This window comes from Rathayibacter sp. CAU 1779, assembly GCF_054551755.1.
Map to the genome: position 1 here is coordinate 284,819 of NZ_JBTOLK010000001.1, position 57,136 is coordinate 341,954.

Below are 57,136 nucleotides of genomic sequence, written 5' to 3' on the forward strand. Positions count from 1 at the left end.
TGCGCACTGCCGCGCCAGCCTCGACGGCGCAATAGTGCGCAAATGGCGCGGTTGCGGATGGTGTGGGTGGGGGTGCGCTGGCGCGGTTGAGGTCGGTACAGGTACCCCTAGCTGCCGTTGGAGCAGGTCTGGGTCGCTGCGGTCTGACCGTGCACGTTGTCACCCAGTTGAACGGGCGTCGACGTGTCGGTCGGGGTCGCGGAGCTCGACGCGCTCGACCCGGAACTCTTGCTCTTACCCGACTTCTTCGCGTCGGCTGATGGCGTGGAGCTCGGCTGCTGCGCCGGCTGGTCCGTTGAGGTGACGGATCCGTCGCCCGTTCCGCCCGTGATCGCGAGTGGTTGGTCGTTGCTCAGCGCGTCCATCAGGGTCTGGGCCGAGTCCTCGTCCGGGACGACGCGGTTGCTGTCGTCAGGATCGTCGACCACCGGGTACTGGATGAAGCTGATGTTGCCCCAGCTGAGGCTCTTCATCGCCAGGGCGATCTGGTAGAGCGTCGTGACGTTGTTGAGGCTGTCGGAGAGCTGGATGTTGCTCGTCGCAGCCTTCGCCAGCCCCCACAGCTTCACCGGATTGGTGATCGTGCCGTCGCTCATCACCGTGCGCACCAGCGACGACAGGAAGACCTGCTGGTTGCTGATGCGGGACAGATCGGATCCGTCCCCGACGCCGTGGCGCGTTCGCAGGAACTGCGTGGCCTCGACTCCCTGCAGCGTCACGTTGCCTGCCGGCAGGTCGAGCTCGGTGTCGGGATCGTGGATGCCGTCCCCGCCGATGCACACCTGCACGCCTCCGACGGCGTTCGACATGGCCACAACGCCGTCGAACGAGATGAGTCCGGCGAACGGGATCTTCAGCCCGGTCAGCTGCTCGATGACGAGAACGGTGCAGGCGAGACCGCCGTCGGACAGCGACGAGTTGAGCTGCGCCTTCGACATGGCGCTGTTCCAACCGCCGTTGCCGTCAGGGCACTTGGGGAACTGGAGCATGAGGTCGCGCGGGAAGCTGATCACCTCGGCGTGCGTGTGGTCCTGCGAGAGGTGCAGCAGCATCGTCACGTCGTTGAGTCCGGCACCCTCGCTGTCATCCGTGGTGCCGTACTGTCCGCCCTGGCCGGAGCGGGTATCCGTCGCGGCGATGAGGATGTTCACGCCGCCGTCGATCGCGCCGATGTCGGGAACCTCGCCCGCCTTCTCGCCCACGAGGTGCACCGACTTCTTCGAGTCGGTGACCAGGTTCGCGGCGGCGACGCCCGCGATGCCGAGCACGCTGACGACGGCGACCACTGCGACGGATGCGACCACCTTGCCGAACGTCGCCCACGGACGCGAGCGCAGGCGTCCGTGACGGGCGATGCCGCCCGTCGATCGCTCGGCGCGCGCGGCAGCGCGGCTGTTTCGGGTGCCGTGATCCGTCATGCGCACCGCCTCTCATTTCGTCCGTGGCCATCGGGCCGAACCCGAGAAGGGCTCGTTGCCGCGCGTTCTGCGGCCTGTGAATGTGGTCTCTGGTTGGGGCGACGGGCCGGAGAAGTGCTGTGGCCCTCTTACGAGGCTAACCACCGTAGTTCGGTGAAAGCCTGCGAAAGCTGGACGAATGGTGTGAGCGAGATCCTATGCTCGCGGCTCGTCGCCCCTCGGTGCCGCCCCTCATCGGCGTCCACGCCGTCAGCGTCCCGTGGCGTCCAGCAGCCAGTCGAGTGCGACGGGCAGGGCGTTCAGGACCGCGACATGGCCGTCGTTCGGGCGCAGCCAGAACTGCGCCGGGGGAAGGTGCTCCACCAGCCACTCGCCCTGCGGACGCGGGATCACGCGGTCGCGACCGCCCTGCACGACGAGAGTGGGGCATCCGATCTCGGAGAGCTCGAAGCCCCACGGAGTGGTGAAGGCGACGTCGTCGTCGATCTCGCCCCATGGCATCCCACCGTCGGCGGTCGCCAGCTGCGATGCGAGGTTGGCGTCTGCGCCGAGTGATGCCCAGTCGCTCTCGAGAGCCGCCCAGTCGACGTCGACGAAGATCGATTCGTCGAACTCGGCGGTCTCACCGTGCCTCCTGCGGGCGTCGCGTCCGCCGGAGAGCGCAGAGGAGAGTCCGCCAGGCGAGGCCATGCCATCGAACCAGGGATAGTCGTCGACGAACGGCGCGATGCCTGCGAAGGAGACGACGCCGACCACGTGATCGGGATCGAGGGCCGCGCACGCGAGCGCGTGCGGACCGCCGCCCGACGCACCCAGCGCCGCGTACGTCTCCAGGCCGAGCACGGAGGCGACCGCGACGACGTCGGATGCGGCATCCGCGACCGTCCTGCCCGGCCAGACGGTGGTTCCCGGATACCCGGCCCGAGCGCACGAGACCACCCGGATGCCGCGTGCGGCCGCCGCATCGGCGATCGGCGGCAGGATGCTTCCGGTCTGCGGCGTTCCGTGGTGCCAGACGATGGTGAGCCGGTCGGCATTCGGACCCGTGTCGAACGTCCTGACGACTCTGCCGCTCGGCAGTTCGATGTCTCGCTCGATGGACATGTGCTCCCCCATCCGGTCCACGTTATCGGCCGCCTGCGATCAGCGCTCCGCCGGTAGCCTTAAGGGTCGGATCGATCGGCGCCGGAGCACGGAGTCGAAGCGGCGTGCGTCGGGTCCATGTCGGTGGGATCCAGTGGAATCTGTGTCGGTGGAGGGAGCAGCCGTGGCGTGGTTCGATCGCTGGCGCAAGCGGCGCATCCTCAAGCCCTACGACGACGACGCGATCGTCGTGCAGCCGCAGGCGACAGTCGAACAGTCGGTGCTCGAGGGTGTGATGATCGCGGAATACGCGGTGCGGCTCCGGCTGAAGAACGCCATCGCCGTGGATGCGGTGGTGTCGCCACGCGCGTACGACGAGAAGGCATATCTGCCGTTGGCATCCGAAGCATTCGAGGAGCTCGCCGACGAATCGCAGGCCGTCTCAGACCGACTCACCGAGGAATTGGCGTACTCGATCGGCCGCCCCGGCAGAGCCGAGCACGTGCACGACTACCGTCGCGGCGACGAGGACAACGTGCGGCATCGGCTCATGGTGGCCACCGACGCGGCCAGCGCCTATCGCCAGAAGGCCCGCGAAGAGGATTTCCTGCTCGGGCTCATCGAACAGGCGCGACGGGATGCCTGGCACGAGGTCAGCAGCTCACTCGTCGACCACGCCCTGCAGTACACCCCGGATGCCGTGCCGCAGCTCGACCCGATCGATCGCGACATCGAGATCGCGAGTCTCCGCGCCGAGTTGGAGGCGCTGACAGAGGAGTGAGCGCTGGAATCCCCGTGCCCGGGGCACCTGTGTTGGGGGTGGCCTGAGGCACAGGGTGGGCTGCCCGGCTGGATACGGTGAGTCCATGGCAAAGCTTCTGCGTGGCTCAGTCGTGGTCGGAGCCGCGCTCGCGCTGAGCATCGCCCTCGCTGCATGCTCGGGCGGCAGCGGATCCACCGCGTCGGGAAGCCCGGAAGCGGACTCGTTCAAGCGCACGACCACCCCCACCCCGGCCCCGACACTCGTGAGCTTGGACGGCGACTGGAAGCAGAGCAACTCCAACTCGACCGACTCGTGGCAGGCCGCCACGATCACCGGCGACACGATCGTGGTCTCCTGGGTCACCGGCGGCGGCACCACCACCTCGCTGTACTGGGCGGGATCAGTCACCCCTCCCGACACCGCAACGAACACCTTCACGTGGACGTCGAACAACGACACGTCCAAGACCGAGAACTCGCTGCTGGCCTCCTCGGACCCCACCAAGGTCTTCACCTATGACAACGGAGTGATCCGTTATCCGGTCGCTGCGCTCGACACCACCACGACCGTGAGGCTCACTCGCGAGAAGTAGAGCGGGTCGACTCTACGAGTGCCGCCGCGGGCGGAGGCCGTCCATCAGCAGGTCGAGCAGCCGGCCGACGCGCTCCGTGTCCTTGGCGTCGCCCGTGGCGACGAAGACGCCGACGAGCATGTCCGTCGCGTCGGAGGCCTCGACGTCGGGGCGGATGCTGCCGTCCGCGGCTCCGGCGGCGAGCATCCGGCCGACCGTGGCGCTGATGCGTTCGCGCGTCTCGTTCATCCGCAGGGCGCCCGACGACCATGCCGCCCGGAGCGCGTTCGTCATGCCCTGCTTCGTGGCGACGAAGCGCGTGTAGCGGTCCATCCACAGCCGGAGCGCCTCGAATGCGGTGCGACCGGCGAGGAGGTCGTCGGCGCTGGCGACCACGTCATCCAGCTCGCTGCGGTAGAGGGCCTCGACGAGCGACTCGCGGGTCGGGAAGTTGCGGTACAGCGTGCCTATGCCGACTCCGGCGGATCGGGCGATGGCCTCGAGCGAGACGCTGGTGTCGTCATCCGTTTCGTCGAAGGCGTCGCGCGCGGCGGCGAGGAGCAGGGCGCGGTTGCGTGCTGCGTCGGCCCGCAGCCTCACGGGCTTCTGCGCTGCGGATGCCTCAGGCGCGGGCGCTGCGGATGCCTCGTTGGGGCGTGCCGGAGTGCGCGTTGCGCGGTTGACACTGGACATCCGGAGGACCCTCCGTTACGCTCGTTGTTGTAATCGGAGACTCCTCCGCTTCGTCTCCCATCCTATGGCAGGGCGCAACGTACGGCCATCGCCGCACGTTGCCGCCGACCAGTCGATTCATCGTTCACCGCCTTCGGAGGCATCATGTCCGTCGCTTCTTCGTCATCCGTTCCTTCTTCCTCGTCATCCGACTCCGCCCGGTCTGCCGCTCCCACCCCGTCTGCTCAGCCCGTGCCGGGCGGCGCGTATCGCCTCGCCGGCAGAGACGTCGCGCGCGTGGGATACGGCGCCATGCAGCTCGAGCGGCATTCCGCACGGCCGGAGGTGGCGGCATCCGTCTTGCGTCACGCTCTCGACCTCGGTGTGAACCACCTCGATACGGCCGACTTCTACGGCGCATCCTTCGTGAACGACGTCATCCGGCAGGTCGTGGGGAGCCTGGATGCCGACGGTCGCGACCGCGTGATCGTCGCCACGAAGGTGGGTGCAGAGAGCAACCCGCAGGGTCCGATTCCGCTTCGGCCGGCGCAACGGCCGGAGCAGCTGCGCGCGAACGTCGAGGACAACCTGCGCACACTGGGCGTCGACCACCTCGACCTCGTGTATCTGCGCCGGCTCGAGGTGCGTCCCGGCATCCAGCCGGAGGGCGACCAGGATGTGCCGCTCGACGACCAGCTGGAGACCATGGTCGCGCTGCGCGATGAGGGCGTCATCCGCTCCATCGGCATCAGCGCCGTCATGATCGACACCCTGCGACGCGCGATTCCCGCCGGAATCGCGGCCGTGCAGAACGCGCACAGCGTGGTCGACCGCACCTTCGAGGACATGATGCGCCTCACGGCGGAGCACGGGATCGCCTGGGTTCCGTTCTTCCCGCTCGGCAGCGGCTTTCCAGGGCACGCCAAGGTGGTCGAGCAGCCAGCCGTGCAGACGGCGGCTCGGAGACTCGGTGCGACACCGTCGCAGGTCGGCCTGGCCTGGCTGCTGCAGCGCACGCCGAACGCGCTGATCATCCCCGGGACCTCGGATGCCGCCCATCTCGAGGAGAACGTCGCCGCCGGCGACCTCGTGCTCGACCCGGACACCGTGGCCGAGCTCGACGCACTCCAGGTCGTCGGCGGCGGCGAGATCCGGTGGGAGACCACCGCAGCGTGACCGCGATCGCCGCGCTCGCTCGAGGATGATGACCATGCGGGCATGATGACTTCGGGGAGGGTTCGCCATGAGGATCGTGGTCATCGGTGCGACGGGACACGTCGGCGGCTATCTCGTGCCTCGTCTGGTGCGGGCAGGCCACGAGGTGGTCGCGCTGTCGCGCGGCCTGCGCGAGCCGTATCGCGAGGACGCAGCCTGGGCGTCCGTCGAGCGGGTGGAGTTCGACCGAAGTGCCGAGGATGCCGCGGGAACGACCGGTGATCGCATCGCAGCGCTCGAGCCCGACGCGGTCATCGACATGATCTGCTTCACGCGGTCATCGGCCGAGCAGCTGGTCGACGCCGTCCGCGGACGCATCGGCTTGCTCGTCAGCTGCGGATCCATCTGGTCGCGCGGCACGCTCACCGAGGTACCGGGCACGGAGGAGTCCCCGCTCGACGGCTGGGGCGAGTACGGATCCGGCAAGGCACAGCTCGAGGCGTATCTTCTCGACCAGTCGTCTCGCCCCGGGGGCGTTCCGGCCGTGGTGATCGATCCCGGCCACATCTCCGGACCCGGATGGCACGTCATCAATCCGGCGGGCAATCTGGATCCTGCGGTGTGGGAGAGCCTCGCGTTCGGGGAGGTCCTCGTGCTCCCGGATCAGGGACTCGGCATCCTCCATCATGTTCATGCCGACGACGTCGCCCAGCTGTTCCAGCTCGCGGTGGAGCAGCCGGATGCCGCGGCTGGGCAGGCGTTCTTCGCCGTGTCTCCGCGCGCACTCACGCTGCGCGGTTTCGCGCGAGCTGCCGCGGGATGGTTCGGACGCGACGCAGAGCTCGAGTACATGCCGTTGGCGGAATATGCCAGCGCGGTCGGGCCCGAGAACGCGTTGACGACCACCGAGCACGTCTCCCGAAGTCAGGCGATGAGCGACGGAAAGGCCAGGCGGATGCTCGGGTACACTCCCGCGTACACCTCGCTCGCCGCCACACGCGAGGCCGTGGAATGGCTCGACACGAACGACCGATTCGGGCGACGGCTTCCGTTCAGCTGACCGGCGGCGCGTGACGGCGCGGTCTCATCCTGCGTCGGATCCGTCGGCCACCGAGAGGCGCGAGCACGACGGCGCCCGCCCCTCCTGCGGACAACAGGAGCCGAGCTGTCATTCCCCGCTCTCTCGTACGAAGAGGAGCGATTCCGGAAGGCTGGTCGCGAAGTAGTCGGTGGATCCGTCCTGCCGCACAGCCGCCGGTGCCGTCACCTCGGGCCGAGCCTCGCCGAGGCTCGCCGGCGGCACGCCGACCGGCATCCCCAGGGCAGCGCGAGCGCTGTCCCAGGCGGCGAGCGCCTTGCCCTCGCCCCCTTCCCACGGCTGGAAGGTTCTGCCTTCCATCAGGCTCACTGGGTCCACGCTCACACCGCTGTGACGAACCCCACCTCGAGCGCGAACTCACCCGTGACACGCCCACCGCCGTCGACCACGACGGGTCCGAGCCGGTCGTCCTCCGGCCAGTAGGGACGCGACGCAGGCTCGAGCGCGATGGTGTTCACGGTGCGCCACCAGGGGAATCCGTCCGTGGCGTGGTGCTCCTGCCACACGTGCAGGTGCGGCAGGAGGGCAACGTCCCACGTGAGGCGCGCGAAGGCGCCCGTGTCGGGATCGGTGACCTCGGCATCACCGGCGCCCGCGACGTGGATGCTGCGGAATCCGCCCACTCCGCCTTCGTCGCGCGGGAACTGCACGCCGACGTCCTCCCCGCACACCGTGACGCGCGACCGAGGCCCGACGACCGCAGGGCCGAGCGCCGGATGCTCCGTCCACGTGAACGAGACCGCTTCCGGCGACAGGTTGGTCACCGTCTGCGTCACGCGTACCGTTCCGCCGTCGATCCGCACGCTGCGCCGCACGCGCAGCGGCACCGTGCGCAGCACGACCTCGTGCGTGCACGACGACGGATCGGCATCCACCAGACGCCAGGTGCGCCACGATGCCTCGCCGTGGAACGGATGCTCCATCCCGCCCACCGTGCGCTCGTCGCCCGAGTGCGGCACGAGTGTGTGCCATCCGCCTGGGTACCGGCGATGCCACTCCACGCTGGATCCCTGCGACAGCGGCACCGGATCCCACACCTCGTCGGCCCACGGGGTGACGAGGAGGAACTCGGTCGACGTGCGTCGGTCGACGATGGAGCCGATGCGTGCGCCCAGCGGGTCGACGCGCACGGCGAGCGCGTCCGATCCGATGGTCAGGAGGTCCTGTTCAGGTGCATCCGCCGGCGCAGTTGCGGGGGCGGTGTGAGTCATAGGGCCATCGACCTCTGCATGCGGCCCATGCGCGGGGCGAACGTGTTGTGGAAGATGGAGGACGCCGCGCCGAGGGCGCCCGCCTCGCCTTGGAGCACGGAGCGCTCGACGCGCACCTTGCGCGCGGAGTGAGCGGTGGGCACGGCGTTGACCTCGCGCGAGATCTCGGACACCACGAGCTCCTGGAGCTCGGGTTCGAACACCGGCCCGCCGATGACCATGAGCGGCAGGTCGAGCAGGTCGATGAGAGCAACGGCGCCCTGCGCGATCACGGACGCGATCTGCTCCGCCGCCGCCACCGCGTGCTCTTCTCCCTTTCCCACCTCTTCGCACAGCTCCCGGTAGGTGGTCGCCTGCCCCGCGTATCCGAGCTCCTTCGCGATCTCCGGCAGTGCCGCGGTCGGATTGCATTCGCGCACCAGCACGGGACGCCCCGCGTCGTCGGTGCGCCCGACCCGGATGGCGCACAGCTGGCCGAACTCGCCGGCGTTCGAGCTGATGCCGCGGTAGACGTCGCCGTTGAGCACGAGCCCGGATCCGATGCCCGTGCCGAAGTACAGGAACACGAAGTCGCCGGAGCGCTTCGTGCGACCGACCCAGCGCTCGCCCACCGCTGCCGCCTCGCCGTCCTTCTGCACGATCACGGGGCACCCGAGCCGCGTTTCGAGCATGTCGCGCAGTGGCACATTGCGCCAGGAGCGCGACAGCGGCAGCTCGAGCAGCGACCCGTCGGGCGTGATCGGGCCCGGCGTCGCCACGCCGACGCCGAGGAACGACTCGGGCTCGATGCCCGAGGCATCCACCATGTCGTCGATGCTGTCGCCGATGAGGGCGACCAGCTCGTCGGGAGAGACGTCGGCGCCGAGGTCGAGCACCCGGTGGTCGACCAACCCGCCGTCGAGGTCGGAAAGCACGAAGGTCAGCGACGTGGGGTCGACGAGCACGCCGGCGGCGTGTGCGGCTTCGGCGCGAAGTCGCACCGTCGTGCGCGGCTTGCCCACCTGCTCGGTGCGCACCTGCTCGCCCTCCACGACGAGGCCGCGGTCGAGCAGCACCCTGAGGATGCGCGACACCGACTGCTGTGTGAGTCCCGTACGCTCCGCGACCTCGGTGCGGCTGATGACGCCCGCCTGCCTGATGGTCTCGATGATCGTCGCCTCGTTGAAGGATCCGAGGTCGTATTGGTTCGCACCGCTTTGCACCCGCCGATCGGCCTTGCGCGGTCTCACCAACGGCGACGTCGGGCGGTGCCCGGCGACGGGCCCGTCGCTCACGTGTGTCATGGGGCCTCCAGCGCGCCATCCGGTCGGCGCACCCCCGCCGCCCAGGCGTCGTGCCCCGAGAGTTCGGCCGGGAAACGGGCCGCCGCAGTCTCGTCGATGTCGATACCCCACCCCGGTGCATCGTTGGGCGTCAGCCAGCCGTCCTCGATACGAAGAGTACCCGGGAACACCTCGTGCGTTGCCTCGTTGTAGACGTGCCCCTCCTGGATGCCGAACGCCGGCGACACCACGTCGAGCGCCACATTCGCTGCCGCGCCGATCGGCGACGTGTCCCCTGGGCCGTGCCAGGCGGTGCGGATGCCGTTCGCTTCGGCGAGATCCGCCAGCTTTCGTCCTGCGGTGAGCCCGCCGATGTCGGAGACGTGGCAGCGGATGAGGTCCACGCCCTTGTTCTGGATGAGCCGCGCGGCGTCCTGGAACGAGGTCGTGAGCTCACCGACCGCTATCGGCACAGGGCTGGCGGCACGCACCTCCGGCAGCCGGTCCCAGTGCTCGGGCGGCAGAACGTCCTCGAGGAAGAAGAGGCGATACGGCTCGAGTGCGCGGGCGAGCCACACGGCATCCTTCGGCGTGAGCCGCGAGTGCACGTCGTGCAGCAGCTCGATGCTGTCCGGCAGCCGGTCGCGTGCCGCCTCGAACAGGGCCGGGGTGCGGCGCAGGTAGTCGCGGGCGCTCCAGCCGTTGCGGTAGGGGGCATCCGGATACTCGGTCGGGATCGCAGGGGCTCCGTACCCGCCGCCGCCCGGCGTCGACATCTGCAGCCGCACGTACCGTTGCCCGCGCTCGATCAGGCGCTCGGCCGACTCGAGCGCTTCGTCGATCGTGCGTCCGTCCGCATGGAGATACGTGTCGGCTGCGGCGCGCACCTTGCCGCCGAGCAGCTCGTGCACTGGCATGCCTGCGCGCTTGCCCGCGATGTCCCACAGCGCCTGGTCCACACCCGAGATGGCGTTGTTCGTGACGGGACCGCCGCGCCAGTATCCGGTGAATCCGATGAGACGGGTCAGATCGCCGATGTCGCCGGGATACCGCCCGATGAGCAGCCGGGCGACGTGATCGTCGATGAACGAGCGCACCGCCATCCAGCGCTGCGTGAAGGTGGCACAGCCGAGGCCGTACAGACCGGGCTCGTTCGTGTCGATCCGCACGACCACGAGGGCCGTGCCCTCCGGCGCGGTGACGATCGCCCGAACGGACGTGATGCGCAGGTCGGTGCGCGGACGCCAGGGGTTGTCGAAGGTGTTCATGGGTGCTTTCTCGTGTTGTGGCGTTCGTTCTCGCGCCCGATGGGCGTGCCTGGGATTCGGCGGATGCGTTCAGCCGGCGAGCATCGGCAGCTCCCGCGGCTCCAGGTCGAGCGTGTGCTCGGCGCGGAATCCGATGATGCGTTCCGCGTCGGTGAGGTCCATCGGCACCTCGCGCTCGACGAAGCGCTTGTGCCGGGGCACGCCAGGTGCGAGCGCATCCAGCACGTCCTCGGTGCGGTACGGGATGCTCGTGGTTGGTGCGGCGAGGTAGAACGCGTTCGCGCCGCCGGCATCCGTCCTCAGGCCGAGCTCGATGGCGCGCGCGGCGTCCCTCACGTCGAGATACGCCCACGCTTCAGTGACGCCGGGCCGCGGATCGGCCGCGAGCGAGTCGGATTGGTCACGGATGGCCGCCATCGTGTTCACGTGCGGGAACCGCAGCGTGACGATGTCGACACCCCAGCGCCGCCACACCATGCGGGACGTGTTCTCGTCGTTGAGCTTCGACAACGAGTACCAATCGGAGACGTCGGCAGGGATGTCCGTGTCGATCGGGAAGTACGCGGGCCGCGCATCGGGATCGATGCCCTGCGGCAGGCCGTACCGGTTGATGCTGCCCGCGACGACGGCCCTGCGGACACCCCGCTTCGCCGCCTGCGTGAGCACGTTGAACGTGGACACCACGTTCGTCGTGTACACGTCGTACGGTGTTCCGGCGTCCCTGTGCGCGAGTGCCGCGAGGTGCACGACGAGCTCGACCCCATCGAGGGCGGCAGCGACGTCCTCCTCGGATCGGGTGTCGCCGTACACCACGCGGTCGACGCCGTCGACCTGCTGTCCGGGCTGGCACAACGCGGTGACGAGCGCCCCACGCTCAGCCAAGTGCGCTGTCGCCACACGCCCGATCCGGCCGGCGGCACCCGTGACGAGGATCCGCTTACCGTCGATCGTCGTCATCCCTTGAGTCCCCCCGCCGAACTGACCCCGCGCAGGAACTGCTTCTGGAAGATGACGAACAGCACCACGGGAATGATGATCGTCAGGAACACGGCAGCCATCTGCACCGCGAACGGCAGTGTCGTGCCGTTGCCGAAGTTGCCCAGCGTCACCGACACCGGCTGCAGATTCGGATTCGTCAGCACCAGCATCGGCCAGAGGTAGTCCTTCCACGACGCGATGATCGTGAGCAGCGTCACCACGCCGAGGATCGGCCGCGACAGCGGGATCACCACCGTCGTGAACACGCGGATGGCGCTCGCACCGTCGATCCGCGCCGCCTCGATCAGCTCGCGCGGGATCGAGTCGAAGAACCGCTTCAGCACAACCACATTGAACGCACTCGCGCCCGCCGGAAGCCAGACCCCCCAAAAGGTGTTGAGGAGACTCACGTTCAGCACCGGCATGTTGAGGATGGTCAGGTACAGCGGCACCAGGCTGATCACGCCGGGCAGGAACAGCGTGGCGAGGATCGCCCCGGAGAGGATCGGGCTCCACTTCGGGCGCAGCACGCTGAGCAGGTAGGCGGCCGTCGCGCTGACGAACAGCGTCGCGACCGTGCAGCCCACCGCGACCACTACCGTGTTGCCGAGGGATGCGCCGATCTGCGCGCCGTTCCACGCCAGCGGAATGTTGCTCCACTGCAGCGGTGTCGTCCAGATGCCCATCGGGTTGCTGATGATGGCCTGGCTGTTCGAAACGGATGCCCGCGCGGACCACGCGATCGGCCCCAGTCCCGCGACGAGCAGGCCGATGAACATCACGATCTGCAGGATCCACATGCTCACGATCACGACCGGACGCTTGCGGTCGGCGGACGAGATGGCCCCGCGTTCCTTGACCTCCTGCTGCCGACGGCGGCGCCTGCGCGGCGCATCCGCTTCGATCGTCTCCAGTTCGGCCGGCGCGATGACGATGCTCTGACCTGCTGCACTCATGACGGGCTCCAACGCTTGGTGATGAAGTGGTAGACGATCGAGAGCACGCACAGGAAGAGCGCGAGGATCACGCTGAGGGCTGTGGCCGCGCCGTAGTCGCCGTTGACGAACGCGTAGTTGTAGATCTTGAGCATGATCGTCTGCGTGGCGTTGTTCGGTCCGCCCCCTGTGAAGAGGAACGGCTCGGTGAACAGCTGGAACGTGCCGATCAGCTGCAGCAGCATCATGATGAAGATCACGCCGCGCAGCTGCGGAATCGTGATGTGCCACAAGCGCGACCAGATGCCGGCGCCGTCGATCTCGGCGGCTTCGTACAGTTCGGAGCTGATGCCGCCGATCGCCGCGATGTAGATGATGGCGGTCGCTCCGGCGCCGGCCCACGTCGTGTAGAGCACCAGCGACGGCATGGCCATGGCCTCGGAGTTCAGCCACGGATACGGCCCGAGGCCGACCCATCCGAGCATGCTGTTGAAGATGCCGTCGCTCGACGGGTCGTAGAAGAACTTCCAGAGCAGGATGCCGGCCACCGGCGGCACGACCGCCGGCAGGTAGGCGAGCAGGTTGTACATCCATCCGAAGCGCCGCAGCTCATTGACGAACACGGCGATCAGGATGGGCACCGGGAAGCCGAAGACCAGCCCGAGCAGGGCGTAGTACGCGGTGTTGAGCGCGGCCTGCGGCAGGCCTGGATCGGTGAGCACATACGTGAAGTTGTTCAGCCCGACCCAGAGCGCCGGCCCGACGAGGTTGGTCTTCTCCACGCTCATGAGCACGCCGCGCACGACGGGGCCCCAGCTGAAGTACAGGAAGATCAGCACCACCGGGATCGCGAAGAGCACGGCGGTCAGCCCGCCTGAGCGGTACCAGCGCATGACTCCGCGGCCGCGTTGCGGCTTGAGCCGCGGGACAGTGACAGGGACAGTTCGAGACATTGTTTCGTCCGTAACCGTGCGGGTGGGCGGGCCGGTGCGACCGGGCCCGCCCACCCGCACTGGCTCAGCGCTGCTGCGCGAGCGTCCGGTTGATGGTCGTGGCGGCGGTGGAGACCAGCGACTTGATGTCGGCGTTCTGGTCCGTCAGCACCTTCTGCACCACGGGATCGAGCGTTGCGTAGGTGTCTTGCGCGTCCGCCGGCTCGGGGATGAGCGGAAGCGTCGATGCGGTGTATCCCTTGAACTGGTCGAGCGGCACGTTGATCTGGTCCTTGATCCAGCCCATGTACCGGTCGTAGACCTTCTGGGTCACCGGCGGCAGTCCCGGCGTTCCGACGGCGGAGCCGTCTGCCCCCGACGCCTTGGCGTTCGCGATGGCCAGGTCCTTGTCGAAGTACTGCTGGAAGTTCATGAACTTCACCCACTTGGCGGCGGCGAGCAGCTGGTTCGGGGTGGCCTTCGCGTTGAACATGGCGATCGTGCCGCCCGTGAGGGTTCCGTTGGTGCCGTTGGCCTGCGGAAGTGCGCCCTGGCCGAAGTCATCCGGATTCATGCCGTAGAGGTGGACGGCCTGGTTGTAGATGTCCGGCGCCTGAAGCACCATGCCGATCTTGCCGGCCGAGAACGCCTTGCGGATGTCGTCCTGGTTGTACAGGAACTGGCTGCCCATCGAGTCGTCGGTCCAGCGCATGTCGTGCAGCGCCTGAAGGGCTTCCTCGGTCTGCGCACCCATCGTCGACTTCTTGCCGGCCTTGTCCGTGACGGTTCCGCCCATGCTGTAGGTCATGGTGGTGAGCATCCAGCCGCCCGTGTTGTTGGTCGTCAACTGGGCGTAACCGGCGACGTTCGGCACCTTGTCGTGGATGGCCTTGGCATCCTGACGCACCTCGTCCCACGTCGTCGGCGGCTTGTTCGGATCGAGACCCGCCTCGGTGAAGATCTTGCGGTTGTAGGCGATCCCGACCGAGAACAGGCCGTACGGAATCGTGTAGACGTCGCCCTTCGAGTCCTGCACGTTCTTCAGCGCGAGCGGGTTGAGATCCTGCAGCAGACCGATCTGCTTCAGGTACGGCGTCATGTTGGGCAGCTGTCCGTTGGCGATGAGCTGCTTGCTGTAGGTAAGCGACACGTTCATCGTGTCGGGAAGCGTTCCGCCGGCGAGCTTCGCCTGGAACGACTGCGCCTGCCAGTACTCCGTGGTCGGCTTGACCGTGATGTTCGGATACATCTTCTCGAACTGGTCGACCTGCTTCAGGAAGTTGGCACGATCGGCCTTCTTGTCCGCCGTCGGCTCGTCGCCGACGGTGATGGTGACCTTCGCCTTGGGGTCTGCCTTGCTCTGATCCGCCGCGTTGCCGGTGCCCGAATTCGTGCATCCGGTCAGCGCAGCGATCGTGCTGATGGAGGCGATCAGCACAGCGACCTTGACTGCTCGTTTCTTCATTGAAACTCCTGGGTTGTGGGATGTGGTGCGTTGCATGGTCCGCCGGGGAGGGGTCGCATTCCGGCGTTGTCGAAAATATAAAACCAAGAGTGTTACTAAATCAAGGGGCTGTTTTCGTCCCGCGGATGACGGCTGCCGGTCGACACGGAAGAGCCGGCCACCGATGGCTCGGTGACCGGCTCTCGACGGGCAGGGACTAGAGTCGGCTGCTCCCCTGGTGGTGACCCATCTGGTGACCCTGGTGGTCCTGATCGCCGTGGCCGCCATTGCCTGCGGCATTCTTATCGGCGACGACGTAGTTCTTCCCCGCAACGACCGGGAACTGGATGGCTCCGGTCCTCTTGTCCACGGTGAACGGAACCGGCTTGCCCTTGCCGTCGACGCGCACGACGATCGACTTGGCATCCCACTTCGTGTTCGCGGCGGTGATCGTGGAGGTCGTCGATCCGTCCGCGGCGGTGTAGGCGTACTTCGCGCCGCGGGACGCCACCGGGAACACCTGTGCAGACACGGACGTCCGTTTCGCCGACGAGGCAGAGTCCGCAGCCGTGGTGTGCACCAGGATGCCCGTCCCGCCCACGAATGCCGGAACCTTCCCGAACGGCTGCGCGTAGTCGTGCAGGGTGGTCGGACCGATGAAACGCTCCCCGGTCTCGATGTCCATCCACTGACCGGCCGGCAGGTACACGTCACGCGACATGGCGGTGCCGGTGTCGCTGCCGTACAGCGGGGCGACGAGGAGCGAAGGACCCATCATCCACTCATACTGCTTCGCGTTGTAGGACACGAGATCGTACGTGTTCGTGTCGTTCGGATAGGCGATGGGCAGCGGCGTCGCTGTCGACGGATAGCCCGTCCTCCACGAGTCGACGGCGGCCGAGTAGATGTACGGCTGGTACTCGGCGTGCCATTGAGCCGCCTTGACGGTGGCGGCCTGCAGGGTCTCGTCGCTCATCCGCCACGGCTCGTTGCCGAACGACATCGCGGGCGACACTGCGGCCATCATCGCGTTGCGAGTGAGGTACTTCTGCTTGTCCGTGTTGGTCTCCAGATCGCTCATCGGCCGTCCGCCGACGATGTCCGGATAGAAGTTCGCCTCACCGCTGGCCGCGAAGGCCAGGCCGTTGACGACGGTGCGGTCCCGATCCTTCGCACCCTGGTTGTAGTCGGTGTCGTTCTCTCTCAGGATCGAACCCGGCACGGAGTATGCGCTGTTGCGCACCATGACCTGTTCGCCCGCCTTCACGAGTGCCTCATCGATGGCGTTGACGAGAGCGTTGTCGGCGAAGTCGTTCGCCGTCGCGTCGAACATGTGGTCTTCCTTGAAGCCCTGGGCTCCCCACAGCTTCTCGTTCTGCACGAACCAGTCGACGGCCGCTGCGTTGTCGGGATCGACGAGATACACCCGGCCACTCGGGAATGAGATGGTCGAGAACGTGCGCGGGGTGCCATCCGCGTTCTTGATGAAGTAGCCCTTGTCGAGGCCCTCCTGCACCCACGGGCCGTCCTTCGCCGGGTCGTAGGTGCCGCCCGCTGACGGGAGCGCGGGGAACGACTGCCGCAGCCCGAGGATGAGGTTGATGCCACGGTCGGAGAAGAAGGCCTTGTAGGCATTCGGATCCGGATACTTCGATCCCCACATGCCGAAGCTCGACGTCGTGCCCTGGGCGTCGCCGACGTACGGCCAGAAACCGGATCCGGTGACCGCCCAGCTGATCGGATAGCCCTCGTCGAGATACTTCTGCACTGATGCCTCGATGGTCTGCTGGTTCGTGTTGTACGCGAGCGCCCCGTACGACTCGTAGCCGACGCCGAAGAAGTCGTAGTCAGGTTTCGCGTCCGGGTAGCCGGCAGCGTGGCGGGCATCCGAATAGGCCTTGTAGACGGTGTTCATGTCACCGAAGAAATAGTCGAGATTCGCCATCGACGTTCCGGTGACCCCGAGGAGAGTCGCCGAGTCATCGATCTGCACGGCGAGATGGCCGTCATCGAACGCGACCTGGCCGAATCCGCGGTCCGGGAAGACCGTGAAGTTGGAGACGAACCGCATGCTCGTCGTCGCCGACGAAGTCTGGGCGTAGAAGTCGAGGTTCTTGATCCCGTAGACGTTGAGGTCGCTGTTCGTTCCCCCCAGATCGCCGAGTCCGTAGGCCGGGTCCATCCCTCCGGCGAGCTGTGCGCGGATGACGCTGGACTGACCGTCGTCGGGCGTGACCGAGAGCCTGGCGGTGTTCGTCTCGGCTGCGATGTGCACAGTCGCCGTGCGACCGTTCGAGAACAGCACCGACAGGGTCACGCCTTTGGTGTCGGCGGACTTCACGGCCGCCGACACGGCACTGCACAGCTCCGTCGTGTTGAGGCCGAGCACGAGCCCCGTGGTGGCGTTGGCCGCCGCGATCTGCTTGCCCTTGCGCTCGAAGGAGTAGCGGAAGCCGTCACGATCGATGTTCACCGCCCAGTTCGCTGTCTCGATGCCGGCAGTGGTGCCGCTCTGTTTGAGGGTGTACCCGTGGAATCGCTGCACGGATGCCCGCACCGGCGCCGCCGGAGTGGTGACAGTGTCGCAGGCGGGGCCTGTCGGCGTCAGACGCAGGGCGTCAGCGCGCGTGATCGCGCCGAGAGCCGGATTCGTGACAGCCTGACCCGCGCTGGCCGTGACGGTGAACGCGAAGGTCTCCCCCGCGGTGATCTGCACGGTGCCGAGCGTCGTCCACGCGGCTCCTCCCTGGCTCTGGTCGAAGTCGAGCGCTTCCCCGGTCTGGCCGGTCCAGGAGTAGCCCACGTGCTTGCCGTTGTCCGTGGAGCTCTGGTAGTAGACCGCGACGATGTAGCGGCCGGCGGTGGGCACGCTCGTGGTCCAGGTCGCCGTGTCACCTGCCGTCCTGCTGTAGCGGGGCTGGATGCCGCCGTAGCTCGCGTCGCGCGCGGTCGCCCACGTGCCGCTTTCCGTGTAGCCGCTCGACTGTGTGGTGAGGACGAGGGCATCGTCGGACGCCGCAGCCGCCGGCGCGGCCGAGAGGGCGATCGCCGGCACTGCGGCCAGCACGCCGGCGATCAGGAGGGCGAGGCGCGTGCGCCGCCCGCGCGAAGTGCGGTGTTTCATGGTGCTCCTTACTCGTCGTTGCGTATGAGCGCTCTGCCCGGTGGTGCTCGAAGTGCGCGGAGTCCGCGCGGTGAGGTCAGTAGCAGCGGAGCGAGACGACTCTGGCCTGGTGGGCGCCGTTCGTCGCGAGGATGCGCACCCGCAGCGCCCGCGTGCTCACCGGCCCGATCCCGTGGCGACGATGCCGACGACGGTTGTCGCGCACGGTGACAACCTCGCGCCAGTTGCCGCCGTCCAGCACGTCGATCGCGTAGTCGCGGGCGAGCTCCGGGAAGATCCGGTCGGGCGTGCGATGGTGGTGCAACGTGTTGAGCTCGACATCCACGTCGTCGTCGAACACGAGGTCGATGGTCTCGATGCGCTGCGCCTCGTCCCAGTCCAGCCGCAACCACTCCGGCTCGCTGAAGTCGGCGGGCTGAGAGACCCACAGCTGCGGACCGCCGTAGGGCCGCTGGTATCCGCCGACCGCCTTCTCGGGCGCGAACGCCTCCGTCGGAGGACTCAGACGAACGCGGGCGCTCGTTCCGCGCAGGGGCCTCGCCGGCCACGCCACGACCGGCTCGGCGTGTTCGACCGCCACGTTCGCGTCGCCGTCGGCACCCGGTCGGTGCGGCAGCGCCAGCACGCCGGGAACCTGGGTGAGCTGTGCGTGCAGCTCGACACCGTCCGCAGCGCCGAGCACCAGCACCAGGTTTCCCGGGCAGGCCGGCCGCCACTCCACAGGGATACGCACCCACTGAGGCGCATCCGCTCCTGCCAGCTGCACGGTGAGCTCCCGCTCCAGCACGACCGGCACCCAGTTCTGCGGTTTGCCCGTCGTCCACAACCCCGCGCGGAGCGTGACGTCGAGCGGTGCGCTGACGAGCACCTGGACGGTCTCGATCACCGGGTCCGCGGGAACCACGAGGGCGAGATCGACGTCGAGCGGGATCGTGGTGGTCTCACCGTCGGGCTCCGCTGCGGCCGGATCGACATCCCGCAGCGTGCTCGACGCCGTCACCGTTGCCGCACGCGCCTTGTCGAGCGGGTCGGAGTTCTGCACCCCGAAGACCGACGCATCCTGCTTCAGCAGCAACTGCCTCAGCTCCTCGGCGTGCGAGCGAGCAAGCTCCCGCGGGCTCACACCGAGGTCGAGCGCGAGCGCGCCGGCGGTCCCGATGGCCTCGCCGCCCACGGCGCACGTCGCCATGACCCGGCTGGATCCGAACGCGACGTGCGACGCGGAGATGTCCCGCCCGGCGAACATCAAGTTCGCGACGGTGCGCGAATAGTAGCTGCGGAACGGGATGCCGTAGATGCCGTCCGAATAGCGCTGATGGGCGCCCGCCTCCTTCGCGTACATCCCCTCGACCGGATGAAGGTCGATGGACCATCCACCGAAGCCCACCGCGTCGGGAAATTCGGTCTGGTCGAGGATGTCGTTCTGCGTGAGCACGTGATCGCCGAGGAACCGACGGTACTCTCGCTTGCCCGGCATGGATCCCACCCACTCGAGATCGAGGGTGTCCGCATCGAACTCACCGGAGTTCTTGATGTAGTCCCAGACGCCGAAGATGACCGAGCGCAGCTCGTCCCTGATCCGTTCGTTGTCGTGCACGATGTCGAGCTCGCCGCCCCACTCGATCCACCAGTAGTGGGCGCCGGTGTCGCCGCTGCGGATCACACGGGACACCGGGATGGGGGTCTGCGTGATGTCCTTGGTCGACTCCGGCGGCACGAACTCCACAGGATGCCCGGCATCCTTCGTGTAGAAGAGCAGCGTCGACCCGAGGAACTCTCGGTCGGCCGTCTCGGGCGCCCACTCTTCGCCGTATTCATCGCGCGCCTCGCGGCCGAGCCGGTACTCGGCACCTGCGAGATGTCCGATCAATCCGTCGCCCGTGCAGTCGAAGAAGAGCGGACTTCGGAAGGTGGTCTCGATCTCGGAGCCCATGGTCCAGCCACGGGCGCTGAGAACGACCGGTTGACCATCCGCCTCGCCCATGACGATGTCGCGCACATCCGTGTTCAGGAACAGGCGGATGTTCGGCTCGGCACGTACGGCATCGAGCACGACCTCGTCCCAGTGGATGGGGTTGCCGTCCGGGTTGCGGTACTGGTTCTCGACGTAGAGCTCACCGATCACGCCCGTCTCGCGCGCGAACCGCTGCACTCCGTGGGCTGTCGCTCCGACGACCCACACACGCACCTCGGACGACGAGTTGCCGCCGAGAACCGGGCGGTTCCCGACGAGTGCGACGGACTTGCCCAGGCGTGCGGCGCTGATCGCCGCGCTGACACCCGCCAATCCGCCGCCGATGATGGTGATGTCGTGCTCTACGGTCTGCTGGTACATGACTTCCTGATCGAGGATCGCGATGGGATGCGGCGGCCGGCGTTCCGACGCCGCCTGCTGAGACGGGGCGGTCGGGTGGTGCCGCGGAGACGTGCCGCGACACCACCCCTCTGGTGGGCCTAGGCGGACATGAGCTGCTGCACCGCCTGACCGGCCTGCTTCATGGCATCCTTCGGCGACGCGCTGCCGATGAGGACCGCCTGCACCTGGTTGGCGATCTCGGTCTCCATCTGCGCGTACTGCGGGAACTTCCAGAGCGGCTCGGCCGATGCGTTGACCGTGACCCGCTTCGTGAAATCGCTGATGAACGTGTCCTTCGCGATCTCACCGGAGCCCAGCGCCGCTTTGGTCGTCGGCGGAAGGCCGAGCTTCGCGAAGTAGTCGAGCGTCTGTGTCTTGTCGCTGGTCAGCCACTGCGCGAACTGCCCTGCGGTGTCGGCGCCGTCGCCGTCCACGACGGTCACCAGGTGACCCCACAGCACCTCGACCGGGGTGTCGCCCTTGGCGAGCACCGGCCGTGCCATGGAGGACATCTTGCCGGCGAGGTCCTTGTCAGGGGATGACGCGACGACACCCGCCTTCCCCACAGGAGCGTCGTCGTAGATCGCGGTCTTGCCCTGTGCGAAGAGCGTGCGTGCGGCGGCACGATCCACATCGGGCGCGATGAGGCCGTCGTCGTAGAGCTTCTTGTACCAGGTGACCGCCTTCACGGATGCCGCGTCGCCGATCGTGCACTCCTTGCCGTCGATGAGCGGCGAGCCGAAGGTCTGCATCCACACGAGGATGTCCTTCAGCTGCGCCGCCTTCGTCGATGCCGCATAAGGGATGAGGCCGCCGCCGAGCGCCTTCAGCGACCGCAGCTGATCCTCGAAAGCGTCGATGGTCGTCGCCGGAGTGGTGATGCCCGCCTTCTGCAGCAGCTCGGTGTTGGTGATCAGCCCGATCGCGGCGATGGTCCATGGGAGGCCGATCTGCTTTCCGCCGACCTGGCCCGCCTTGAGCGCTGCATCCGTGTAGCCGCGGCCGGTCGCAAGGTCGGACAGGTCGCGCAGCTTGCCGAGTGCCGCGAATCCGGATGCCCACGCGACGTCGAGCTGGGCTGCACCGGCGAACTGTCCGCCGCGCACCTGGAGGGTGAGCTGGTTCAGGTAGTCGTTGTAGTCGTAGCTCGGCGTCTTGACCGTGACGCCCTTCTTCTGGCCGAACGAATCGACCGCCGCGCCGAGGGTCGGCTTCGTGGCCGCCTCCGACATCCCCCACGAGGCGAACGAGAAGTCCGTCGCCTTGCCCGCGCTCGCCGAGCTGCCTGCGGAGGCACCGTTGCCGTCCGAACTGCAGCCGGCCACCGTGCCCGCGAGCGCAAGGCCGCCGAGGCCGACGGCAGCGAAGCGGAAGACGTCACGTCTGCTGATGTCTCTGGTCATGATTCTCCTTCGAATGGAATGTGGTGCTGGTGTTTCTCTGGTGGTCCCGCGAGGTCGGGATGCGCCTCGAGACGGATGTCAGCCCTTGACCGCTCCGGCGGTGACCCCGCCGACGAGGAAGCGCTGAAGGGCGATGAACGCCACGCTGACGGGCACGGAGACGAGCAGGGATGCCGCCATCAGCGCCGGCCAGGCGGTGCTCGACTCGGTGATGAACATGTTCACGAGGCCGGGTGGAAGGGTCTGCTTGTCCGGTCCCGCCAAGGTGAGCGCGAACATGAAGTCGTTCCAGCCGCGCACGAAGGCGAACAGCCCGGATGCCACGAGACCGGGCGCGGCGAGCGGCAGGATCACGGAGTGGAACGTGCGCCACGGCCCGGCGCCGTCGATCTTCGCCGCCTCGATCAGATCGTCTGGCAGGGCGTCGAAGAATCCCTTCAGCATCCATACGCAGAGCGGAAGCGTGAAGGTCGTGAACGAGAGGATGAGCGCGAAGTACGTGTTCAGAAGGTGGAACTGAGCGAACACCACGTACAGCGTCACCAGCAGCAGCGCCTGCGGGAACATCTGGCTCGAGAGCACGAAGTACATCAGCGACTTGCGGCCGCGGAACCGGAATTTCGAGAACGCGTAGCCCATGTACATCGAGATGCCCACCGACAGCACGGCCGTGATGACCGAGACGATCACGCTGTTCTGCAGGTAACGGAAGATCGCCGGGGTCCGGAAGATCGTGACGTAGTTGTCGAACGTGATCTGGGTGGGGAACAGCCGTGGCGGATAGCTGAACGCCTGCGTGCTCGGCGTGAGCGAGGTCACGACGAGCCAGTACAGAGGGAGAAACGCGAACAGCACCAGCACGGCGAGCGCGATCCAGGTGCCCCAGCGCGGGCGTCGCCGCTGACGGCGGCGTCCCTCCCTGGTCGCGTGCGCGGCGTCCACGCCGGTCGCCTCCACGTCGAGCGCCGTCATCGTGCCTTCTCCTTCTTCTCGCCGCGCTCGCTGAACGTCACATAGACGACGACAAGCACCATGAGCAGCACCATCCACAGCAGGCCGAGCGCGCCGGCGTGACCGAGGTCGTATCCCTTGAACGCGGTGTCGTACACCTGGGTCGCGAAGGTCTGGGTGGTTCCCGCGGGTCCGCCGCCGGTGAGCACGAAGATCGTGTCGAAGTGCTGGAAGTTCCAGATGAACTCCAGCAGCACGACGAGGCCGGCCACCCCGCTGATGTGCGGCCAGGTGACGGTGAAGAACCGGCGGACGGTTCCCGCGCCGTCCATGGCGGCTGCCTCGTGGAGCTCGCCGGGAACGGTCTGCAGGCCGGCAAGGATCATGACCATCATCCAGGGGAACGAGTTCCACGACTTCGCGATGATCAGGGCACCACGCGCCGATCCGGTGTTGAACAACCAGGCGATCGGGTGGTCGATGATGTGCAGCTCCTGGAGGATGCCGTTCAGAACCCCGTAGTTGGCGTCGAAGATCCACATCCAGAGGAACGAGACGACGACGCCCGGAACCAGCCACGGGATGAGGAACGCGCCGCGCAAGACGGTGCGACCGCGGAAGCGCTGGTTGAGCACCAGGGCCAGGGCCATGCCGAGCAGGAACGACAACAGTGTCGATCCGACGGTGAAGATGAGCGTCTGTCCGAGCAGCTGGCCGAAGTCGTCCTTCAGCACGTCGACGATGTTCGCGAAACCGACGAACGTCGCTCCCGGAAACACGAGGCTCTCCTTGAAGAAGGCCGAGACCAGCGACCGCACGAGCGGATAGAGCACCACAGCGAGCAGAAGCACGACCCCTGGCAGCAGCAGGAGGAAGACGAAGCTCTTCTCGCCGAGCCGCTTCCCGCGTCCGCCGTGCGGGTCGGCTGGCGGTCGCGTCGGCTGCGTTCGCTGCCTCAAGTCGGTCGTCGTCATGGGGCTCCTCATACGCCGTCGTGTGCTGCGGGCCAACGTACCATCAAGCAGGCATCAATTACCACTCACCGGTAATCACACATCGATGAGCGGCACTCAATGCCCTCTTCGTGGCCACATGACGGCGATGGGCGGGTATCCTGTGCATCGGTGCACGGCGTGGATGCCGTCCAGAAGTCGGCGAAAGCGAGCAGCGGTGAGCACGGAGATACACCAGAGCATTCAGCGTGCGGCCTCGGTGCTCGACGCACTCGGGGCGTCCGAGACCGGGCAGCTGCGGGCATCCGACATCGGACGCACCATCGGCCTCGGTCCTTCGACCACAGCCCGGCTGCTCACCACGCTGGAAGAACTCGGCTACGTGCGCAAAGAGCCCGACGGTCAGCTGTACTCGATCGGAACGGCCATCTTCGCGCTCGCCACGCACGGGCTGAACCAGATCCCGGTACACCGCGAATCGCGCGCCGCCGCTCAGGAGCTCGCGCACAAGGTGGGACTGAGCGTCAACGTCGGCGTGCGCGACGGCACCTCCGTGATGTACCTCTGCCACTTCGAGGGTGCCAAGGCCTCCAAGTCGCACACGATGGTCGGCCTTCGGCAGCCGCTGCACGCCTCAGCGCTCGGCAAGTGTCTTCTCCTCGATCTCTTCGAGGAGGAGCGCATCGAGCTTCTCGGCACGGAGCTGCCGCGCTACACCGCCAACACGATCACCGATCACGGTGCCCTGACGAAGGAGCTCGCCCGCTCCGCCGACCGGGGAACGTGCCTCGAGGATCAGGAGCTCGCGTTGGGCCGGCTGTGCATCGCGGCACCGATCCGCAACGCCAGCGGCAAGGTGGTCGCCGCTCTCTCCATCTCCGGCCGCATGACGGTGATGCGCGACAGCGACCTCGATTCGCTGTCCGAGGAGGCCATCGAGACCGCCGACCGCATCAGCGTCGGCCTTGGTCTCATCTCCGCGATTCCGGCATAGGGCCGACAGCCCCTGCTCGCGTGCACCGGCGCACGAGCAGGCACAGGAGCAGACACCGGCACCGGCACAGGCGCGCGCGATGATTCAATGACTCAGATGCCCAGCGCGAGATATCTGTCGGTCGCCGTGCCGCTGCGCCTTGCCAGCGCCGGCACCGCCGCCGCGCTTCCCGTGCTCGCGGTGCAGCAAATGCACAGCGTTGCGATCGGCGGCGGCCTGGTCGCGGCATCCCTGGCACCCAGCGTGCTCGCCGCTCCGTTCGCCGGTGTGCTTCTCGACCGCAGTCGCCACCCCACCCGTCTCATGGTGCTGTCCGGGCTCGTCACCGCCGTTGCGTTCGCCCTCGCGGCCTTCCTCGGGCAGGTTCCGACGCCTCTCGTGGTGGTCGTCCTCATCGTCGCCGGCGCCGTCACCCCGTTCTTCATGGGCGGCATGTCGAGCTTCGTCACGGATGCCATCCCCGGTCCGGCCGAGCGTGCATTCGGCGCCGACGCCCTCGCGTACAACATCGGCAGCGTCGCGGGTCCTGCCATCGCGGCCGCCGCGATCACACTCGGCTCCGGCCGGATCGCGATGCTCGTCCTCGCCGCGATCGCCGCCGTCGGCACCCTCGCATGCCTTCTGCTGGAGCTGCCGCCGCACCCCGAGCATCCGGATCGGTCCAGCGTGCTCCGCGAGATCGCGCGGGGATCCCGCTTCATCGCCACCCATCGTCCGCTCGCGGTCGTGACCGCGTCGGGCACGCTCAATCAGCTCGGCCAAGGGGCGCTGCCCATCGCCGCCATCGGGATCGCTCTCACGACGACGCGGCACGAGAGCGACGCGGCATGGGTCGTCACGTCGTTCGCGATCGGTGCGCTCGTGGGCTCGCTTGCGGTGACCGTTCGGCCGATCCGCCGCATCCCTGCCGCCGTCGTCATGGCTGCAGCCGCCGTCGTGACGGGGCTCTTGACCATCGCCGCCGGGCTCGTCCCAGGCCTGCCGGCCGCCATCGTGCTCGTCGGACTCTCCGGCATCGCCACCGGACCAGGGGTCGCCGCCATGCTCCTGCTGCGCACCCGGCACAGCCCCCGACAGCTGCGCTCTCAGGTCTTCACCGTCGCGGCCGGACTGCGCGCGACCGCCGCAGCGGTCGGCGCCGGTCTCGCCGGCCTTCTCCCGAGCGGCACCGCGGGCATGCTCCTGGCTCTGATCGGAATCTGCTGGCTCGCATCCGCTGGCATCCTCGCCCCCTACCCGCGACGACCGGCGCCCGTCGACGACTCCGTCACGCCCACCGCCGATCCGGCCGAGTGACGTCGCCACCGTCCAAACCAGGAGAGCGGATGTTCGGCAACCGTCCAAGGGATCGGTCGGCTTTCGGCGAGACTGACGCCATGGAATCCCCGGAGATCCCGCTCGAGGGAGGCAATGCCTCGTCCTTCGTCGTCCGGACGGGCGAAACCGTACGCAAGCCGTGGACGACGTCGACGGAGAGCGTCCAGCGGTTGCTGGAACATCTGCACGCGCGGGTCGGCGAGCTCGTCCCGGAGCCTCTTGGCAAGGACGCTCAAGGGCGGCAGGTTCTCGAGTTCATTCCCGGCACCGAGGCGATGGACGAACTGCCGCTCGACGCGGCGGACGTGGAACGCGTCGGAGCGAGCATCCGCAGGCTCCACGAGGCGGCGTCGTCCTTCCCCCGACGCGACACCGACAGGTGGACGACGGCGATGCGACGTCCCGGCGACGAACTCGTCTGCCACAACGACCTCGCGCCGTGGAACCTGATTCGAAGCCCTGAGCGCTGGACCTTCATCGACTGGGACGGCGCAGGCCCGACGACCGCCATCGCAGACCTCGCGTATGCGGCACGCGCGTTCGCCCAGCTCGACCAGGATCACGATCTGCACCACTCGATCCCGCTGCTCCGGGCGTTCCTCGACGGATACGGAGCATCAGCCGACGATCGCGCCAAGCTTCTGCCCTCGATGATCGAACGCGCCGAAGCGATGCGCGATCTGCTCATCGACAGCATCGACACAGGCGTCGAACCGTGGACGAGCATGGCCGTCAGCGGGCACGGCGACTACTGGACACGGGCCGCCGCGTACCTCCGTGGGAATGCTGCGGCCATCCAGAACGGAATCCGCTTCACGAGCGGATAGCCCGAACGCACACGATCCGCCGCACAGAACCGTGGCTTCGTACGGCGGATCGTGTCAAAGGGCTACGCGGTCTGCGCCTCACGCTTCGGCAGGCGCCAGTTGGGGCGCACCCAGTGGCAGGTGTACCCCTCCGGGTACTTCTGCAGATAGTCCTGGTGCTCCTCCTCGGCCTCCCAGAACTCGCCTGCCGGCACGACCTCGGTGACGACCTTGCCGGGCCAGAGACCGGAGGCATCGACATCCGCGATGGTGTCACGCGCGACCTGCTCCTGCTCCGGTGTCAGGTAGAAGATGGCCGAACGGTAACTGCGGCCGATGTCGTTGCCCTGACGGTTCCTGGTCGACGGGTCGTGGATCTGGAAGAAGAACTCCAGCAGCTCGCGATAGCTGATCACGTCAGGGTCGAAGACGATCTCCACCGACTCGGCGTGATCACCGTGATGGCGATACGTCGCGTTGGGCGTGTTCGGGTCGCCGGAATAACCCGTGCGAGTCGAGATGACGCCCGGCTTCTGACGCAGCAGCTCCTGGGCGCCCCAGAAACAACCGCCGGCGAGAATGGCTCGCTCAGTACTCATGACGTTCTTCTCCTACTTCTCGTTCTTCTCATTGTCGTCGCGGATGCCTGTGCCTGACCGAACCGCGTCATCCTGCATTCCGAAGAGGGCCGCGAACTCGCCGTAGCCCTCGCGCTCGAGGTCGGCAACCGGCACGAAGCGCAGCGCCGCCGAGTTGATGCAGTAGCGCATCCCGCCCTTGTCGATCGGACCGTCGTCGAACAGGTGACCGAGGTGGCTGTCGCCGTGCTTCGAGCGCACCTCCGTTCGCACCATGCCGAAGGTGCGGTCCTGCTTCAGCACCACGTTCTCCTGGTCGATCGGAACGGTGAAGCTCGGCCATCCGGATCCGCTGTCGTACTTGTCGGTCGAGGCGAACAGCGGCTCGCCGGAGACGACGTCGACGTAGAGGCCGGGCTCGTGGTTGTCCCAGAACTCGCCGGTGAACGCGCGCTCCGTCGCGCCGTGCTGGGTGACGTCGAACTGCTTGCGATTCAGCTGCGAGATCGCAGCCTCGTCCTTGCGGTAGTTGCTCATTGTGAACTCCTTACGAGAGGAAGAACACGGGGTTCGGGCGCGAAGTTCCCGCAGGCGCCGTCCTGGGCTGTGAGTTCGCTGTGACCGCCTTATCGCTGGTTGAGCTTGTCGAAACCAGAGGTCCGAACCGCCGGTCGAGCCTGTCGAGACCAGCTCAGCGTAGGCGGGCTTCGAGAAGTCACGGGCGGTGCGACGACGGAGAAATCGTTCCGTCTTCAGGAGAAGTCGTTCCGCGTTCAGGAGAGGAGAGGGTTCGATCGCATATCGCGGCCTGAGTGCCTCTGCTCCTGAAGACGGCGCGGGTGGCCGCGCGGGTGGACGGGGCGGGTGGACGGGGCGGGTGGGCCCGCATACACGCCACTGGCGCCACCCGTGTACAACGCGGGGCAGGCCGTATAGAACGGAACACGGAACGCGAATCGAGGGGATCACATGGGAACGCTCATCTTGAGGGTCGTCGTCGGCCTGCTGTTCATCGGCCATGGGCTGCAGAAGCTCGCGGGCCTGTTCGGCGGCGGAGGCCTCGAACAGACCGAGAAGACGATGGATGCCCTCGGCATGCATCCCGCGAAGCTTCAGGCACGTGCTGCCGGGCTGGCCGAGACGGCAGGAGGCGCCGCGCTGGCGCTGGGCGTTGCGACACCGTTCGCCTCCGCGGGACTCATCGCGACGATGATCACGGCGATCCGCAAGGTGCACGCGAAGAACGGCATCTGGAACTCGAACGGCGGCGCCGAGTTCAACGTCGTGATGATCGCGGCGGCGGCGCTGCTCGCGGAACGGCCGGGCAAGGCATCCGTCGACGGGGCGTTCGGACGCTCCAAGTGGGGGACCGGCTGGGCGATCTTCGCTCTCGTCGCCGGCGCACTCGGATCCGTGCTCGCCATCGAGGCGGGCAAGCGTCTCGCACCGCGTGACGACCTCGCGTCGCAGGACGGCCCGAGCCAGGACCTCGCCGAAGCGGCGGACTCCCCCGACGCGGACACCGAGTCCGCGGCATCGGAGGATGCCGGATCCGACGCATCCGACAGCGCCGGCGCCTGAGGAGTCGACGACTGATCCCGTCGCTGCGCGCGACTCCCTTTGTCAGTGGTCGGTGAGGAGCGGCACGTCGCCATCGGGATCCGACGCAGTGACGAAGAGGCACGTGGCGGCATCCCTTGAAGTCCGCGGCCTCGACTCCTGCGGACTCCGCGTCGGTCTAAGCCCGGAACGCCATCGCCGCCCGCGGCACCGGATGCCGCAGCTCGCCGAATCGGGCGAAATGCTCGGCGTCGCGCACCGCGGCTTCACCCAGCCGTCGCACCTCGTTGCCGAGCGACCCGGCGATGTGCGGGGTGAGCACGACGTTCGGAAGGTCGTACAGCACAGAGTCGGCGGGGAGGATCTCCGGCTCGGTCGTGTCCAGCACGGCGTTCAGACGCCCGGAGACGAGTTCCCGTTCCAGTGCGGCCGCATCGACGACACCGCCCCTCGCCGTGTTCACGAGGGTTCCGCCGTCTCTCAGGAGCGCAAGCATCCGGCCGTCGATCCCACCTCGCGTCGAAGGAAGCAGGGGCTGATGCAGCGTGACGACGTCGCTTCCCGCGAAAAGATCCGCAAGCCCGACGAGCCGCACCCCGAGCGCCTCCGCATCCGAGGGCCCGAGGTAGGGGTCGTGCAGCAGGATCTCGACATCGTGCTTGCCCAGCAGGTCGATGACGCGCCTGCCGACCATCGACGCACCGACCACGCCGACGGTGCGTCGGAAGTTCCCGACGTCGTCGCCCAGATCGTGCACGTACATCTGTCCGCGCACCTGCCGATAGCGCTCCCGCAGCGGGAGCACCTGCTTGCCGACGAGCAGGATCATCGCCACGACGAACTCGGCGACGGGGATGGCGTTGACATCCGCAGCGGAGCTGAACTGGACACCGCGATCCCATGCCGCCTCCGTCGCGAAACCACGGAGAGACCCGGCCGTGTGGATCACGGCGCGCAACGACGGCAGGAGGTCGAGCATCCGCTCATCGATCGCGGGACTCGCCCACCCCGTGATGGCCAGTTCGACTCGTTCGAGCCGGTCGATGGGCATCGTCGGCGGACGCGAGTCACCGACGGAGACGACCTCGACGGCCGCGTTCAGGCGGTCGTAGGCCTCCGGCGCGAAGAGACGCCTCCTCAGGCGATCCGAGATGAGACCGATCGCCTGAGGACGGATCCCGCTCACTTCACGCTTCCGGCGGTGAGGCCGGCCTTCCAGAATCGCTGCAGGCTCACGAACGCGATCACGAGGGGGATGATCGCCAGCAGGGAGCCGATCATCACCACGTTCACGAGCGACGGATTCTGCACCGTCGCCTGCGTGTTCCACGTGTAGAGTCCGAGGCTCACCGGGAACAGCCGATTGTCCGTCAGCATCACCAGCGGCAGCAGGAAACCGTTCCAGATCGCGGAGAACTGGAAGAGGGTGATGGTCGCGAATCCGGGAGAGAGCAGGCGAAGCCCGATCCGTCGGAAGATCTGCAGCTCGGATGCGCCGTCGACCCGCGCAGCCTCGATCACCTCGTTGGGGATGTAGCTGGCGGAGAACACCCGTGCGAGATACACGCCGAACGGGTTGACCAGCGATGGGATGAACACGGCGAGATACGTGTTCGCCAGCCCGACCTTCGATGCCAGCAGGTAGAGCGGAAGCGTTGTCGCGGCTGCCGGGACGAGCACGCCGACGAGCACCAGCCCGAAGAGCTTCTCCTTGCCCCGGAAGTGGTACTTGTCGAACGCGTATCCCGCCGCGACGCAGACGAGCGCGCAGGCCAGCGAGCCGACGCCCGCATAGAGGATCGAGTTGAGGTACCAGCGTGCGTAGATCCCGCCGTCCTGGCTGAAGAGGTCCGCGAAGTTGCCCGCCACCCGGAAGTGCGAGAACGAGAACACGTCTCCCGCGCTGATCGCAGAGGCGTTCTCGAGACCCGCGAAGAGCATCCAGAGAAGGGGGAGGAACGTGTACGCGGCCGCCAGGAACAGCACGACATTGACGGGGATGGCGGAGAACGAGAAGCGCCGCGCCGGACGGGACGACCTCGCAGATCGTCGCCGCAACGGCGTCTCCGCCACGACAGTGTTCGCGGTCATTGCGAGCTCCAGGGTTTGGCGAAACGGGTGACGAGGAATGAGAGCAGCGCGGAGAACACGGCGAGGAGCAGTGACGCGCACGCGGCGAGCGGGTAGTTGTGGCCACCGCCGAACGCCTGGGTGTAGGCATACAGATTCGGCGACCATCCGCTGGAGACGAGACCGGACGAGTACTGGTGCAGGATGAGCGGCTCCGTGAACACCTGCAGCGCGCCGACCGCGCTGAACAGCATGGCCAACCCGACGGATCCCCTGATCAGCGGAAGCTTCACGCTCACCGCAACACGGAACCCACTCGCGCCGTCGATGCGTGCGGCCTCGGTGAGCTCCTGCGGGATCGCCTGCAGCGCCGCGTAGAAGATCACCATGTTGTAGCCGAGCCCGGCCCACACACCGATGTTGGCGATGGCCGGGAACACACCGCCGGGGGTGAGGATGTTCCCCTCGACCCCCACGCTGCTCAGCGCCTTCGCGAACGGGCTGATCTGCGGAATGTACAGGTACAGCCACAGGAGGGACGCGATGATCCCCGGCACGAGATGCGGAACGAAGAGGGAGAACTGGAGGGTGCGCTTGAGCTTCGCGACGGCCGAATCCAGGAACAGCGCGACGGCCATGGCGCCGATCATGAGGACCGGCACGTAGATGAGCACGTAGATGACGATGTTCAGGTAGCCGGTGACGTACTGCGGATCGGAGAGGACCTGACCGAAGTTCGCGAGGCCGACGAAGACCTGGGTCGTGCCGCCCCCGCCGTAGAGCCCGTTCTGCTTCTCCTGGAAGAGGCTCAGATAGAAGGAGTACAGGATCGGCAGGATCGTGACGAGCGTGAAGAGCACGAAGAAGGGAAGGATCAGCACGAGGGCCGCCCTGCCGAGTCCTCGCGATCCCGGCACCCCGGGGGTGCGCGCGTGGGAGACCTTCTCCGCGGCGCGCACCTCCTGAGTCAATCGGACTGATGTCATGTCAGCCCTGCGTCACCTTCACGCCGCGGGACTTCAGCGCGTCGACCGTTGCGGTCTGCCCCGCCTCGAGACCCTTGAGGACGGATCCGCCCTTGCCGACGTTTCCGAGCGCGTCGTTCATCGCGTTGAACGCATCCGTCATGGTCGGCCCCCACGTCCACGACTTGAGCCCGTGGCCCTGCGTGTCGAACACCTTGTAGTAGTCCTGACCCTTGTAGTAGTCGGTCTTCACGTACTGCTGCGCGATCTTGTTCATCGCGGCGACCGACAGGTACGGAGACGACTGGCCGCTGCTCACGCGAGCGCGAACGGCATCCGCATTCGTGCTCATCCACGTCGCGAGCTCCGCCGACGCCGCGACGGACTTGCTGGACTTCGAGATGGCCCAGGCCGAGCCGCCGTTCATGCCGCTCGCCGGGGAACCGTTCCACGACGGAAGCGGAGCGATCTTCCACTGGCCGGACTGCGAGGGGAAGTTGGCGAGCATGTGCGCGGCGTTCCACGACGCACTGATCTGACTGATGATCGTTCCGTTAGCGATGGCCGCGTTGATGGCCTGAGTGTTGTTCGGCGTCGGCGACACGAGACCATCGGCGATCATGTTCTGCCAGAACCCGGCCACCTTCTTCGTCGGGGCGTCACCGACGTTCACGTGCCAGGAGTCTCCCTTGGTGCTGAACCACTTCGCACCCGCCTGCCAGCTGAGCGCCGACATCGTGACGCCGTCGTCGGCGACGGTGGGCGAGAGGAAGACGTTCGGATCCGCCGCCTTCAGCTTCTCCGCGTCGGCCCGGTACTCGTCCCAGGTCTTCGGCACGGTCAGCCCGTACTTGTCGAACAGGTCGGCGCGGTAGAAGAGCACCTGCACACCGAGGTCGTAGGGGATCCCGTAGGTGTGACCCCCGAGCGTTGTGAGCTGGAGGGACTGCGGGAGGAACTTCTTCTTCAGATCGGGCGTGACGTACTTGGTCACGTCCGCGATGTCGCCCTGGCTGACGAAGTCGGGCAGGAACGGATACTCCACGTTGAAGACATCCGGCCCGCTGCCGGCCTTGAAGGCGTTGAACAGCTTGGTGTAGCCGCCGTTCGTTCCGGCCGGGATCTCCGTGAACGTGACGTGGATGTCCTTGTGGGTCTTGTTGAACTCATCGATCGCCTGCTGGCTGCCGGTCGTGAACGACCAGTAGCTCAGCTCGGTCGGCTTGCCGTCGACCAGGAAGCTGGTGGGCTTGGCGCTCGAGCTCGGCGTCTCGTTCGCGCCTGCGCCGGAGCCGGAGCAGGCGGCGAGGAGCAGCGTGGCGGCGGTCGCCGCGGCCACAACGAGCGAACGGCGCAGCCGAGGGCGTCGTGCCCGACTGCCGCTTCGTTGATTCGACATTGAAACTCCGATCAGTTGACAGCCGCCAACTGCGGCGACCTCGAAACATCTTCCGAGGTCGGATGATAAATGTCAAGAACGATTGATCACGAAATGATCAACTGATCAATAATGACGACGCGCGAACGTTCAACGCCGGCAGGAGCTGAGCGTGCATCGGCGGACGCACATGATCCTCGGCGCCACCCTGCTGCGCCAACCGCTCCACCATGAGTTCGGCGGCCAGACGACCGACGGCGTACTTCGGTGGGGCGACGGCGGTCAGCGGGACGTCCGCGAGGTCAGCCGTCTCGTCGTCGTACGCCACGAAGCCGATGTCCTCGGGGATCCGCACTCCCCTGCCCTGCAGACGTTGCATGATCATCATCGCGTTCAGGTCGTTGTGCACGAGGGCCGCGAACGGGCCAGATGCGCGCAGCCGCGCCTCGAGGGCCGACGCGATCTGCTCGCCGGCTGCTGGATCCTTTTCCGGCGGCACCGACTGGATGATCGCCGTCGGATCCAGGGTGAGCCCGAGCTGAGCCACGGCCGCTTCATAGCCGACTCGGAGCTGCACCGACGTCGGCGTCGGCTGCATGACGAGCGCCATGTCGCGCCATCCCTGCTCGTGCAGATGGGTGATCGCCAGGCGTGCGCCGTAGGCGTGATCGGAGCGCACGTGATCGAACCTCTCAACGCGGCTGCCGATCTTGCCGAAACGCTCCACCAGCACGATGGGAACCTTCAGCGCCAGGAGCTCCGCGGCGGCCACGTCGTCCGCGCTCCCGTCGGGCCAGTTGGGAGTGGCGATGATCCCGTTGACCTTGGCATCCAGCAGCGATCGCAGCTGCGGCGGATCCTCTTCCGCCCGGTCGTTCGACACTCCGAGCACGACTCGACCGCCGGCACGCGCGACCACGGCGCCGATGGCTCTGATGACGTCGCCGTAGTAGTACGCCGTCCTCGGCACGAGGACCCCGACCGCGAACGCGGGCGGCGAGGGATGCGAGTCATCCCGCGCCTGCAGCGCCGCACTGGCGCCCTTGAGCGACATCACGCGGCCGTGGGCCCTTGCGATGCGCCCTTCGACGGCGAGCTCCGCGACGTCCCTGCGGACCGTGACGGGCGAGATGTCGAGCTCCTCCGCGAGGTCTGCCGTGCGCATCGCGCCGCGCTGCTCGAGCAACGCGACGATGCGGTCATGGCGGCTCGTTACGTCGATGCGCATGGGTCCTCCCGATCCGTGCCGCTAGCATCCTCCCACTCGGCCGAGCGGGGGCTCCCGCACGCCGAAAAGGCGGATGGAGATCGACACGGGCCCCGATCGAGCATATATTGATCATTCGTTCATTTCGATCGAAATTCGATCTGTGCCGTTGATCCGTCTACGCGACCGTGCTCTCAGGGTCCGCGCGCGATGGATCTGGCTCCACGGATCCCTCTTCACGTAAGGAGTCCCATGCGCCGTCCGACTGCCTTCCTGGCGATGAGCCGCGACCGTTACGAGGATGTCTGCTCCCCCGCCGATCACGAAGCTCTGCGCGAACGGTTCTCCCTGATCGGGCCGTTCGAGACCACGCCGACAATCGAGGAGATCCGGGAGGGCATCGGCGACTCCACCGTGCTCTTCACCAGCTGGGGAACCCCGTCGATCGATCGCGAGACGCTCGAGCGCGCCCCGGAACTCCGCGCCATCGCGCACGCGGCCGGCAGCGTGAAGCACCTCGTACCGCCGGAGGTCTTCGACCGCGGAATCGGCGTGTTCTCCGCGGGCATCAGGATCGCCGACTCGGTCGCCGAGTACTGCCTTGCCGCCATGCTGACGCTCGCACGGCGGCTGCCGGCGCTCGACGCCCGAATGCGCGCGGGCTCGTGGGGCTCGAACGGGGAGCGCGGACGCGAGCTCCGCGGCTCCACCATCGGTATCGTCGGGGCCAGCTCCACGGCGCGGTCGCTGATCTCCCTCCTCAAGCCGTTCGATGCGCGCATCCGGGTCTTCGACCCCTACCTCGCCCCGTCTCGAGCAGAGGCGCTCGGCGTCGAACTCGCCGGCCTCGAGTCGGTCATGCAGGCCGAATTCGTGTCCCTTCACGTTCCGTCCACGCCCGAGACGGAGGGCATGGTCACTGCGGATCTGCTCGACGGGCTTCCCCAAGGCGGCGTGTTGGTCAACTCGTCACGCGGAACCGTCGTCGACCAGGACGCCCTGCTCGAGCGCATCGCCGATGGCCGCATCCGTGCCGCGCTCGACGTGTTCGAACAGGAGCCGTTCGGGCTCCCGCACGAGCTCGTCGACATCCGATCATCGATCTTCACCCCGCATGTCGCCGGCGACACCTACGACGGCCACCGGGCGCTCCTCGGTGTCGTGGCAGCGGATGCCGCCGAGTGGCTCGCGTCCGGCGCCTCGGTGCGGACCCTGGTGGACGCGCAGCGCTGGGCGGTCAGCGCATGAGCGAGCGGATCTCGCGGGTCGAGGTCTTCCACGCGAACGTTCCGTTCCGGCACGATTTCACGCTGGGCAGCGGAACGGTCGGGAGCGGATCAGAGCCCGGCGACGTCGTCTTCGTGCGAATCGAGACCAACTCCGGTGCCGTGGGCTGGGGCGAGCAGCGCGCCCTGCCGATCTGGAGCTACGAGACCGCCGAGACGATCGTCTCCGTCATCGAGAACAACCTGGCGCCGCTCGTGATCGGAACCGATCCGTTCGACGTCGAGCGGTTCCACGCCGCGGCGGATCGGGTGCTCAAGCCGTCCGTCTCCAACGGATTCCCGTTCGCCAGGGCCGCTGTCGACATCGCCCTGCACGACCTGGCCGGGATCATCGCGGGCGTACCGGTGCACAGGCTGCTCGGCGGGGCGATCGTCGAAAGGCTGCCGCTCTGCTCGGCGATCGGCGCGGCATCCCCCGACCACATGGCGGCACGCGCGACCGAGAGCGGCGCGTATCCGGCCTACAAGCTGAAGATCACCGGCGATCCCGGGCTCGACGCGCAGCGGATCCGCCGTGTCGTCGAGGTCACCGGCGACAAGCCGATCTGGCTCGACGCGAACCAGGCGTATCGCCCCATGGCGTACCGACGTCTCGTGTCCGCCCTCGCCGATCTGCCGACGATCGTGGTCGCTGAGCAGCCCGTGCCGAGCCCCGACTGGTTCGGGCTGCGGGCGGCACGGGAGAGCACCGCCCTGCCTCTGGCGGTCGACGAGGGATGTTTCACGGCGACCGATCTGGCGAAGCTCGGCGCTCTCGCCCGACCGGATGCCGTCGTGCTCAAGGTGTGCAAGTCCGGCGGCCTGCGGCGCCTGCTCTCCACGGCATCCGTGGCCAAGGCGAACGGGATCGAGCTTCTCGGCAGCGGTCTGACCGATTGCGGGATCGCCTTCGCGGCCGGCGTCCACGTGCTGTCGACTCTCGAGCTGTCGCTTCCCGCCGAGCTCAACGGCCCCGAGCTTCTCGACGAGCTGTTCGTCGACGGACTCGACCTCCGGGACGGCAGCGTTGCCGTGCCCTCCGCGCCCGGGCTGGGCGTGACGGTCGACGAAGACGCGATCCGGGAGGCGTCCCGTGCCCGCTGACGCGGACGGCCACCTCGACGACCGACACCGCGAGCCCGACTGGAATCCCGCGTGGCTCGTCTTCACCAAGCCATGGCCGCGCCTTGACGGCGCACAGCTCGGGTCGCTCGTGGCGTCCTTGGGATTCGACGCGATCGAGCTGCCGGTGCGCGACGGATTCCAGGTCGAGCCGGCGAGCGTGGCGTCGCTGTCCGGATTCGGCGGGATCCTCGCCGACTCGGGTGTGGGCATCCGCAGCGTTGCGGCGGAGCCGACGCGTGGTGTCGTCGAAGCGTGCGCGGAGGCCGGCGTCGGCATGATCCGCATCATGGGCGAGATCGGGCCGTCCGGTTATGCGGCGGGAGAAGACCGTCTGCGCGCCCTACTGGACGGCATCCTTCCTGCGCTGGAGGAATTCGATGTGGCGATCGGCATCCAGCCTCATCACGGCAGGTACATCTCTACCGCCGCCGGGTTGCGTCGTGTCATCGAGGACTACCCGCCGAACAGAGTGACGGCGGTCTGGGACGCCGCCCACAACGCGCTCTCGGGCGAAGACGTCGACCTCTCGCTGGAGCAGCTCGACGGCCGCCTCGGCCTGATCAACCTCAAGGATGCGACCTACGACTCCGTCCCGGCTCCTTCCGGGTCGGGCCGCAACCAGGTCACGCGCACACGTTTCGTACCGGGCGGGCAGGGAATGGCCGATTGGCCGGCGACCTTCTCCGCGCTGGAACGTCTCGGGTATCGCGGTGATGTCTGCCTCACCGCGCAGTACGACGACCTCGATCGTCCGCTCGCAGACGTGCTGAGGGAGGACCTGCGGCGCGCTCGCAGCGCCGTTGCCGCGCAGACTGCCAACTGAGCCGGACGTCGGAATCCGCGAAGGTCGGACTCCGACGCTCAGAGCGAACCGGTACGTCAGTTGGTTGCCTGAGGCAACCAACTGACGTACCGTTGAGGCATGACCCCACACGACACGACGGCCGAGCCCGAGCACGAGCTGCTCGCGGCGCTGACGCTGCTCGTCGCCAACTGGGCATCCGTCGCCGTGCAGGATGCCATCGCCCACCGTGCAGGGGTCGCCGTCGATCCCGCAGACGTGCAGCCGCTCTACACGCTCGGCCAGACCGGTCCGCAGCGCGCCAGCACGCTCGCCGCGACGCTTCGCCTGAGCCGGCCGACCATGAGCAAGCAACTGCGGCGGTTGACGGACGCCGGGTTCGTCATCCGCTCGGCCGACTCCGACGACGGTCGGGCCTCGATCGTCGCGCTGTCGCCTTCGGGAGCGGATGCCTACGACCGGCTCGTGCGCGAAGGCATCGCGATCGTGCGGCGAGCGCTCGCCGAGTGGGACGCAGCCGGAACGGATTCGTTCGCCCGCGACCTGTCCCGCTTCGTCGCGGCGCTCGCGGTCGACGACGCCGACGACGAACAAGGGTGATGGCACCACCGCGGCGCCCGATGCACCCGAACGCCGGTCTGCACACGGGTGCACAGGATCGTCCGGGTGCATCCGGGGCGATCCGGCTTCGCGAGGGGAGACTTCGGCGGCATCCGCCGCAGTGAGAAGAGGAAGAGGTAACACATGGCTCGCACATACGTGGTCACGGGTTCCGCATCCGGAATCGGTGCGACGACGGCGCGCATCCTGGTCGAGCGGGGCGAACGCGTGATCGGCGTCGATCTGAAGAACGCCGACGTGGAGGCCGACCTGTCGACGGCTGAAGGGCGAGCGGATGCTGCTGCCCGCGCCATCGAGGCGGCCGGCGGCACCATCGACGCCGTCATCGCCTGCGCCGGCATCTCGGCGCCGATCCCGAAGACGATCTCGGTGAACTTCTTCGGGGTCACGGAATTCATCACGGCTCTGCTCCCCGCGCTGCAGAAGTCGGACGCGCCACGCGCCGCCGTCGTCTCGTCGATGGCATCGCTGCAGCCGAACTCGAAGGAGATGGTGGAGGCCGCGCTGGCCGGGGACGAGGCATCCGCTCTCGCCATCGCTGAGACTCTGACGGCGCAGGGACCCGAGGTCGGATACCTGGTGTATCCGTCGTCGAAGCGCGCGCTCGCCAGGTGGGTGCGCAGGGAGTCCATCACCTCTGCGTGGGCCGGGGCGGGCATCCCGCTGAACGCCGTCGCGCCCGGAACCGTCGTCACGCCGATGACCGCCGACCTGCTCGCCACGCCGGAGGGTGCCGCGATGGTCGATGCCGCCGTGCCGATGCCGCTGAACCACCACCAGCTTCCGGAGTCGATCGCGAACCTCCTGATCTGGCTCGCGAGCCCGGAGAATACGCACATGGCCGGCCAGGTGATCTACGACGACGGCGGAGCGGATGCCACTCTGCGCGGCGACGACATCTGGTCGTGGGCCGACCAGGCGTGAGCTTCCGCCCATCCCCGCCCACATCCGCGTAGTACCTCGTAGTGCCGCGCCACCTTTTCGCTATCGCGCCACCTTTCTGGCGCGATAGCGAGAACCTGGCGCGGTTGCGGGTGCGCCCGCTCGGCACTCTGTGCGGACTCGCAGCCGTTCGCGGCTTGTCGCCGCTATCTCTCGACGAGGCGCCGGTGAGACTGACGGAATGTCTGCCCATCGGCTCCGCCCCTCACCGCTCGTCTCCGTTCCGCGCGGTGCGCTCGTGATCGCCCTCGTGCTGTGGGCTGCCACGTTCGCACTCGGCTTCGCCGCGAAGGCTGCGAGCGGATGGCTGACGTCCCAGCTCGTGGTGGATCGCGCCCTGAACGATGCGCACGCCCCGGCCCTGGACGCCATCGCCAAGGCGTTGGATCACCTGGACTCGGTCACCGTCGTCGCCGTGTGCCTGGTGATCGCCGCCGTGCTCGTCGGGCTCTTCGTGTCGTGGGCTCGGGCGCTCGCGGCAGTCGTCATCGCCGGTGGCGGATGGGTGCTGTGCCTCATCCCGAAGGCCGTCGTCGGCGAGCCCCGTCCACCGCTGGATGCCGTCGCCCACCTTCTGCACGTCTCCCCCGCGACCCTGAGCTATCCGAGCGGGCACACCGTGTTCGCCGTCACGCTCTCGGCGGCGGTTCTCATGGTGTGCCGCGGACGCTTGACGCGGATCATCGTGCTCGTGGTCGGCATCGTGTTCGTCGCGGTGACCGCATGGTCGCGCCTCTACGTCGGCGCCCACTACCCCACCGACATCCTTGGGGCTCTGCTCGCCGGAGCCGGCGGCGCACTGCTCGTGGCCTGGCTCTGGAATCTCGTGGTCGGGCGCATACTCGCCCGGCGCCGCCCGGATCCCGCGGGCTCCGGCACCGCCGACACCGTCGCCGCCCAGGCCTGACGGTGCGCGCATGCGGCGCGGGATGCAAGACTCTTCCCAGAGCGCGGTCGCGTGCCGGACGCCAGGCACCGCATTCGGCGCCTTCGAAGCGTTCGCTGTCGATTGCCCGAATGTGACCTGAACGGGGACTTGCGCATCGGCGCAATTCGAGTTTGTGACCGCGCGCCGTCCCACGCTAGCGTCGTCGTGGATCAACTCGGCACGGCAGCGGATGGGACACGCACAGGTGGATACGGTTGCGCTCAAGCGGACCTGGAGTCAGGTAGCAGCTCACGGCGACGCCGTCCCCGGATTCTTCTACGCACACCTCTTCCTCGCGCATCCCGAGGTTCGGGATCTGTTCCCCGTGACCATGGCGACGCAACGGGATCGGCTCGTGAAGGCCCTCGGCCGCATGGTGAGCAACGTCGACAACATCGGCGAGGTCGTCGGATACATCCAGGATCTGGGCCGCGACCACCGCAAGTTCGGAACGATCGCCGGCCACTATCCCGCGGTCGGCGCCTCCCTCCTGGCGACGCTGAAGCACTTCCTGGGTGACGCGTGGACGCCGGAGCTGGCATCCGACTGGGCGGAGGCGTACGGGCTCATCGCGGCGACCATGATCGACGCCGCAGAGGGGGCCGAGTCGATGCCGGCCACCTGGTCGGGAGAGGTGATCGCGACCGAGCGACGCGGAATGGATGTCGGGAGGGTGACGATCCGCACCCACGAGCCTTACCCGTACCGTGCCGGGCAGTCGGTGGCCATCGAGATCCCGCAGCGCCCGCGCCAGTGGCGCTATCTCTCGCCGACGCACGCACCGCGTGACGACTCCACCATCGACTTCCACGTACAGCTCGTGCCAGGCGGCCAGGTCAGCGGTGCACTGCTCAGGGATGTCAAGGCCGGCGATCCGGTTCGACTCGGCCCCCCGATCGGAGACTTCCTGACTCTGCTGTCCGACGGCGACTGGCCGGACCTGCTCCTCGTCGGGGGCGGGACGGGCCTCGCCCCGCTGCTGGCCGTGCTCGACCAGGTTGCGGAACGTCACCGCACCACCGGCACCGGACCGCGGGTCGCGCTGTATCACGGGGTGCGGCATCCGTGGGGCTTCTACGCGAGGAACGAGCTCAACGCGTACGCAGGCGTTCCGTGGCTGCGGACCAGGTTCGCCGTCTCGGACGACCCGTCGTTCCCCGGAGCCCGCGGGCCTATCGGCGAGGTAGCGGCAGCGGACGGCCCGTGGTACGGATATCTCGCGATGGTGTGCGGCTCACCACGCATGGTCCGCAACACGACAGACGCGCTTCTGCGATCCGGTCTCGCCGCGGACCGGATCCGCAGCGAGAAATACGAAGATCCGTACACTCAACACACCGGTGAGGCCGGCGACCTGGCAAACTCCCCCGAAGTCAGCCAGGCGGGCGTAGGCCTGGGAATCCAGTAGAGGACGACATGAACATGGCCGGGACCACATCCGCATCCATCACCCCGGAACTCCTGCGCGAGGCGGCAGCCGCCGGCGAGAACGACGGCTACAACCGGGCGGCTCTGCAGTCGCTTCTGTCGGCAGCCGCCGACGCGCTCGAACTGGCATGGCGCGAGAAGCACGATCTGATGGCGGGCCTCAGCGCCGGAGACGAGGAGATCTCCAGCCGTGCGGTCCTCCTGCTCAGCAGCGCTCAGCGAATCGCCGACGAAGCGGTCTCCGAAGCCGAGTCCTACTCGAAAGACCTGGTCGAGACCGCGAGAACGCAGTACCGCGAGATCATCGAACGAGCTCAGCAGGCCGCCCATGAGATCGAGCGGCAGTCGGGCGGATCCCGCACCGCATCCGCGCAGGGGTCGACGGCGACGTGGGAGGCCGACCTCCCTGCGGCTCCCGCGTTCGCGACCGACGACCTCGCCGCGGCCGGACCGGCGTCCCCCGATGACGTGATCCGCGCACGTCAGTTCACCCGGATGGCCGCCGCCCAGGCGCACTCACTGCTCGAGTCGATCGAGCGCGAACTCGGGCGTCTCGGCACGGGCGCCACCCCGACAGTGAACCCGCAGGCTCCGGCAGGCGACGAGGGCTGAAGCGGCGGCCTGACGCCGCTAAGACCCGGGGCCGCTGCGATCTGGTGCCGCGGCGACGCGACGCCGCTGCGCAGCCGCGAGTGCGGACATCAGCTCACCCGTGAGGTCGCACGATCGGGAGAACGTTGCGCGCTTTCGCGTCCGGAAAAACCGACACTCTCGAGCGGAGAGACAGGCACTCTCGAGCGGGAAAACAGGCACGCTCGAGCGGAGAAACGGGCACTCTCGAGCGGAGAAACGAGCGCTCTCGGGAGGAGAAACGCGCACTCTCGCGGGTCAGATGCCCGCGACCTGTTGGACGATCGAGACGATCGCGCCACCCCAGATCAGCGACACGATCCCGACGACGGCACCGATGGCCACAGCGGCGACGACCACTCCGCCGAACAGGATCAGCAGCATGCGACCGACCACCGAGGCGCGACCTCTCGTCTCGACCGCATCCGGCTCGTAGACGTTCTTGATGAATGACGTCACGCTCACGGCGTCCCCCTGGATCGCTCTCGGGCCGTGCCTCACGCCTCGAGACACGGCCAACACCCTCAGTTGCGGGTGAGCTCCGTTGTTCGCCCATCGACCAGTCTGCGACCCGGTCCCGAGGACGGCGTCAGAGTCGGCTGAGGACGCTCTAAGGGCTTCGTTGCCGATCTGTGACCGAACGGGGTTGCCGACTTCGCCGACCTCGGCTCCGGCCTCAGCCGCGCTTGGCTGTCCGAAGCGATCCGGCCACCGCGAACGCGGCGACCATGAACACCACGACCAGCCACAGCGAGTTCAGCAGCCCGACGGACTCGGCGAGCGCACCGATCACGGGCGGCCCAGCGAGGTTGGCGAAGTACCCGACGGATGCCACGACGCTGACCCGCGCAGCAGGGTTCGGTCCGCTCTCCGCGGCCGCCGACATGCCGAGCGGGAAGCCCATCGAGACCCCGACGGACCACAACAGCACGCCGATGAGCACCAGCCACACGTTCCCGCCGAGGATGAAGAGCACAACCCCGACCGCACCGAGTGCCGTCGTCCAGCGAATCGTCCACACCCGCCCGAGGCGGTCGACGACCGGGCCGCCGAAGATCCGGGTGAGCGCCTCGCCGACGGCGAACACCGTGAAGAACAACGCAGCGATCGCCGCCGTCTGTCCGTGATCGTCGTGGACGGCCAGCGTCATCCAGCTGTTCGCGGATCCCTCACCGAGTTCCACCCCGAGCATGACGACGCCGATGAGCAGCAGACGCCAGTCCAGCCATCCTCGAGCCCACTGCACGACCCGCTGCCGGCGCGTCAGCTCCTCCTTCGGCGCCTCGGCCCGTGCGCCGGGGGCGATGGAGGGCACGATCACCAGCACGAGGAGCGCGATCAGGACGGCCTCGCCGATGAACTGGGCGGACGGCGTGATGCCGACCGCCGCACACAGTGCGCCGATTCCCGCGCCGATCGCGGCGCCCACCGACCAGGCGCCGTGCATGAGCGGCATCAGCGTGCGCTTCGCCTGCGCCTCGACCGCTGCACCCTCGACGTTGATCAGCACGTCGAGCGTGCCGATCCCGAATCCGACGACGATGAACGCGATCACGGTGACGGGGATGGAGCCGAGCGCGACGCCGATCCCCATGAGTGCCATGGCGACAGCGACCACGAGGATGGCGCCACCGAGCGCTCGCTTGCTGCCCAGGTAGTGCAGCAACGGGGTGGAGGCCACCAGGCCGCAGATCGAGCCGACGGTGACGCATCCGAGGATCACGCCGATCATCGCGGTGTCTGCGCCGAGATCGGACTGCACAGCCGGAAGCCGCGGGCCCCACGACGACACGGTGATGCCACCGACGGCGAAGGCCAGGATGATCGCGTTGCGCCAGCGGTGCAGCGCCTGAGCATCCACCTGCAGCTCGGCGGCGTCGGTCATGCGAGTCGGGTCCTCTCCGTTGAGCGGTTCGCGGCGTGAGAGCGCTCCCGCGAGTGGAGGCACGCATCCGGATGCCGGCGATCGCGCGTCCGCACGACATCCTGGCACATTCCTCGAATCGATTCGAATCGTGGTTGCGGCCCCGTCGTGCCTGGGGTCGACCCGGCAGAATCGTGCGTGATGAATCAACCGATCCGCTTCGCGATCGTGGGCACCGGATTCCGGGCCCGCGCCTTCTGCACGCTGGCCGCCGCGTTGCCCGAGACGTTCGAGGTCTCGGCGGTCCTCCCGCACCGCCCGCTCGGCGACTCGGACCGAGCCGCGCTGGGACTCCACGTCGCAGGCGATCTCGGCGAGCTCCTCGCAACGCGACCGGCCTTCGTGCTCACGACGGCCGGCCCGGATGCCACGCCCGACCTGATGCGCGAGCTTACCGATCGCGGTGCGCGTGTCCTGGCGGAGACGCCTCCTGCACTCGACGAGGCAGCGCTGCTGTCGCTCTGGCAGGACGTGGGATCTCGCGGTCTCGTGCAGGTCGCCGAGCAGTATCCGCGGCATCCGATGACGACCGCGCGGATCGCGGCCGTGCGATCCGGCCTGATCGGGCAGCCCACCTCCGCCCAGGTGTCGATGACGCAGACGTACCACGCGGTGGCGATCCTCCGCGCGTTGCTCGGAGTCGGTCGAGCAAATGCCGAGATCCGCGCGACAACGCACACAGCGCCCCTGATCGCACCCGTCAGCCGTGCCGGATGGACCCGTGATCCCGCCGCGCACCCCACCGTCACCACCACCGCAACGCTGGACTTCGGGGATGCCATCGGCCACTACGACTTCACCGAAGGGCAGACGCGGAACCCGCTGCGGGCATCCCGGGTCGTCGTCCGCGGCAGTCGGGGCGAGATCATCGATGACGCGCTCACCCGCCTCGTCGACGAGACCATGGTCGTGACCTCCAGTTTCGAGCGGCGTCAGACCGGCCTGCACCATGACTTCGAGGCGCCGGAGCTGGACCAGATCTCGCTCGACGGATCGGTGCTCTTCCGCAATCCGTTCGTCGGCGCGCGTCTCTCGGACGAGGAGATCGCGATGGCGTCACTCCTCGAAGCGATGGGGCGCTGGGTCGCGGACGACGGACCCGAGCCGTATCCGCTCGCCGACGCCGCGCACGACCAGCTGCTCGGGCTCGCGATCCGGCGGGCGGGCGAGACGGGTGAGGCCGTGCGCGTCGGGCGGCAGCCCTGGCTCGCCTGATCGGCGGACGACGAACGCGCACGGCCTTGGGTCACTGCACCGGCGCGAGAGGCGCCCAGCTGCCTGGCGAACCGGCAGCCGTGCAGATCCATCCCATCGGGTCCCCGGAGGACGCGTTCGCCTTCCACAGCACCGCGCCGTTGACCCAGGTGCCCTGTGTCGGCGCGGCCGTCGCGCGCTGGTTGATCCACACCCCCTGCTTGATGCCGTACAGGCCGCCGTTGGCGTCGCCGGCGACCCGGTACACGTTCTCGCCGCGGACATCCGTGGCCGTGCCACCGGATCCGAAGTACAGCGGAGCCGCCGTCTCGGTGCCGCTGCTGTAGATGGCGATGTTGCTCAGGCCGACCTGGATGTCCGCGTCCGTGAACGTGATGGCCCGGTAGGTGCCGCTGTGATCGAGCCCGACGTTCTCGAAGTGGCAGTCGTCGATCCGGATGTCGTGCGCGGGTCCCTCGAACCGGATCGCCTCCTGGTTGAGGTTGATGAACCTCACGTCCTTGATGGATCCGTGGGAGACCTCCCCCGTGATCAGGATCCCCTGGTCCGGCATGCTCGCTGCCACAGCGGGATCCGTGGTGGCGAGTCTGCCGCTGATGATGCCGCCCGTGATCTCCCAGTCCACCGATCCCTCGTTCAGCTGGATCACCGGGGTCTGGATCCCGTCGGCGGAGATGAAGTTGCGGATCGAGCCACGGCAGAGGCATCCCTCGAAGATCTGGTCGCCGATGTCACCGACCACACCGTCGATGTTGACCGTGCGGATGAAGGCGGCATGTGGACCGGTGTTGCGCACCAACGGGCCGGAGTTCGCCTGCATGCGCGTGTTCTCGATGCGATACGTGCGGAACCCGGAGTACCAGCCGTACTGGTTCTTGTCGCCGACGTCCTTCCAGTCGGTCGGGAAGTCCAGGTCGATGCCGATCTCGCTCAGGGTGATCATGTTCCCGATGGCGGTGAAGCCCTGCCCGTACATGATGATCCCGGTGTAGAAGCCGGAGACGTAGCAGTTGCGGATGTCGACGTCGACGGATCCGTAGTACGTCGAGCTGTTGGCTCCCCAGCCGACGCCCTTGGCCGGAGCGCCAGGCGTGACCGGACGCGCCGCCCGGATCCCGCAGTCGTCGAACTTGCCGTCGTGTGCCGGGAACGTGCCAGCGGCGGTCATCGCCTTGATCGAGAGCGCCTCCATGCGCACGCCGTTGGCTGCCACCTCGAGCACGGGGAATCCGCCGGCGGAGATGGAGTACTCCGTGCCGGAGCGGCCGCCGGAGGAGGCGACGATCCGCACGAGCCACGACACCTGTGGGCCTGCGCCGAGGAGTCGCTGGGATGCCGTGAGCACGCGAACTGCCGTGACCGGGTAGATCCCTGCGGGGAAGAAGATCATCCCGGCGCCGGAGTCCAACGCCGCCTGGACGGCGGCCGTGTCGTCCGTCGAGCCGTCGCCCTTGGCTCCGTAGTCCTTGACGGACACGTAGTCCTTCACGACCTTCGGCTTCTTCGCTGACACCCGTTCGACGGATGCATCACTCCTTGTCGCGGCGTGCGCTGCGTCCCAGGGGTGGACGATCTCGCCCGCCGCGGCGCCGGCTCCGGCAAGCGTGAGCGCTGCGAACGCTCGTCTGGACACTGGACTGGACATGCTGGTCTCCTTCGCGGTTCGCAGGACGCGCCGTGCGAACCCTTCACTCGGTGATGGTCTGTCGTGGTGGATTCGTCGTGATGACGGCTGGCCTTCCGCTCAGTACTCGGCCGGCCACACTTCGTAGGGACGGATGGCGCTCCGAGCGATCCGGTAGAACCGGAGCTGCTGCGGGTTGCCGGAGACGGACGCGTCGTAGCGCTCCGATCGGCCGGACGTCACGTAGATCCAGTCCGGCGTGACGGTCAGGCCCGGATCGATGAACGTGGTGATCGGCTTGTTGTTGGCCCCGTAGGGACTCACCCAGCGATCGACGTCCATCGCGTATCGCCAGTTCACTCCGTCGGAGCTCGTTGCAAGCGCCAGCCGGTTCCGCGGCAGGATCATGTCCTTGTCCTCCGGCTGGTCGTCGTACACCCACACCATGAAGTACTCCGGCCGGCGGCCGGACGTGTCGGCCGCCACCGAGAAAGACGACCGTGCGTTCATGAAGCCGTCTGCCGCGCGCTCGTCGGTCCACGTCATCCCGCCGTCGTGAGAGGTCGCGACGCGAAGGGACGGTGTCTCGTTGTACGGCGTGTACAGCTCGAGGTCACCCGATGTCGTCTCCACGATCTTCGACTCGCAGTAGTCCTTGATGCCCGTGACGAACGAGCCGCTGTCACCAGGCGTCTTCGCCCAGGAGTCGCCGTTGTCGTCGCTGTACCAGATCTCGGTCGCATGGGCGGTGATGGCCGTCCCGGTGTACGAGCGAAGTTCGACCGGGTAGAAGATGCGGCCCGTCGAAATCTGGGTGAGCTTGTCGTTCATGGCGATCACTGGAGACTGGCCGACCACCGGACCCTCGCGGTACTCCTCCCAGGTGAGGCCGGCCGGAACCCACGTCGCACCCTCGTCCGAGGAGCGCATCGCCCGGTATCGCAGCGGCGAATCGAAGTTCGCCGGCGGCGTCGCGTATTCCGCGATCATGTTGAGCAGCTGACCGTTCGCGAGACGGATGATGCTGCTGTGCGCACCCGGATTCACCGGCCACGTGTGGTCGAGCACCTGCGCGAAGGTCCGCCCGCCATCCTTCGACTTCCAGAGCTGATCGCTCTCGACGCGCACGGCGATCGTGCCGTCCTTGAGAGGGACGACGGTCGCCCCCTCCCGGTAGACGCCGTCTCCGGCGCCGATCGTGACGTCGAGCACGCCCTTCTCGATGCGTCCCTGGCCGCTGAGCAGCGTGACCTCGACGGTCTCGAAGTCGGTGCGTGCCCCCGCCGCGTTGAGGGCGATTCGCCCTGACGACTGGTTCTCGGCCTTGTCGGTCGTCAGCAGCGGGGTCGGCGATCCGTTGACGTACAGGTCCACGACGTTGTTGACCGCTGTGACCCGCAGCCGCACCCGACGGCCGATCTTCGGCGAGGGAGCGGATGCCTGTGCCAGCGTCACGACGTCGAAGTCGCCACCGAGCTGCTCGCGGATCACCCATTGACCGCTCGCGAAGTCGTAGCCCGCGAACGTCAGCGCCTCCTCGGTGTGGTGACGTACCACGAGGCCCGCGGTCGCCGACGTCGAGTCGACGGCGAGCACGGTGAAGCTCGCGCTGACGTCGACGTCCTTCTCGAACACGTGCAGCCATGACATCGGCGAGGCGCCGGTCGTCGTCGAGTGGCGGTAGACGGCATCCCTGCCGTGTCGAACGACCTGCCAGTCGTGCTCCCCGCCCTGCTCGATCCAGTGCGCGGCCCCGTCGCTGAAGTCGTCGGTGAAGACCTGGTCCGCGGAGGTCACCGGAATGAACTTGACGGCATCCGCGACGGTGTAGTCGCCACCGGCATCCGTGATGTGCACGGAGTTGCCCGTGCCCTGGGTGAGCGTGTAGACGCCGAGGTTGTACCAGCTCCGCGCATTGATCTGCTGGTTGACAATGGCCGTCGAGGTCTTCGCACCGCCGGAGGATGCGATCGTCACCGGGACGCCGGTGGGGCGATTGGAGAAGGACGACCACTTCATGAATACCCGGTACCTCCCGGCCACCGGAATGGTCGGAGTCCACGTCACCCACTGCTGGCCGAGCACGCTCGGCGTGCCGCTCTGCCGATAGTCGCCGGCGTACTGCTCCCTGTTGCCTCCGGTGCCGAGGCTGTCGAATCCGCTCCTGGTCACCCCGTCCGCCTCGTTGTCCAGCACCAGCTGGAGCGCCGGAGCCCTTCTTGTGGGCGACGGATGGAGGTCCGCGATTCCGAAGGCGTTCGCGCTGCCGGCACCGAGAGGGCCACCACCGACAGTGGAGACGCACGAGGCCAGCGCTCCGGCCAGAGGCGCGACGATCGCTGCCGCCATGGCGCCTCTCACGAAGGATCGCCGGTTGATTCCACTGGATCGTTCAGGCATCATCGCCTGCCTTTCACGTTCGAAGACGGTTCGGCGGTGCCGGGTTCGACACCGTGACGCAGGAGGAACGGTCTCGGAACCTAGCACCGTCAAAGTGGCCGCCGCTAGCGATAATGCAGAGATAATTCGTATTATCGACGTGACGCCCACGCAACGGGCTGGAAGCCCCTGCCCGTTGCGACGTGAGTGGAGCGCATCGTCGGCGATCGGAGCACCATGCCTGCAGGCCGTCCAACCCAAGCCGACGTGGCCCGCGTCGCCGGCGTGAGCCAGACCACGGTGTCGATCGTCTTGAACAACGTCGACAACGGAAACGTGCGACTCTCGCAGGCGACGCGACAGCGAGTGCTCGACGCGCTCGAGAAGACGGGTTACATCGCCGATCCGATCGCCAGGTCCCTCGGGGGCCATCGCACCGGCCTTCTCGGCGTCTTCGGATTCGAGCCGGTGTTCGGCTCGAACTCGGAGAGCTTCTACTTTCCGTTCATGGAGGGGATCGAGGCGGCAGCGGAGTCAACTGCGCGCGACCTCCTGCTGTTCTCCAGCGCGGCGAGAGACGGCTCTGGCCATCACATCTATCTCCAGAACGAGAATCGGCTCCGCCTCGTCGACGCCTGCATCCTGATCGGCAACGGCGAACCCCGAGTCGAGCTGTCGCGGCTGGAGAGGGAGGGCTATCCGTTCGTGTTCATCGGACGGAGAGAGGTGCCGGGAGTCGACATTCCGTACGTCAGTGCCGACTACTACAGCGCGACCGTCGAGGTGATGCGCCGGCTGCGAGCGCTCGGACACGTCAAGATCAGCTATGTCGCAGCCAGCCGCGACCGCGATCTTCCCCCGAGCATCGAACGCCTGGACGCCGTGCGCCACTCGATCGCCGAACTGCACATCGACGGCCGCATCCATTTCGATGACGACCCCGGTTACCCCGCGGATGTCGTCGGTGCGGTCGCCGACGATGCAACGGCGGTCGTCGCCGAGCCGCTGGTCGCTGTCGAGTCTCTCGTGCAGGTGCTCGAGCGGCAGGGCGCGACCATTCCGTCCGACGTCAGCGTCGCCGTGCTGGGGGACCCGCTGAGCTCCGCCCGGGAGTCCCGCCTCTGGTCGGGGTTCCGGCTTCCCCGGCACGAGATGGGGCGCAGCGCCGTGGAGATGGCGCTCGGTCTCCTCGAGTTCCCGCAGACCGCGGTGCGGACCAAGGTCCTGCAGTGCATTCCGGACGAAGGCGCAACGGTCGCGCCGACGCGCGACCTCGCCTAGGTCCGCCTCGAGCAGGGTCGCCACGAGGGCTGCGTCGCGTCGTCGTCGGATATCCGCTGTTCACCTTCGAGGGACACGCTCGACTCGACTGGATCACAAACCCGATCTGACCCTTGACGGACGTGCCGAACTACGCCACAGTGTTACGCATAACCAGTGTTACGCATAACTAAGGATTCACGTGGGCAAAGAAGCACACACGTCCGTCTCACGGCGGGGACCGATGCGCACGCGTCGGGCACTGCCGAGGCGGGGGCGCTGACCATGGTGCGTGCGATCGCACAGCGGGTCGGGATAGCCCTGTTCGTCATCTGGGGAACGGCCACATTGGTCTTCATCCTGATCCGCCTGGCGCCCGGCGATCCGGCAGTCGTTCTCGCGGGCCCCACGGCGACGGCGTCCGAGGTGGAGGCGACCCGCAAGGCGATGGGGCTCGACGAGCCGCTCTTCCTCCAGTACCTGACGTTCCTCTGGAACCTCGTCACCTTCAACTTCGGCTACTCCGTGCGGCTCGGCGCCAACGCGATGACGCTGGTGCTCGAGCGGATTCCCGCCACGGTCGAGCTGGCGCTGGCGGCGCTCGTGCTCGGCACGGCCATCGGATTCCCGCTGGGCATCGTCGCGGGCCGCAAGCCGGGATCGGCACTCGGACGGTTCGTGACGGCGCTCAGCCTCACCCTTCAGTCCCTTCCAGGGTTCTGGGTCGGCGTCATGCTCATCCTGATCTTCGCCCGGTATCTGCACCTCCTGCCCAGCTCGGGACGCGGCGGCCTCAGCCACCTGATCCTGCCGGCATCCGCTCTGGCGCTGCACTTCATCGGCGTGGTCGCCCGCCTCAGCCAGTCCGGGCTGAGCGGTGTGCTCGGCGACCCCTTCATGCAGACGGCACGGGCGAAGGGCATCACCGAGAACGCGGTCGTCTGGGGCCACGGCATCCGCAACATGCTCATCCCGGTCGTCACCGTCGTCGGCCTGCAGGTCAGCGGCCTGCTGGGCGGCGCCGTGATCATCGAGAGCATCTTCTCGTGGCCGGGCCTCGGACAGCTCCTGATCGACGGCATCACGAATCGCGACTACTCGGTCGTGCAGGCCGCGACTATCTTCATCGCGCTGATCGTCGCCCTGTGCAACATCGGCGTCGACCTGCTCTACCTCGCGTTGGATCCGCGAATCAGACGACGGGAGGCGAACTGAGTCATGACCACGCTGGAACTGCCTCGCACAATCACGCGCACGAGCCACCGTCGAGTCCCGTGGGTCTCGACGATCGTCCTCGTGGTCATCGTGCTGGGTTGTCTGATCGGCCCCGTCATCCGCCCCTACGACAACACCGTGACCCACCTCACCGACCGTCTTCTCCCGCCGGGCAGCCACACCTCGTACGGCATCATCGCCTGGTTCGGCACGGATGCCGTCGGGCGCGACCTGCTCGGGCAGGTGCTCGAGGGCGGGCGCGTCTCCCTGCTCATCGGACTCGTCACGGTGATCATCGCCTTCGCGCTGGGAACGATCGTCGGCATGATCTCCGGTTACCTCGGCGGCAAGACGGATCTCGTCATCATGCGGATCGTCGACATCCAGATGGCGCTGCCGTCGATCGTCCTGGCCATCGTCGTCACGGGCATCCTCGGACCCAGCCCGACGAACCTGGTGATCGCGATGGTCGCCGCCAGATGGACGGCATTCGCCCGTCTGGCTCGAGGATCGACGCTCTCCCTCAAAGAGAGGGAGTACGTCTCGGCCTCCCGGCTCCTCGGCAAGAACTGGGTGCACATCATCGGCGTGCACATCCTGCCGTTCCTGCGCGACCAGCTCGTCGTCCTCATCACGCTCGAGTTCGGCCAGGTGATCCTGCAGCAGGCGGCCCTGAGCTTCCTCGGGATCGGTCTCCCCACCGACATCTCGTCGTGGGGATCCACCATCGCGGCCGGACAGAACTACCTCGACTCCGCCTGGTGGATCTCCACCATCCCCGGCGTCGTCCTGGCAGCGCTCGTCGTCGCCGTCGGATTCGTCAGCGAATCCGGGAGCGGACCAAGGACCCGCAAGCGCATTCGAATGCTCGGTCGCACCCCGACGAGCGAAATCATGGAAGGAATGGACAAGTGATACGGAAGAAGAGATACCTCGCCGTGACCGTGGTCACGGCGAGCGCACTGATCCTCACGGCCTGCTCCACAGCGCAGCCGAAGAGCACCAGCACAGCAAGCGATGACGCTTCGAACCCCGTCACCGTCGCCGGAGCGTTCCCGATCGTCTCGCTGAACCCGTACGGGCAGTATGCGGCAGACAGCGGAACCGGACTGGCGACCAAGCAGTACTCGGACACCCTCGTGGTCTCGGACGGCAAGTCCGGCTACACGCCCCACCTCGCCAAGTCGTTCACGTCGTCCGCCGACGGCAAGACGTGGACCCTCAAGCTCCGCAAGGCGGAGTTCTCCGACGGATCGGACTTCACCTCGGCCGACGTGAAGGAGTCGGCCGATCTCATGGTCGCGGGCGGCGGTCCGCTCGCCCCGACGTTCAAGGCCATGACCATCGACACACCGGATGCTCACACGGTCACGATCACGTCGGCAACGGGTGGTTCCGGTGTGCTGTCGTTCTTCCAGCAGCTGCCGATCAGCCCTGCCAAAGAGGTCAACGATCCGTCGTTCTTCGACAAGCCCGTCGGGATCGGTCCCTTCGAGGTGAGCTCGTTCACCTCGAACTCGGAACTCGATCTGGTGCCCAACCCGCACTACTGGGGGACGGCGGCCAAGGCGAAGTCCGTGAAGATCAAGACGATCACGGACATCTCGGCGCGGATCACCGCCCTCCAGAACAACGAGGTCCAGGCCATCTGGGGCATCCCGGACGACCAGTTCAAGCCGTTGACGAGCGACGACACGCTGACCACGAAGATCGAGCCGAGCACGAACCAGTTCATCATGTGGATGAACGCGAAGCAGGAGGGCCTGAGCAAGCTCAAGGTGCGGCAGGCGATCTGGAAGGCCATCGACTTCGGCGCCATCCAGAAGTCCCTGTATCCGTACTCGGCGATCGGGGCGAAGGCGCCCGTCTCGCAGGCCGTTCCCGGTGCAGGCCAGTTCTCGCCCTACAAGTACGATCCGAAGGCGGCGAAGAAGCTACTCGCGGAGGCCGGATATCCCGACGGACTGACGGTCGAACTGCAATACGACTCGACGCACCCCGACTACGCCGACCTGATCGCAGCCATGAAGTCCGATCTGGCGAAGGTCGGCATCAACCTCACCGTCGATTCGAAAGAGCACGCGGTGTGGCTGAAGGACTTCCTGGCGCTGAACTTCGGCATCAACGTCCAGTCGACGGGCCCTGGTACCGGCGATCCGATGAGCTGGCTGGCTCGCCTCTACACCTGCGCAGCCAACCGGACCGGCTACTGCAGCCCCGACCTCGACAAGATCCTTCTCGCGGGTGACGCCGCCGTGGATGCGAAGACACGTCAGGCCGACTTCCTGAAGGCACAGCAGTACATCTGGGACAACGCGATCGGCATGTTCCCGCTGGACCTCGCCGTGACCTACGCCTGGAGCTCGAAGCTGCACGGTCTCACCGCCGATGCGACCTACATGCCCAGCCTCGCGACCGTCACCGTGAGCAAGTAGGCGGCGAGCGCGCAGTTGAAGAATGCCCTGCCAGAGCTCGTGACACCCGAGGGAGAGCCGATGACGTCGACCGCCGACCAGGAGCCCGCCGTCCTCATCGACGATCTGTCGATCGAGACGTCGGACGGCGTCCAGATCCTCGACCGCATCTCCTTGTCCGTGCGACCGGGTGAGACGGTCGGCGTGCTGGGTGAGAGCGGCAGCGGCAAGTCGATGACGGCGCTGGCGATCCTGGGGTTGCTTCCGCCGGGCGTGCAGGTCACGTCCGGAAGCATCAGGGTGAACGGCACCGAAGTGGTGGGGGCCGGCGACGCGACGATCCGCTCGCTGCGCTCCCACCAGGTCGGCATGGTGTTCCAGGATCCGGCGCTCGCGCTGGACCCGACCATGAAGATCGGCCGCCAGATCACCGAGGTGCTCTGGCGCACACGAGCGATGTCGCGGAGCGACGCACGGAAACGAGCCGTCGAGCTGCTGCAGACCGTGGAGATCTCCGATCCGGAGACGCGTATCGACCTGTATCCGCATCAGCTGTCGGGAGGCATGCGCCAGCGTGCGGTCATCGCCATGGCGCTCGCCGGAAGTCCCGCCCTGCTCCTGGCGGATGAGCCGACGACGGCCGTCGACACGACCGTGCAGGCACGCATCCTGGAGCTTCTCGACACGCTGAAGGCGACGGAGGACCTCGGCCTGCTGATGATCAGTCACGATCTTCGCGTGATGAGCCATGTCGCGGATCGTGTAGTGGTCATGTACGCCGGGCGCGTGGTCGAAAACGGACCGACGACAGAAGTGCTCAGCACGCCGAAGCACTGGTACACGTCGGCGCTCCTCGAATCCATCCCCTCGGTCCGCAGCGACCGTCGAGTGCGGCCGATCATCGGCACCCCGGCGACACCCGCGACTCGTCCGCCCGGCTGCGCGTTCCATCCGCGCTGTCCGGCCGCGACCGAGGTGTGCCGCACGGTGGTGCCTCCGCTCGTTCCGGTGCCGGATGACGAGCACAACCGCTTGCTCGCCTGCCACCACCCGAAAGAGAAGGCGCTCCGATGACGACTCAGGCCACCGACGTGGAACCGCTGATCTCGATCACGGATGCCCGGGTCACGTTCGGATCCCGGTCGCGCGTGCAGGCCGTCGCCGGCGTCGATCTGGAGATCATGCCGGGCGAGGTGCTCGCCATCGTCGGCGAGTCGGGATCCGGCAAGTCGACCCTGGCGCGCGCCGTGGTCGGCATGCAGAAGCTGACCGGAGGCGTCATCCGCACGCACGACGGATCGGAGACCGAGCGCACCGGATCGAACGCCCAGCACACCCGGCTCGCGCAGATGGTGTTCCAGGACCCGCGCGCATCGCTCAACCCGCAGCTGACCATCCGGCAGATCCTCAACGAGGCATGGCCTTCGGGAGGCGGGTCGAGCGTCAAGCGGCAGCGCCGCGAGAGGCTCGCGGAGATGTCGAAGGAGGTGGGGATCTCGGCCGAGCTGCTGGACAGCAAACCGGGGAACCTGTCCGGAGGCCAGTGCCAGCGTGTCAGCATCGCGCGGGCACTGCTCAGCGAACCCCGTCTCCTCGTCTGCGATGAAGTGGTCTCGGCGCTGGACGTTTCGATCCAGGCGCAGATCCTGGATCTCCTCCGGAATCTGAAGGAGAAGCAGCACCTCGGCATGCTGTTCATCACCCACGACCTCGGGGTGGTCCGCCAGCTCGCCGACCGGGTGGCCGTCATGTACCTGGGGAAGATCGTCGAGGTTGGAACGGTGCAGCAGATCTTCGGCCGACCGACACATCCCTACACGCAGGCGCTGCTCTCCTCGGCCGTGGATCTCGCCGACAGCGTGACAGAGGGATCGGCCGCGCAGGATCGATACCAGCTCGGCGGCACCCTGCCCTCCCCGTCGAATCCTCCGAGCGGATGCCGCCTGCATCCGCGGTGCTGGAAGGCACAGGCGATCTGCAGCACCGAAGAGCCGGCGCTGGAGCGACGACTGGACCTGACCATGAGCGCGTGCCACTTCGCGGAGCCGATCGATGTGCTCGCCGTCCAGTGAAGGATGTCGGAGGATGACGGGCGACCGGTCGCCGGACGCCGCCGCACTCAGCGGAGGTGGTGACGCGTGAGGCTGGCAAGCTTCCTGACGCACGAGGAGGAACGCTGGGGCTTCGTCGTCACGAGTCCCCTCGACTCCGAGGACTGGATCCTCGAACCCGCACGGGTTGAGGCGACGCTGGCGAGGATGTCTTCGGTGCGGACCTCGGGCTTCGCCGCGCGCCACACCTCCTTCGATCCGCAGAACTGGCCGCGCGAGCTGGCCGACGTCCTCGCCGAGGGCGAGCCTGGGATGGCGCGGCTGCGTGACCTTCAGGACTTCGTCCTCCGCTTCCTCGACCAGTCGGACCAGACGCTGCTCGCCGAGGGCGGATGCCGCGTGGCCGACGTCGAGTTGCTCGCGCCCGTCCCACGGCCGGGCCTCGTCTGGGGACTGGTGACCAACTCCCCCTCGTTCGTGCGCAACAATCCGGGCATTTCCGTGCTCAACCTGATCCCCCTCGGTCATCAGCGACCCCAGGGATCGGTCATCGGCGCAGGGCGTCCAGTCATCATGGAGAACGGTCACCACCTGCCGTGGTTCGCCTACAACGTGGAGCTCGGCGTCGTGATCGGGAAGGGCGGAAGGGACATTCCGCTCGAGCGCGCGATGGAGCATGTCGCGGGGTTCACCGTCGTCAACGATGTCTCGGGATCGCACTACTTCCGTGCCGCGAACGAGGACGCGGATCCGTCGTATCGGCTGCCTGCCGAGTACGACGACTGGTTCGCGCAGGTCACGGCGTCGTGGGCGGGGAAGATGGCCGATGCGATGTGTCCGATCGGTCCGTATCTCGTCAC

Annotated in this window: 51 protein-coding genes (1 of these 51 only partly in view); 24 read left to right on the plus strand and 27 right to left on the minus strand. The window is 67.4% G+C overall.

All coding sequences use genetic code 11. From position 1 onward, the window contains the following. Window positions 1-107 precede the first annotated feature (107 nt). Together ACX9R5_RS01240 and ACX9R5_RS01245 are read right to left on the minus strand one after the other, a co-directional pair. On the minus strand, window positions 108-1,418 hold the full coding sequence (locus ACX9R5_RS01240) for an LCP family protein (protein ID WP_459407192.1): 1,311 nt from the start codon (window positions 1,416-1,418) through the stop codon (window positions 108-110). 249 nt (window positions 1,419-1,667) lie between these two features. Continuing rightward, window positions 1,668-2,522: an alpha/beta fold hydrolase gene (locus ACX9R5_RS01245; protein WP_459407193.1), complete on the minus strand. Its 855-nt coding sequence runs from the start codon at window positions 2,520-2,522 to the stop codon at window positions 1,668-1,670. A 163-nt stretch (window positions 2,523-2,685) separates the two neighbouring features. On the opposite strand from ACX9R5_RS01245, the gene ACX9R5_RS01250 reads away from it, so the two are divergent. Together ACX9R5_RS01250 and ACX9R5_RS01255 are read left to right on the plus strand one after the other, a co-directional pair. Then, window positions 2,686-3,282 carry a hypothetical protein gene (locus ACX9R5_RS01250; protein ID WP_459407194.1) on the plus strand — a complete coding sequence of 199 codons (597 nt, stop codon included), beginning with the start codon at window positions 2,686-2,688 and terminating at the stop codon, window positions 3,280-3,282. 85 nt (window positions 3,283-3,367) lie between these two features. Continuing rightward, window positions 3,368-3,856, plus strand: a complete 489-nt coding sequence (locus tag ACX9R5_RS01255; protein WP_459407195.1) for a hypothetical protein — start codon at window positions 3,368-3,370, stop codon at window positions 3,854-3,856. 12 nt (window positions 3,857-3,868) lie between these two features. On the opposite strand, the gene ACX9R5_RS01260 is transcribed toward ACX9R5_RS01255, so the two are convergent. Beyond that, window positions 3,869-4,528, minus strand: coding sequence for a TetR/AcrR family transcriptional regulator (locus ACX9R5_RS01260; RefSeq protein WP_459407196.1), 660 nt, complete (start codon window positions 4,526-4,528; stop codon window positions 3,869-3,871). A 144-nt stretch (window positions 4,529-4,672) separates the two neighbouring features. Here ACX9R5_RS01260 and ACX9R5_RS01265 point away from each other — a divergent pair, with 144 nt between their 5' ends. Continuing rightward, window positions 4,673-5,683: an aldo/keto reductase gene (locus ACX9R5_RS01265; RefSeq protein WP_459407197.1), complete on the plus strand. Its 1,011-nt coding sequence runs from the start codon at window positions 4,673-4,675 to the stop codon at window positions 5,681-5,683. Between the two features lie 67 nt (window positions 5,684-5,750). After that, window positions 5,751-6,722, plus strand: coding sequence for an NAD-dependent epimerase/dehydratase family protein (locus ACX9R5_RS01270; protein ID WP_459407198.1), 972 nt, complete (start codon window positions 5,751-5,753; stop codon window positions 6,720-6,722). A gap of 108 nt (window positions 6,723-6,830) precedes the next feature. Here ACX9R5_RS01270 and ACX9R5_RS01275 read toward each other — a convergent pair whose 3' ends face one another. The 13 genes from ACX9R5_RS01275 to ACX9R5_RS01335 form a co-directional block, all read right to left on the minus strand. After that, window positions 6,831-7,070, minus strand: a complete 240-nt coding sequence (locus tag ACX9R5_RS01275) for a hypothetical protein (RefSeq protein ID WP_459407199.1) — start codon at window positions 7,068-7,070, stop codon at window positions 6,831-6,833. An 11-nt stretch (window positions 7,071-7,081) separates the two neighbouring features. After that, window positions 7,082-7,972: a hypothetical protein gene (locus tag ACX9R5_RS01280; RefSeq protein ID WP_459407200.1), complete on the minus strand. Its 891-nt coding sequence runs from the start codon at window positions 7,970-7,972 to the stop codon at window positions 7,082-7,084. Continuing rightward, entirely contained in the window at window positions 7,969-9,255 is a 1,287-nt protein-coding gene (locus tag ACX9R5_RS01285; RefSeq protein WP_459407201.1) for an ROK family transcriptional regulator, read from the minus strand. Before ACX9R5_RS01285 ends, ACX9R5_RS01280 begins: the two co-directional genes overlap by 4 nt. Continuing rightward, entirely contained in the window at window positions 9,252-10,502 is a 1,251-nt protein-coding gene (locus ACX9R5_RS01290) for an enolase C-terminal domain-like protein (RefSeq protein ID WP_459407202.1), read from the minus strand. The genes ACX9R5_RS01285 and ACX9R5_RS01290 overlap by 4 nt, the downstream gene beginning before the upstream one ends. 69 nt (window positions 10,503-10,571) lie before the next feature. Further along, entirely contained in the window at window positions 10,572-11,459 is an 888-nt protein-coding gene (locus ACX9R5_RS01295) for an NAD-dependent epimerase/dehydratase family protein (RefSeq protein WP_459407203.1), read from the minus strand. Next, window positions 11,456-12,436, minus strand: a complete 981-nt coding sequence (locus tag ACX9R5_RS01300) for a carbohydrate ABC transporter permease (protein WP_459407204.1) — start codon at window positions 12,434-12,436, stop codon at window positions 11,456-11,458. The genes ACX9R5_RS01295 and ACX9R5_RS01300 overlap by 4 nt, the downstream gene beginning before the upstream one ends. Then, entirely contained in the window at window positions 12,433-13,368 is a 936-nt protein-coding gene (locus ACX9R5_RS01305; protein WP_459407205.1) for a carbohydrate ABC transporter permease, read from the minus strand. Before ACX9R5_RS01305 ends, ACX9R5_RS01300 begins: the two co-directional genes overlap by 4 nt. A gap of 64 nt (window positions 13,369-13,432) precedes the next feature. Next, window positions 13,433-14,812, minus strand: coding sequence for an extracellular solute-binding protein (locus ACX9R5_RS01310; protein ID WP_459407206.1), 1,380 nt, complete (start codon window positions 14,810-14,812; stop codon window positions 13,433-13,435). A gap of 196 nt (window positions 14,813-15,008) precedes the next feature. Continuing rightward, the gene (locus ACX9R5_RS01315) at window positions 15,009-17,915 is read right to left on the minus strand and encodes a golvesin C-terminal-like domain-containing protein (protein WP_459407207.1); all 2,907 of its coding nucleotides are present in this window, start codon (window positions 17,913-17,915) and stop codon (window positions 15,009-15,011) included. Between the two features lie 76 nt (window positions 17,916-17,991). Then, entirely contained in the window at window positions 17,992-20,250 is a 2,259-nt protein-coding gene (locus ACX9R5_RS01320; RefSeq protein WP_459407208.1) for an FAD-dependent oxidoreductase, read from the minus strand. A gap of 119 nt (window positions 20,251-20,369) precedes the next feature. Beyond that, a complete protein-coding gene (locus tag ACX9R5_RS01325; protein ID WP_459407209.1) occupies window positions 20,370-21,674 on the minus strand; it encodes an extracellular solute-binding protein in 1,305 nt (434 codons plus the stop codon). Window positions 21,675-21,752: 78 nt separating this feature from the next. Then, on the minus strand, window positions 21,753-22,646 hold the full coding sequence (locus ACX9R5_RS01330) for a carbohydrate ABC transporter permease (RefSeq protein WP_459407210.1): 894 nt from the start codon (window positions 22,644-22,646) through the stop codon (window positions 21,753-21,755). Next, window positions 22,643-23,599 (minus strand): carbohydrate ABC transporter permease, encoded by a 957-nt coding sequence (locus ACX9R5_RS01335; RefSeq protein WP_459407211.1) that lies wholly within the window; start codon window positions 23,597-23,599, stop codon window positions 22,643-22,645. The genes ACX9R5_RS01330 and ACX9R5_RS01335 overlap by 4 nt, the downstream gene beginning before the upstream one ends. A 196-nt stretch (window positions 23,600-23,795) precedes the next feature. Here ACX9R5_RS01335 and ACX9R5_RS01340 point away from each other — a divergent pair, with 196 nt between their 5' ends. The 3 genes from ACX9R5_RS01340 (at window position 23,796) to ACX9R5_RS01350 (ending at window position 26,716) form a co-directional block, all read left to right on the plus strand. Further along, window positions 23,796-24,572, plus strand: coding sequence for an IclR family transcriptional regulator (locus ACX9R5_RS01340; protein ID WP_459407212.1), 777 nt, complete (start codon window positions 23,796-23,798; stop codon window positions 24,570-24,572). Window positions 24,573-24,668: 96 nt separating this feature from the next. Beyond that, window positions 24,669-25,868 carry an MFS transporter gene (locus tag ACX9R5_RS01345; RefSeq protein ID WP_459407213.1) on the plus strand — a complete coding sequence of 400 codons (1,200 nt, stop codon included), beginning with the start codon at window positions 24,669-24,671 and terminating at the stop codon, window positions 25,866-25,868. 80 nt (window positions 25,869-25,948) lie between these two features. Next, window positions 25,949-26,716 (plus strand): phosphotransferase, encoded by a 768-nt coding sequence (locus ACX9R5_RS01350; RefSeq protein ID WP_459407214.1) that lies wholly within the window; start codon window positions 25,949-25,951, stop codon window positions 26,714-26,716. Window positions 26,717-26,778: 62 nt separating this feature from the next. Here the strand turns inward: ACX9R5_RS01350 and msrA are convergent, their stop codons facing one another. Both msrA and msrB read right to left on the minus strand, forming a co-directional pair. Beyond that, entirely contained in the window at window positions 26,779-27,294 is a 516-nt protein-coding gene (gene msrA / locus ACX9R5_RS01355) for a peptide-methionine (S)-S-oxide reductase MsrA (protein ID WP_459407215.1), read from the minus strand. Window positions 27,295-27,306: 12 nt separating this feature from the next. Continuing rightward, window positions 27,307-27,810, minus strand: a complete 504-nt coding sequence (gene msrB, locus ACX9R5_RS01360) for a peptide-methionine (R)-S-oxide reductase MsrB (protein ID WP_459407216.1) — start codon at window positions 27,808-27,810, stop codon at window positions 27,307-27,309. A gap of 432 nt (window positions 27,811-28,242) precedes the next feature. Here msrB and ACX9R5_RS01365 point away from each other — a divergent pair, with 432 nt between their 5' ends. Continuing rightward, complete coding sequence (locus tag ACX9R5_RS01365) at window positions 28,243-28,854, plus strand: DoxX family protein (protein ID WP_459407217.1); 612 nt, start codon at window positions 28,243-28,245, stop codon at window positions 28,852-28,854. A gap of 157 nt (window positions 28,855-29,011) precedes the next feature. Here the strand turns inward: ACX9R5_RS01365 and ACX9R5_RS01370 are convergent, their stop codons facing one another. The 5 genes from ACX9R5_RS01370 to ACX9R5_RS01390 all read right to left on the minus strand — a co-directional run bounded on the left by ACX9R5_RS01370 (window position 29,012) and on the right by ACX9R5_RS01390 (window position 34,474). After that, window positions 29,012-30,019 (minus strand): hydroxyacid dehydrogenase, encoded by a 1,008-nt coding sequence (locus ACX9R5_RS01370; RefSeq protein ID WP_459407218.1) that lies wholly within the window; start codon window positions 30,017-30,019, stop codon window positions 29,012-29,014. Next, window positions 30,016-30,924: a carbohydrate ABC transporter permease gene (locus tag ACX9R5_RS01375; RefSeq protein WP_459407219.1), complete on the minus strand. Its 909-nt coding sequence runs from the start codon at window positions 30,922-30,924 to the stop codon at window positions 30,016-30,018. The genes ACX9R5_RS01370 and ACX9R5_RS01375 overlap by 4 nt, the downstream gene beginning before the upstream one ends. After that, the gene (locus ACX9R5_RS01380; RefSeq protein ID WP_459407220.1) at window positions 30,921-31,889 is read right to left on the minus strand and encodes a carbohydrate ABC transporter permease; all 969 of its coding nucleotides are present in this window, start codon (window positions 31,887-31,889) and stop codon (window positions 30,921-30,923) included. Before ACX9R5_RS01380 ends, ACX9R5_RS01375 begins: the two co-directional genes overlap by 4 nt. Window position 31,890: 1 nt before the next feature. Further along, a complete protein-coding gene (locus tag ACX9R5_RS01385) occupies window positions 31,891-33,267 on the minus strand; it encodes an ABC transporter substrate-binding protein (RefSeq protein ID WP_459407221.1) in 1,377 nt (458 codons plus the stop codon). A 97-nt stretch (window positions 33,268-33,364) separates the two neighbouring features. Then, window positions 33,365-34,474 (minus strand): substrate-binding domain-containing protein, encoded by a 1,110-nt coding sequence (locus tag ACX9R5_RS01390; protein ID WP_459407222.1) that lies wholly within the window; start codon window positions 34,472-34,474, stop codon window positions 33,365-33,367. A gap of 231 nt (window positions 34,475-34,705) precedes the next feature. Between ACX9R5_RS01390 and ACX9R5_RS01395 the strand changes: the two genes are divergently transcribed. The 8 genes from ACX9R5_RS01395 to ACX9R5_RS01430 all read left to right on the plus strand — a co-directional run bounded on the left by ACX9R5_RS01395 (window position 34,706) and on the right by ACX9R5_RS01430 (window position 42,176). Next, complete coding sequence (locus ACX9R5_RS01395; protein ID WP_459407223.1) at window positions 34,706-35,701, plus strand: hydroxyacid dehydrogenase; 996 nt, start codon at window positions 34,706-34,708, stop codon at window positions 35,699-35,701. Next, a complete protein-coding gene (locus ACX9R5_RS01400) occupies window positions 35,698-36,822 on the plus strand; it encodes a mandelate racemase/muconate lactonizing enzyme family protein (RefSeq protein ID WP_459407224.1) in 1,125 nt (374 codons plus the stop codon). The genes ACX9R5_RS01395 and ACX9R5_RS01400 overlap by 4 nt, the downstream gene beginning before the upstream one ends. Continuing rightward, complete coding sequence (locus ACX9R5_RS01405; RefSeq protein ID WP_459407225.1) at window positions 36,812-37,666, plus strand: sugar phosphate isomerase/epimerase family protein; 855 nt, start codon at window positions 36,812-36,814, stop codon at window positions 37,664-37,666. Before ACX9R5_RS01400 ends, ACX9R5_RS01405 begins: the two co-directional genes overlap by 11 nt. Before the next feature lie 99 nt (window positions 37,667-37,765). Further along, a complete protein-coding gene (locus ACX9R5_RS01410; protein ID WP_459407226.1) occupies window positions 37,766-38,245 on the plus strand; it encodes a MarR family winged helix-turn-helix transcriptional regulator in 480 nt (159 codons plus the stop codon). A 144-nt stretch (window positions 38,246-38,389) separates the two neighbouring features. Beyond that, a complete protein-coding gene (locus ACX9R5_RS01415) occupies window positions 38,390-39,190 on the plus strand; it encodes an SDR family oxidoreductase (protein ID WP_459407227.1) in 801 nt (266 codons plus the stop codon). A 199-nt stretch (window positions 39,191-39,389) separates the two neighbouring features. Next, entirely contained in the window at window positions 39,390-40,115 is a 726-nt protein-coding gene (locus ACX9R5_RS01420) for a phosphatase PAP2 family protein (RefSeq protein WP_459407228.1), read from the plus strand. 211 nt (window positions 40,116-40,326) lie between these two features. Next, the gene (locus ACX9R5_RS01425; RefSeq protein WP_459407229.1) at window positions 40,327-41,544 is read left to right on the plus strand and encodes a globin domain-containing protein; all 1,218 of its coding nucleotides are present in this window, start codon (window positions 40,327-40,329) and stop codon (window positions 41,542-41,544) included. A gap of 14 nt (window positions 41,545-41,558) precedes the next feature. Then, on the plus strand, window positions 41,559-42,176 hold the full coding sequence (locus tag ACX9R5_RS01430; RefSeq protein ID WP_459407230.1) for a hypothetical protein: 618 nt from the start codon (window positions 41,559-41,561) through the stop codon (window positions 42,174-42,176). A 276-nt stretch (window positions 42,177-42,452) separates the two neighbouring features. On the opposite strand, the gene ACX9R5_RS01435 is transcribed toward ACX9R5_RS01430, so the two are convergent. Continuing rightward, window positions 42,453-42,659 carry a hypothetical protein gene (locus tag ACX9R5_RS01435; protein WP_459407231.1) on the minus strand — a complete coding sequence of 69 codons (207 nt, stop codon included), beginning with the start codon at window positions 42,657-42,659 and terminating at the stop codon, window positions 42,453-42,455. A 211-nt stretch (window positions 42,660-42,870) separates the two neighbouring features. Beyond that, window positions 42,871-44,079, minus strand: coding sequence for an MFS transporter (locus ACX9R5_RS01440; RefSeq protein WP_459407232.1), 1,209 nt, complete (start codon window positions 44,077-44,079; stop codon window positions 42,871-42,873). A gap of 180 nt (window positions 44,080-44,259) precedes the next feature. Here ACX9R5_RS01440 and ACX9R5_RS01445 point away from each other — a divergent pair, with 180 nt between their 5' ends. Next, window positions 44,260-45,333, plus strand: a complete 1,074-nt coding sequence (locus ACX9R5_RS01445) for a Gfo/Idh/MocA family oxidoreductase (protein WP_459407233.1) — start codon at window positions 44,260-44,262, stop codon at window positions 45,331-45,333. 31 nt (window positions 45,334-45,364) lie between these two features. Here the strand turns inward: ACX9R5_RS01445 and ACX9R5_RS01450 are convergent, their stop codons facing one another. Continuing rightward, window positions 45,365-46,978, minus strand: coding sequence for a glycosyl hydrolase family 28-related protein (locus tag ACX9R5_RS01450; RefSeq protein WP_459407234.1), 1,614 nt, complete (start codon window positions 46,976-46,978; stop codon window positions 45,365-45,367). A 99-nt stretch (window positions 46,979-47,077) separates the two neighbouring features. Beyond that, window positions 47,078-49,306 carry a golvesin C-terminal-like domain-containing protein gene (locus tag ACX9R5_RS01455; RefSeq protein ID WP_459407235.1) on the minus strand — a complete coding sequence of 743 codons (2,229 nt, stop codon included), beginning with the start codon at window positions 49,304-49,306 and terminating at the stop codon, window positions 47,078-47,080. A gap of 297 nt (window positions 49,307-49,603) precedes the next feature. Between ACX9R5_RS01455 and ACX9R5_RS01460 the strand changes: the two genes are divergently transcribed. From ACX9R5_RS01460 to ACX9R5_RS01490, 7 genes are all read left to right on the plus strand, one after another. Continuing rightward, window positions 49,604-50,617, plus strand: a complete 1,014-nt coding sequence (locus ACX9R5_RS01460; RefSeq protein WP_459407236.1) for a LacI family DNA-binding transcriptional regulator — start codon at window positions 49,604-49,606, stop codon at window positions 50,615-50,617. 264 nt (window positions 50,618-50,881) lie between these two features. Further along, window positions 50,882-51,811, plus strand: coding sequence for an ABC transporter permease (locus ACX9R5_RS01465; protein ID WP_459407237.1), 930 nt, complete (start codon window positions 50,882-50,884; stop codon window positions 51,809-51,811). A 3-nt stretch (window positions 51,812-51,814) separates the two neighbouring features. Beyond that, the gene (locus tag ACX9R5_RS01470) at window positions 51,815-52,726 is read left to right on the plus strand and encodes an ABC transporter permease (RefSeq protein WP_459407238.1); all 912 of its coding nucleotides are present in this window, start codon (window positions 51,815-51,817) and stop codon (window positions 52,724-52,726) included. Then, a complete protein-coding gene (locus ACX9R5_RS01475) occupies window positions 52,723-54,246 on the plus strand; it encodes an ABC transporter substrate-binding protein (protein ID WP_459407239.1) in 1,524 nt (507 codons plus the stop codon). Before ACX9R5_RS01470 ends, ACX9R5_RS01475 begins: the two co-directional genes overlap by 4 nt. A 60-nt stretch (window positions 54,247-54,306) precedes the next feature. Further along, a complete protein-coding gene (locus ACX9R5_RS01480; protein ID WP_459407240.1) occupies window positions 54,307-55,299 on the plus strand; it encodes an ABC transporter ATP-binding protein in 993 nt (330 codons plus the stop codon). Next, the gene (locus ACX9R5_RS01485; RefSeq protein ID WP_459407241.1) at window positions 55,296-56,297 is read left to right on the plus strand and encodes an oligopeptide/dipeptide ABC transporter ATP-binding protein; all 1,002 of its coding nucleotides are present in this window, start codon (window positions 55,296-55,298) and stop codon (window positions 56,295-56,297) included. The genes ACX9R5_RS01480 and ACX9R5_RS01485 overlap by 4 nt, the downstream gene beginning before the upstream one ends. Before the next feature lie 66 nt (window positions 56,298-56,363). Continuing rightward, a protein-coding gene (locus ACX9R5_RS01490) for a fumarylacetoacetate hydrolase family protein (protein ID WP_459407242.1) crosses the window boundary here: on the plus strand, window positions 56,364-57,136 show its 5' portion. 1,039 nt of this gene lie beyond the right edge of the window; only the first 773 of its 1,812 coding nucleotides appear in the window; it begins with the start codon at window positions 56,364-56,366; the stop codon falls past the right edge of the window.

Bases quoted from the DNA above. Each gene is read 5' to 3' on its own strand.
- ACX9R5_RS01280 (WP_459407200.1), bottom strand. From the start codon at position 7,972: ATGACTCACACCGCCCCCGCAACTGCGCCGGCGGATGCACCTGAACAG.
- ACX9R5_RS01390 (WP_459407222.1), bottom strand. From the start codon at position 34,474: ATGCGCATCGACGTAACGAGCCGCCATGACCGCATCGTCGCGTTGCTC.
- msrA (WP_459407215.1), bottom strand. From the start codon at position 27,294: ATGAGTACTGAGCGAGCCATTCTCGCCGGCGGTTGTTTCTGGGGCGCC.
- ACX9R5_RS01395 (WP_459407223.1), top strand. From the start codon at position 34,706: ATGCGCCGTCCGACTGCCTTCCTGGCGATGAGCCGCGACCGTTACGAG.
- ACX9R5_RS01465 (WP_459407237.1), top strand. From the start codon at position 50,882: ATGGTGCGTGCGATCGCACAGCGGGTCGGGATAGCCCTGTTCGTCATC.
- ACX9R5_RS01245 (WP_459407193.1), bottom strand. From the start codon at position 2,522: ATGTCCATCGAGCGAGACATCGAACTGCCGAGCGGCAGAGTCGTCAGG.
- ACX9R5_RS01310 (WP_459407206.1), bottom strand. From the start codon at position 14,812: ATGAAGAAACGAGCAGTCAAGGTCGCTGTGCTGATCGCCTCCATCAGC.
- msrB (WP_459407216.1), bottom strand. From the start codon at position 27,810: ATGAGCAACTACCGCAAGGACGAGGCTGCGATCTCGCAGCTGAATCGC.
- ACX9R5_RS01270 (WP_459407198.1), top strand. From the start codon at position 5,751: ATGAGGATCGTGGTCATCGGTGCGACGGGACACGTCGGCGGCTATCTC.
- ACX9R5_RS01380 (WP_459407220.1), bottom strand. From the start codon at position 31,889: ATGACATCAGTCCGATTGACTCAGGAGGTGCGCGCCGCGGAGAAGGTC.
- ACX9R5_RS01415 (WP_459407227.1), top strand. From the start codon at position 38,390: ATGGCTCGCACATACGTGGTCACGGGTTCCGCATCCGGAATCGGTGCG.
- ACX9R5_RS01450 (WP_459407234.1), bottom strand. From the start codon at position 46,978: ATGTCCAGTCCAGTGTCCAGACGAGCGTTCGCAGCGCTCACGCTTGCC.
- ACX9R5_RS01420 (WP_459407228.1), top strand. From the start codon at position 39,390: ATGTCTGCCCATCGGCTCCGCCCCTCACCGCTCGTCTCCGTTCCGCGC.
- ACX9R5_RS01485 (WP_459407241.1), top strand. From the start codon at position 55,296: ATGACGACTCAGGCCACCGACGTGGAACCGCTGATCTCGATCACGGAT.
- ACX9R5_RS01470 (WP_459407238.1), top strand. From the start codon at position 51,815: ATGACCACGCTGGAACTGCCTCGCACAATCACGCGCACGAGCCACCGT.
- ACX9R5_RS01255 (WP_459407195.1), top strand. From the start codon at position 3,368: ATGGCAAAGCTTCTGCGTGGCTCAGTCGTGGTCGGAGCCGCGCTCGCG.
- ACX9R5_RS01335 (WP_459407211.1), bottom strand. From the start codon at position 23,599: ATGACGACGACCGACTTGAGGCAGCGAACGCAGCCGACGCGACCGCCA.
- ACX9R5_RS01430 (WP_459407230.1), top strand. From the start codon at position 41,559: ATGGCCGGGACCACATCCGCATCCATCACCCCGGAACTCCTGCGCGAG.
- ACX9R5_RS01330 (WP_459407210.1), bottom strand. From the start codon at position 22,646: ATGACGGCGCTCGACGTGGAGGCGACCGGCGTGGACGCCGCGCACGCG.
- ACX9R5_RS01400 (WP_459407224.1), top strand. From the start codon at position 35,698: ATGAGCGAGCGGATCTCGCGGGTCGAGGTCTTCCACGCGAACGTTCCG.
- ACX9R5_RS01300 (WP_459407204.1), bottom strand. From the start codon at position 12,436: ATGAGTGCAGCAGGTCAGAGCATCGTCATCGCGCCGGCCGAACTGGAG.
- ACX9R5_RS01290 (WP_459407202.1), bottom strand. From the start codon at position 10,502: ATGAACACCTTCGACAACCCCTGGCGTCCGCGCACCGACCTGCGCATC.
- ACX9R5_RS01440 (WP_459407232.1), bottom strand. From the start codon at position 44,079: ATGACCGACGCCGCCGAGCTGCAGGTGGATGCTCAGGCGCTGCACCGC.
- ACX9R5_RS01425 (WP_459407229.1), top strand. From the start codon at position 40,327: ATGGGACACGCACAGGTGGATACGGTTGCGCTCAAGCGGACCTGGAGT.
- ACX9R5_RS01345 (WP_459407213.1), top strand. From the start codon at position 24,669: ATGCCCAGCGCGAGATATCTGTCGGTCGCCGTGCCGCTGCGCCTTGCC.
- ACX9R5_RS01410 (WP_459407226.1), top strand. From the start codon at position 37,766: ATGACCCCACACGACACGACGGCCGAGCCCGAGCACGAGCTGCTCGCG.
- ACX9R5_RS01260 (WP_459407196.1), bottom strand. From the start codon at position 4,528: ATGTCCAGTGTCAACCGCGCAACGCGCACTCCGGCACGCCCCAACGAG.
- ACX9R5_RS01350 (WP_459407214.1), top strand. From the start codon at position 25,949: ATGGAATCCCCGGAGATCCCGCTCGAGGGAGGCAATGCCTCGTCCTTC.
- ACX9R5_RS01320 (WP_459407208.1), bottom strand. From the start codon at position 20,250: ATGTACCAGCAGACCGTAGAGCACGACATCACCATCATCGGCGGCGGA.
- ACX9R5_RS01385 (WP_459407221.1), bottom strand. From the start codon at position 33,267: ATGTCGAATCAACGAAGCGGCAGTCGGGCACGACGCCCTCGGCTGCGC.
- ACX9R5_RS01295 (WP_459407203.1), bottom strand. From the start codon at position 11,459: ATGACGACGATCGACGGTAAGCGGATCCTCGTCACGGGTGCCGCCGGC.
- ACX9R5_RS01315 (WP_459407207.1), bottom strand. From the start codon at position 17,915: ATGAAACACCGCACTTCGCGCGGGCGGCGCACGCGCCTCGCCCTCCTG.
- ACX9R5_RS01325 (WP_459407209.1), bottom strand. From the start codon at position 21,674: ATGACCAGAGACATCAGCAGACGTGACGTCTTCCGCTTCGCTGCCGTC.
- ACX9R5_RS01445 (WP_459407233.1), top strand. From the start codon at position 44,260: ATGAATCAACCGATCCGCTTCGCGATCGTGGGCACCGGATTCCGGGCC.
- ACX9R5_RS01455 (WP_459407235.1), bottom strand. From the start codon at position 49,306: ATGGCGGCAGCGATCGTCGCGCCTCTGGCCGGAGCGCTGGCCTCGTGC.
- ACX9R5_RS01240 (WP_459407192.1), bottom strand. From the start codon at position 1,418: ATGACGGATCACGGCACCCGAAACAGCCGCGCTGCCGCGCGCGCCGAG.
- ACX9R5_RS01285 (WP_459407201.1), bottom strand. From the start codon at position 9,255: ATGACACACGTGAGCGACGGGCCCGTCGCCGGGCACCGCCCGACGTCG.
- ACX9R5_RS01480 (WP_459407240.1), top strand. From the start codon at position 54,307: ATGACGTCGACCGCCGACCAGGAGCCCGCCGTCCTCATCGACGATCTG.
- ACX9R5_RS01265 (WP_459407197.1), top strand. From the start codon at position 4,673: ATGTCCGTCGCTTCTTCGTCATCCGTTCCTTCTTCCTCGTCATCCGAC.
- ACX9R5_RS01305 (WP_459407205.1), bottom strand. From the start codon at position 13,368: ATGTCTCGAACTGTCCCTGTCACTGTCCCGCGGCTCAAGCCGCAACGC.
- ACX9R5_RS01365 (WP_459407217.1), top strand. From the start codon at position 28,243: ATGGGAACGCTCATCTTGAGGGTCGTCGTCGGCCTGCTGTTCATCGGC.
- ACX9R5_RS01375 (WP_459407219.1), bottom strand. From the start codon at position 30,924: ATGACCGCGAACACTGTCGTGGCGGAGACGCCGTTGCGGCGACGATCT.